The 53,135-nt window shown below is 62.8% G+C and carries 38 protein-coding genes; 11 read left to right on the forward strand and 27 right to left on the reverse strand.

Translation table 11 applies throughout. From position 1 onward, the window contains the following. The first annotated feature begins 131 nt into the window (after positions 1–131). From AC3A5O_RS02165 to AC3A5O_RS02175, 3 genes are all read left to right on the forward strand, one after another. Positions 132–914 carry a sulfite exporter TauE/SafE family protein gene (locus AC3A5O_RS02165; RefSeq protein ID WP_122565154.1) on the forward strand — a complete coding sequence of 261 codons (783 nt, stop codon included), beginning with the start codon at positions 132–134 and terminating at the stop codon, positions 912–914. Between the two features lie 68 nt (positions 915–982). Further along, the gene (lgt, locus tag AC3A5O_RS02170; protein WP_046065244.1) at positions 983–1,792 is read left to right on the forward strand and encodes a prolipoprotein diacylglyceryl transferase; all 810 of its coding nucleotides are present in this window, start codon (positions 983–985) and stop codon (positions 1,790–1,792) included. A 49-nt stretch (positions 1,793–1,841) separates the two neighbouring features. Then, entirely contained in the window at positions 1,842–2,813 is a 972-nt protein-coding gene (locus tag AC3A5O_RS02175; protein ID WP_122565153.1) for a thymidylate synthase, read from the forward strand. Positions 2,814–2,948: 135 nt separating this feature from the next. Here the strand turns inward: AC3A5O_RS02175 and cadR are convergent, their stop codons facing one another. Further along, positions 2,949–3,395, reverse strand: coding sequence for a Cd(II)/Pb(II)-responsive transcriptional regulator (gene cadR / locus AC3A5O_RS02180; protein WP_122565152.1), 447 nt, complete (start codon positions 3,393–3,395; stop codon positions 2,949–2,951). Between the two features lie 86 nt (positions 3,396–3,481). Here cadR and AC3A5O_RS02185 point away from each other — a divergent pair, with 86 nt between their 5' ends. Beyond that, positions 3,482–5,701, forward strand: coding sequence for a heavy metal translocating P-type ATPase (locus AC3A5O_RS02185; protein WP_487752808.1), 2,220 nt, complete (start codon positions 3,482–3,484; stop codon positions 5,699–5,701). A gap of 192 nt (positions 5,702–5,893) precedes the next feature. Here AC3A5O_RS02185 and AC3A5O_RS02190 read toward each other — a convergent pair whose 3' ends face one another. Genes AC3A5O_RS02190 through AC3A5O_RS02200 form a run of 3 tightly spaced genes read right to left on the reverse strand, consistent with a single transcriptional unit; the run spans position 5,894 to position 11,102 of the window. Further along, entirely contained in the window at positions 5,894–8,941 is a 3,048-nt protein-coding gene (locus AC3A5O_RS02190; RefSeq protein WP_305469177.1) for an efflux RND transporter permease subunit, read from the reverse strand. Next, entirely contained in the window at positions 8,938–10,002 is a 1,065-nt protein-coding gene (locus AC3A5O_RS02195) for an efflux RND transporter periplasmic adaptor subunit (RefSeq protein WP_487752809.1), read from the reverse strand. The genes AC3A5O_RS02190 and AC3A5O_RS02195 overlap by 4 nt, the downstream gene beginning before the upstream one ends. After that, positions 9,999–11,102, reverse strand: coding sequence for an efflux RND transporter periplasmic adaptor subunit (locus tag AC3A5O_RS02200; protein ID WP_305469175.1), 1,104 nt, complete (start codon positions 11,100–11,102; stop codon positions 9,999–10,001). The genes AC3A5O_RS02195 and AC3A5O_RS02200 overlap by 4 nt, the downstream gene beginning before the upstream one ends. Positions 11,103–11,225: 123 nt before the next feature. On the opposite strand from AC3A5O_RS02200, the gene AC3A5O_RS02205 reads away from it, so the two are divergent. Beyond that, complete coding sequence (locus AC3A5O_RS02205; protein WP_122565147.1) at positions 11,226–12,386, forward strand: AAA family ATPase; 1,161 nt, start codon at positions 11,226–11,228, stop codon at positions 12,384–12,386. A 419-nt stretch (positions 12,387–12,805) separates the two neighbouring features. On the opposite strand, the gene AC3A5O_RS02210 is transcribed toward AC3A5O_RS02205, so the two are convergent. The 4 genes from AC3A5O_RS02210 to AC3A5O_RS02225 form a co-directional block, all read right to left on the reverse strand. Then, positions 12,806–13,588, reverse strand: coding sequence for a MetQ/NlpA family ABC transporter substrate-binding protein (locus AC3A5O_RS02210; RefSeq protein ID WP_122565146.1), 783 nt, complete (start codon positions 13,586–13,588; stop codon positions 12,806–12,808). Positions 13,589–13,866: 278 nt separating this feature from the next. Further along, complete coding sequence (locus AC3A5O_RS02215; RefSeq protein ID WP_487752810.1) at positions 13,867–14,802, reverse strand: sigma 54-interacting transcriptional regulator; 936 nt, start codon at positions 14,800–14,802, stop codon at positions 13,867–13,869. 47 nt (positions 14,803–14,849) lie between these two features. Then, the gene (locus AC3A5O_RS02220) at positions 14,850–15,431 is read right to left on the reverse strand and encodes an alpha/beta hydrolase (protein ID WP_305491496.1); all 582 of its coding nucleotides are present in this window, start codon (positions 15,429–15,431) and stop codon (positions 14,850–14,852) included. A gap of 215 nt (positions 15,432–15,646) precedes the next feature. Beyond that, positions 15,647–15,892 carry a DUF2789 domain-containing protein gene (locus AC3A5O_RS02225; protein WP_305469170.1) on the reverse strand — a complete coding sequence of 82 codons (246 nt, stop codon included), beginning with the start codon at positions 15,890–15,892 and terminating at the stop codon, positions 15,647–15,649. 150 nt (positions 15,893–16,042) lie between these two features. On the opposite strand from AC3A5O_RS02225, the gene AC3A5O_RS02230 reads away from it, so the two are divergent. Both AC3A5O_RS02230 and AC3A5O_RS02235 read left to right on the forward strand, forming a co-directional pair. Then, the gene (locus AC3A5O_RS02230; protein WP_487752811.1) at positions 16,043–16,567 is read left to right on the forward strand and encodes an NfeD family protein; all 525 of its coding nucleotides are present in this window, start codon (positions 16,043–16,045) and stop codon (positions 16,565–16,567) included. Position 16,568: 1 nt separating this feature from the next. Continuing rightward, complete coding sequence (locus AC3A5O_RS02235; protein WP_354337955.1) at positions 16,569–17,330, forward strand: slipin family protein; 762 nt, start codon at positions 16,569–16,571, stop codon at positions 17,328–17,330. Positions 17,331–17,449: 119 nt separating this feature from the next. Here AC3A5O_RS02235 and AC3A5O_RS02240 read toward each other — a convergent pair whose 3' ends face one another. Genes AC3A5O_RS02240 through AC3A5O_RS02260 form a run of 5 tightly spaced genes read right to left on the reverse strand, consistent with a single transcriptional unit; the run spans position 17,450 to position 28,870 of the window. After that, positions 17,450–18,403, reverse strand: a complete 954-nt coding sequence (locus tag AC3A5O_RS02240; protein ID WP_487752812.1) for a sulfotransferase family protein — start codon at positions 18,401–18,403, stop codon at positions 17,450–17,452. Continuing rightward, positions 18,391–19,176: an aspartyl/asparaginyl beta-hydroxylase domain-containing protein gene (locus tag AC3A5O_RS02245; RefSeq protein ID WP_487752813.1), complete on the reverse strand. Its 786-nt coding sequence runs from the start codon at positions 19,174–19,176 to the stop codon at positions 18,391–18,393. The genes AC3A5O_RS02240 and AC3A5O_RS02245 overlap by 13 nt, the downstream gene beginning before the upstream one ends. A gap of 12 nt (positions 19,177–19,188) precedes the next feature. Continuing rightward, on the reverse strand, positions 19,189–20,703 hold the full coding sequence (locus tag AC3A5O_RS02250) for a TolC family protein (RefSeq protein ID WP_305491492.1): 1,515 nt from the start codon (positions 20,701–20,703) through the stop codon (positions 19,189–19,191). A gap of 40 nt (positions 20,704–20,743) precedes the next feature. Then, positions 20,744–27,973 carry an Ig-like domain-containing protein gene (locus tag AC3A5O_RS02255; protein WP_487752814.1) on the reverse strand — a complete coding sequence of 2,410 codons (7,230 nt, stop codon included), beginning with the start codon at positions 27,971–27,973 and terminating at the stop codon, positions 20,744–20,746. Positions 27,974–28,024: 51 nt separating this feature from the next. Further along, positions 28,025–28,870 carry a sulfotransferase family protein gene (locus AC3A5O_RS02260; protein ID WP_305482397.1) on the reverse strand — a complete coding sequence of 282 codons (846 nt, stop codon included), beginning with the start codon at positions 28,868–28,870 and terminating at the stop codon, positions 28,025–28,027. A 301-nt stretch (positions 28,871–29,171) separates the two neighbouring features. Here AC3A5O_RS02260 and AC3A5O_RS02265 point away from each other — a divergent pair, with 301 nt between their 5' ends. Beyond that, positions 29,172–29,759, forward strand: a complete 588-nt coding sequence (locus AC3A5O_RS02265) for a phage tail protein (RefSeq protein ID WP_305469156.1) — start codon at positions 29,172–29,174, stop codon at positions 29,757–29,759. 46 nt (positions 29,760–29,805) lie between these two features. Further along, on the forward strand, positions 29,806–30,117 hold the full coding sequence (locus AC3A5O_RS02270) for a DUF6916 family protein (RefSeq protein ID WP_122565136.1): 312 nt from the start codon (positions 29,806–29,808) through the stop codon (positions 30,115–30,117). Between the two features lie 119 nt (positions 30,118–30,236). Here the strand turns inward: AC3A5O_RS02270 and AC3A5O_RS02275 are convergent, their stop codons facing one another. The 7 genes from AC3A5O_RS02275 to AC3A5O_RS02305 form a co-directional block, all read right to left on the reverse strand. Beyond that, the gene (locus tag AC3A5O_RS02275; protein ID WP_122565135.1) at positions 30,237–30,728 is read right to left on the reverse strand and encodes a GNAT family N-acetyltransferase; all 492 of its coding nucleotides are present in this window, start codon (positions 30,726–30,728) and stop codon (positions 30,237–30,239) included. A 15-nt stretch (positions 30,729–30,743) separates the two neighbouring features. Continuing rightward, entirely contained in the window at positions 30,744–32,840 is a 2,097-nt protein-coding gene (locus AC3A5O_RS02280; protein ID WP_122565134.1) for a site-2 protease family protein, read from the reverse strand. A gap of 1 nt (position 32,841) precedes the next feature. Beyond that, positions 32,842–34,161, reverse strand: coding sequence for an efflux RND transporter periplasmic adaptor subunit (locus tag AC3A5O_RS02285; protein WP_122565133.1), 1,320 nt, complete (start codon positions 34,159–34,161; stop codon positions 32,842–32,844). Further along, positions 34,158–34,934: an efflux RND transporter periplasmic adaptor subunit gene (locus AC3A5O_RS02290; protein WP_122565132.1), complete on the reverse strand. Its 777-nt coding sequence runs from the start codon at positions 34,932–34,934 to the stop codon at positions 34,158–34,160. The genes AC3A5O_RS02285 and AC3A5O_RS02290 overlap by 4 nt, the downstream gene beginning before the upstream one ends. A 262-nt stretch (positions 34,935–35,196) precedes the next feature. After that, a complete protein-coding gene (locus AC3A5O_RS02295) occupies positions 35,197–37,632 on the reverse strand; it encodes an alpha/beta hydrolase (RefSeq protein ID WP_487752815.1) in 2,436 nt (811 codons plus the stop codon). 9 nt (positions 37,633–37,641) lie between these two features. Next, positions 37,642–39,084 (reverse strand): TIGR01777 family oxidoreductase, encoded by a 1,443-nt coding sequence (locus AC3A5O_RS02300; RefSeq protein ID WP_487752816.1) that lies wholly within the window; start codon positions 39,082–39,084, stop codon positions 37,642–37,644. Next, entirely contained in the window at positions 39,077–39,565 is a 489-nt protein-coding gene (locus AC3A5O_RS02305) for a cell division protein (RefSeq protein WP_487752817.1), read from the reverse strand. The genes AC3A5O_RS02300 and AC3A5O_RS02305 overlap by 8 nt, the downstream gene beginning before the upstream one ends. A gap of 604 nt (positions 39,566–40,169) precedes the next feature. On the opposite strand from AC3A5O_RS02305, the gene AC3A5O_RS02310 reads away from it, so the two are divergent. Then, positions 40,170–40,541, forward strand: coding sequence for a DUF6124 family protein (locus AC3A5O_RS02310; protein ID WP_305469147.1), 372 nt, complete (start codon positions 40,170–40,172; stop codon positions 40,539–40,541). 169 nt (positions 40,542–40,710) lie between these two features. Here the strand turns inward: AC3A5O_RS02310 and AC3A5O_RS02315 are convergent, their stop codons facing one another. The 7 genes from AC3A5O_RS02315 to AC3A5O_RS02345 form a co-directional block, all read right to left on the reverse strand. Continuing rightward, positions 40,711–41,577 carry an ABC transporter permease gene (locus AC3A5O_RS02315; RefSeq protein WP_305469145.1) on the reverse strand — a complete coding sequence of 289 codons (867 nt, stop codon included), beginning with the start codon at positions 41,575–41,577 and terminating at the stop codon, positions 40,711–40,713. 12 nt (positions 41,578–41,589) lie between these two features. After that, the gene (locus tag AC3A5O_RS02320; RefSeq protein ID WP_305469143.1) at positions 41,590–42,450 is read right to left on the reverse strand and encodes an ABC transporter ATP-binding protein; all 861 of its coding nucleotides are present in this window, start codon (positions 42,448–42,450) and stop codon (positions 41,590–41,592) included. Between the two features lie 5 nt (positions 42,451–42,455). Then, a complete protein-coding gene (locus AC3A5O_RS02325; RefSeq protein ID WP_122565125.1) occupies positions 42,456–43,481 on the reverse strand; it encodes an ABC transporter substrate-binding protein in 1,026 nt (341 codons plus the stop codon). A gap of 37 nt (positions 43,482–43,518) precedes the next feature. Next, positions 43,519–44,421, reverse strand: a complete 903-nt coding sequence (locus AC3A5O_RS02330; RefSeq protein ID WP_305469141.1) for a TauD/TfdA dioxygenase family protein — start codon at positions 44,419–44,421, stop codon at positions 43,519–43,521. Positions 44,422–44,824: 403 nt separating this feature from the next. Continuing rightward, positions 44,825–46,192 (reverse strand): HlyD family type I secretion periplasmic adaptor subunit, encoded by a 1,368-nt coding sequence (locus AC3A5O_RS02335; protein ID WP_109751853.1) that lies wholly within the window; start codon positions 46,190–46,192, stop codon positions 44,825–44,827. After that, positions 46,182–48,338, reverse strand: coding sequence for a type I secretion system permease/ATPase (locus AC3A5O_RS02340; RefSeq protein WP_122565366.1), 2,157 nt, complete (start codon positions 48,336–48,338; stop codon positions 46,182–46,184). Before AC3A5O_RS02340 ends, AC3A5O_RS02335 begins: the two co-directional genes overlap by 11 nt. Before the next feature lie 36 nt (positions 48,339–48,374). Further along, positions 48,375–49,724: a TolC family outer membrane protein gene (locus AC3A5O_RS02345; RefSeq protein ID WP_122565123.1), complete on the reverse strand. Its 1,350-nt coding sequence runs from the start codon at positions 49,722–49,724 to the stop codon at positions 48,375–48,377. Positions 49,725–50,082: 358 nt separating this feature from the next. Here AC3A5O_RS02345 and AC3A5O_RS02350 point away from each other — a divergent pair. Beyond that, positions 50,083–53,135, forward strand: a 3,053-nt coding sequence (locus AC3A5O_RS02350; protein WP_487752818.1) for a retention module-containing protein, incomplete at its 3' end; no start/stop codon positions are given.

Raw genomic sequence — 53,135 nt, forward strand, 5'->3', positions numbered from 1 at the left:
CAAGGTTTCGTGCCAAATGCTGTGATCACTCTACCCACACATCGCCCCCACATCCATCGCCTTCACTAGAGCCCAAGCCCCTCGATCCGTTACCATGCCGCTCTTATTTCGGGGATGGCGGGGAGAGGCTGGTGGAATTTGTGCTCTATCTGCTACTCGGCGCCTGCGCCGGCGTGCTGGCCGGGTTGTTCGGCGTGGGTGGCGGGATGATCATCGTCCCGGTGCTGGTGTTCAGTTTCACACTGCAGGGTTTCGATCCGCAGGTGTTGACGCACCTGGCCGTCGGCACGTCCCTGGCGTCGATCATCTTCACCTCGGTCAATGCCGTGCGCGAGCATCAGCGCAAAGGCGCGGTGCGCTGGCCGATATTCGCCTGGATGACCGTCGGCATCCTGATCGGTGCCGGTTTCGGCGCCGTCACCGCCGAAGCGATTTCCGGCCCGCACCTGCAAAAGATCATTGGTGTATTCGCCATGATCGTCTCCGTGCAACTGGCCCTGGACTTCAAGCCCAAGGCCAGCCGCACCGTACCGGGCAAGGCCGGGCTGACCGTGGCCGGCACGGTGATCGGCTGGGCCTCGGCGATTTTCGGCATTGGCGGCGGCTCGCTGACCGTGCCATTCCTGACCTGGCGCAGCGTGCCGATGCAGCAAGCGGTCGCGACCTCGTCGGCCTGCGGTTTGCCGATTGCCCTGGCCAGTGCACTCAGTTTCATGATTCTGGGCTGGCACGATCCGCTGCTGCCGGCCCATAGTCTCGGTTTTGTGTATTTGCCGGCGCTGCTGGGCATCGCCTTGACCAGCATGGTCTTCGCCCGTTTCGGCGCGCGGCTGGCCCATCGCCTGTCACCGCGCTTGCTCAAGCGGTTGTTTGCCGCCCTGCTATTCTGCGTGGGCTTGAGTTTTCTGTTCTGACGCAATCCTGGCTTAATCCTGAGGTGGCAGCGTCGCCCGGGTATTTTTGACGTTTACGAGGAATATCAATGCTGCCTTACCCGCAGATCGATCCGGTAGCCCTGGCCATCGGCCCGCTGAAAATCCACTGGTACGGCCTGATGTACCTGATCGGCATCGGCGGCGCCTGGTTGCTGGCGTCGCGCCGGCTCAACCGCTTCGACCCGACCTGGAACAAGGAAAAACTTTCCGACCTGGTGTTCTGGCTGTCCATGGGCGTGATCGTCGGCGGGCGCCTGGGCTATGTGCTGTTCTACGACCTGAGCGCCTATGTCGCCAACCCGACGCTGATCTTCGAAGTCTGGAAGGGCGGCATGTCGTTCCATGGTGGGTTCATCGGCGTGATGCTGGCGGCGTTGTGGTTCGGCAAGCGCAACAACAAGTCGTTTTTCGAGCTGATGGACTTCGTCGCGCCAATGGTGCCGATCGGCCTGGGCGCAGGTCGCATCGGCAATTTCATCAATGCCGAGTTGTGGGGCAAGCCGACCGACGTGCCGTGGGCGATGATTTTCCCGCCGTTCAGCGACCCCGCGCAGTTGCCGCGCCACCCGTCGCAGCTTTATCAGTTCGCCCTCGAAGGCGTGGCACTGTTCCTGATCCTCTGGCTGTTCTCGCGCAAGCCGCGGCCAACCATGGCGGTGTCGGGCATGTTCGCGCTGTTCTATGGCATCTTCCGTTTCATCGTTGAATTCGTCCGCGTCCCGGACGCCCAGCTCGGCTATCTGGCGTGGAACTGGCTGACCATGGGCCAGGTGCTGTGCCTGCCGATGATCATCGGTGGCCTGGCGCTGATCTGGCTGGCCTATCATCGCGCGCCGGCCGCGGCGGCCAAGGTTTAAAATTCGAACCCCGGGGCGCAGGCCCCGGATTCAAGGACACAGGTAACCCATGAAGCAATATCTCGATCTGGTGGCGCACGTCATCAAGAACGGCACCAAGCAAGCCAACCGCACCGGTGTGAACACCATCAGCTTCCCCGGCGCCATGCTGCGCTATGACTTGAAGGATGGTTTCCCGGCCATCACCACCCGCAAGATGGCCTTCAAATCGGCCATCGGCGAGATGTGCGGTTTCCTGCGTGGCGTGAACAACGCCGCCGAATTCCGTGCCCTGGGCTGCAAGGTCTGGGACCAGAACGCCAACGAAAACGCCCAGTGGCTGGCCAACCCGTTCCGCCAGGGCGAAGACGACCTGGGCGAGATCTACGGCGTGCAATGGCGCAAATGGCCGGCCTACAAACAGATCCCCCTGAGCAACCCGGCGGCCATCGAGCAGACGCTGGCCCAGGGTTACCGGCAGATCGCCGAAGGCGAAGAAAACGGCCAGGCCTACGTGGTGCTGTACAAGGCCATCGATCAGGTTCGCCAGTGCGTCGACACCATCATCAAGGACCCGGGCAGCCGGCGCATCCTGTTCCACGGCTGGAACTGCGCCCAGCTCGATGAGATGGCCCTGCCGCCGTGCCATCTGCTCTACCAGTTCCACCCGAATGTCGAGACCAAGGAAATTTCCCTGACCCTCTACATCCGCTCCAACGACCTGGGCCTGGGCACGCCGTTCAACCTCACCGAAGGCGCCGCGCTGCTGAGCCTGATCGGCCGCCTGACCGGCTACACGCCGCGCTGGTTCACCTATTTCATCGGTGATGCCCACGTCTACGAAAACCACTTGGACATGCTCAACGAACAGCTCACCCGCGAGCCGTTCCCGATGCCCAAGCTGGTGATTTCCGAACGTGTGCCGGAGTTCACCAAGACCGGTGTGTACCAGCCCGAGTGGCTGGAGTTGGTAGAGCCGAGCGACTTTTCCCTAGAAGGCTACCAGCACCATGCGCCGATGACCGCGCCGATGGCGGTCTGAGCCACACCACCTCTCCCCTGTGGGAGCGAGCTTGCTCGCGATAGCGTCCTCACATTCAATACTTATGTGACTGACCCACCGCTATCGCGAGCAAGCTCGCTCCCACATTGGATCTGCATGTGCTCCAAGATCGGCTCAATGCCCATGACTACGCCCCACATGCGAATGCTCCACCTCCGCCGCCACCGCCCCGCTCACCTCCAACCGCTGCAAGATCCCGCATTGATCCAAATCCGGCCCTTCGCCACAGCGATGGCGCAGGTCGATCAGTTGCGTCTGCAGGGCCAGCAGGCCATCGATGCGGGCCTTGACGTGCTGGATGTGTTCGTCGATCAGCGCATTGACGCTTTCGCACTGGTCCTGGGGGCTGTCGCGCAGGGCCAGGAGGCTGCGGATTTCTTCCAGGGTCATGTCCAGGGTGCGGCAGTTGCGGATGAACGTCAGCCGCTCGGCATGGGCCTGGGTGTAGACGCGGTAGTTGCCGTCGCTGCGGGCCGGCTCCGGCAGCAGGCCTTCGCGCTCGTAATAGCGGATGGTTTCGACCTGGCAGTCGGTGATTTTCGCCAGTTCTCCGATCTTCATGATGCGGCCTCCCAAATAGGTGCTTGACCCTATAGTGGCTACAGGGTCTTTACTGCGCAACAGGCACTTTTCACGGACGTCACCCGATGAGCGATTCCCTTCACATCCACAAACCCGACCACGGCCATGACCACGGGCATTCCTGCTGCGCCTCGAAAGCGGCGCCGGCGGTGGTCAACCTCGGCAAGACGCCGACGGACGGTACGCGGCTGAGCAGTTTCCGCATCGAAGCCATGGATTGCCCCACCGAACAGACGCTGATCCAGAACAAGCTCGGCAAGCTCGAAGGCGTGCAGCGACTGGAGTTCAACCTGATTAACCGCGTGCTGGGCGTGACCCACGATTTGCCCAGCGACGCGTCGATCATCCAGGCCATCGAGTCCTTAGGCATGCAAGCCGACCCGCTGACTCCGGGCCAGAAATCAGAAACCAACGACCTGCCCGCCCCGGTCAAGCCCTGGTGGCCGTTGGCGCTGTCCGGTGTGACGGCCCTGGGCGCCGAGGTGATCCATTTCACCAATGCCGCGCCAAACTGGGTGGTTGCGCTGGTGGCGTTGGTGTCGATCCTCAGCGGCGGCTTGGGCACGTACAAGAAGGGTTGGATCGCCCTGAAGAACCGCAACCTGAACATCAATGCGCTGATGAGCATCGCCGTGACCGGTGCCGTACTGATCGGCCAATGGCCCGAGGCGGCGATGGTGATGTTCCTGTTCACCGTGGCCGAGCTGATCGAAGCCAAATCCCTCGACCGCGCGCGCAACGCCATCAGCGGCCTGATGCAGATGGCCCCGGAACAGGCCACCGTGCAGCAGGCCGATGGCACCTGGCAGGTCCAAGAGGTCAAGGCCATTGCCCTCGGCGTGCGGGTGCGGCTGCGTCCGGGCGAGCGCGTCGGCCTGGACGGTGAGGTGGTCGCCGGCCGCTCGACCGTCGACCAGGCGCCAATTACCGGCGAAAGCCTGCCGGTGGAAAAAACCATCGGCGACAAGGTGTTCGCCGGCACCATCAACCAGGCCGGTGAACTGGAATATCGGGTGACGGCGGCGGCCGATCACTCGACCCTGGCGCGCATCATCCACGCCGTGGAACAGGCCCAGGGCGCCCGGGCGCCAACCCAGCGCTTCGTCGACCGCTTCTCGACGATCTATACCCCAGCGGTGTTTGCTCTGGCCCTGGCGGTAGCGGTCATTCCGCCGCTGTTCATGGGCGCGCTGTGGTTCGACTGGATCTACCGGGCGCTGGTGCTGCTGGTGGTCGCCTGCCCGTGCGCACTGGTGATTTCCACCCCCGTGACCATCGTCAGCGGCCTTGCCGCCGCAGCGCGCAAAGGTATCCTGGTCAAGGGTGGCGTGTACCTGGAGGGCGGCTACAAGCTCGACTACCTGGCCTTGGACAAGACCGGCACGATCACCCACGGCAAACCGGTGCAAACCGACTACGTGGCCCTGGACCCGACTGTGGAAAGCACCGCTCCGGCCCTGGCCGCCAGCCTCGCCGCCCGTTCCGACCATCCCGTGTCCCGGGCGATTGCCAACGCGGCTGTGGATAAGCAACTGGCCCCGCAGGTTGTGGATAACTTCGAGGCGCTTGCCGGGCGCGGCGTGCGCGGCGACATCGGCGGCCAGACCTATCACTTGGGCAACCACCGCCTGGTGGAAGACCTCGGCCTGTGCTCCCCCGAACTGGAAGAGAAACTCTTCGCCCTGGAAAAACAAGGCAAGTCGGTGGTGCTGCTGCTCGACGCTACAGGCCCCTTGGCGCTGTTTGCCGTGGCCGACACCGTGAAGGACTCCAGCCGCGAAGCCATCCGGCAACTGCATGACCTGGGCATCAAGACCCTGATGCTCACCGGCGACAACGCCCACACCGCCGACGCGATTGCCGCGCAGGTGGGCATGGATCAGGCGCGGGGCGACTTGTTGCCGGAAGACAAGCTGCAAGCCATCGAAGCCTTGTACGCCCAGGGTCACCGCGTCGGCATGGTCGGCGACGGCATCAACGACGCCCCGGCCCTGGCCCGTTCGCAAATCGGTTTCGCCATGGCGGCGGCCGGCACCGACACGGCCATCGAGACCGCCGACGTCGCGCTGATGGACGATGACCTGCGCAAGATCCCAGCGTTCATTCGCCTGTCTCGGCAGACATCCAGCATCCTCAAGCAGAATATTGCCCTGGCGTTGGTGATCAAGGCGATTTTCCTTGGGGTCACCTTCGCCGGGCTTGCCACCATGTGGATGGCGGTGTTTGCCGACATGGGGGTGAGCTTGCTGGTGGTGTTCAATGGGTTGCGGTTGTTGCGCAAGTAAAAGGCCAGGGTAAATTCACCGGCCTCATCGCGAGCAAGCTTTGCTCCCACAGTTGGAGCTTTGTGAATACAGCGTTTTGAACTCACAGCAGATCTGCTGTGGGAGCAAAGCTTGCTCGCGATGGGCTGCACAGCAGCCCCAAAAAACAGGGCGCTTCGCGCCCCTGCGGGGATAAATCCCCTCGCCACAAGGTCACTCGCGCTTGGGCTCGCGGATCTTGTACCAGGCCACATACAGCGCCGGCAGGAACAGCAGCGTCAGCAGGGTGGCGATGATGATCCCGCCGATCATCGCGTAGGCCATCGGCCCCCAGAACACTTCCCGAGCAATCGGAATCATCCCCAGGCTCGCCGCAGCCGCCGTGAGCAGGATCGGCCGGCGCCGGTGTTCGGTGGCCTCCACCACCGCATCCCAGGGCTCGTAGCCGTCACGTTCGTATTCATCGATCTGGGTCACCAGGATCACCGAGTTACGGATGATGATGCCGATCAAGGCGAGGATCCCGAGGATCGCCACAAAGCCCATGGGCGTGCCCGTCGGCACCAGCGCCAGCACCACGCCGATCAACCCAAGCGGCGCGACGCTCGCCACCAGGAACAGTTTCTGCACGCTGTGCAGTTGGATCATCAGGAAGGTCGCCATCAGAAACAGCATCAGCGGCACGACGCTGGCGATCGGCCCTTGGGCCTTGCTGCTCTCTTCCACCGTACCGCCCGTGGCGACCTTGTAGCCCACCGGCAGGCCGGCGGCGAACTTGTCGATGTCCGGTTGCAGTTGCTTGACCAGGTCGGTGGGCTGGATCTCGTCGCGCACCGCAGCCTTGATGGTGATGGTCGGCTTACGGTCACGACGCCATACCAGCGGCTGCTCCAGCTCATAACGCACCGTGGCAAACGCCAGCAGCGGAATCGAAGTGCCGCTCGGCGTGACAATCTGCAGGTTCTGCAGGGTTTCCGGCGACCCGCGCTCGGCATCTTCAGCGCGGCCGACCACGTTGATCAGGTAAATATCGTCGTTGACCTGGGTCACCGGCGAGCCACTGACGATGCTGTTCATCAGCCTGGCCACGTCATCGGAAGACAAGCCCAATTGCCGCGCCTTGTCCTGGGCGATATCGATGCGCAGGACCTTGCCCGGTTCGTTCCAGTCGTAAATGATTTCGCCGATGTGGGAGTTCTTGTCCAGCTCGGTGGCCAGCTCGATGGCGTGCTTGCGCACTTGGTCGACGTCCTTGCCGCTGACCCGGTATTGGATCGGCCGACCCACCGGCGGGCCCATTTCCAGAGCCTGCACGTAGCTGCCAATGCCGACGAAATCCTCGCGCAAACGCTTTTGCAGGCGCTCGGTCAGGGCCGTGCGCGACTCCAGACCCTTGCTGACGATCACCAGTTGCGCGTAGTACGGGTTCTGCAATTGCTGGTCCAGCGGCAGATAGAAGCGAATCGCGCCTTCACCGATGTAGGTGCTCCAGCGCGCGATGTCCGGATCGTCCTTGAGCGTCGCTTCCAGGCGATCGACGGCTTTACGGGTCTCGTCCATCGAGGCGTTTTGCGGCAGGTTTAGGTCCACCAGGATTTCCGGCCGGTCCGACGATGGAAAGAACTGGTTCTGCACGAAGCGCATGCAAAACACCGCCAGCACGAACAGCAACACGGTGATGCCGATGGCCCACCAGCGATTGCGCATCGCCCACAACAGGCCGCCGTTGAACGCCCGGCCGATCCGCCCCGGTTCGGCGCTGTGGGGTTTGATGTTGGTGCTGAGGATGTGCACGCCGATCACCGGGGCAAACAGCACGGCGACGATCCACGACACCAGCATCGCCACGGCGATGACCGCGAACAGGGTGAAGGTGTATTCGCCGGCGGAACTGGCGTTCAGGCCGATGGGCACGAAACCGGCCACGGTCACCAGGGTCCCGGTGAGCATCGGAAACGCCGTCGAGGTATAGGCGAACGTCGCGGCCTGTTCCTTGCTGTCGCCTTTTTCCAGGCGCGTGACCATCATCTCCACGGTGATCATCGCGTCGTCCACCAGCAGGCCGAGGGCGATGATCAACGCGCCGAGGGAAATCCGCTGCATGGTGATGCCGCTGTATTCCATGAACAGGAAGACCATCGCCAGCACCAGCGGAATCGAACAGGCCACCACCAGCCCGGCGCGCACGCCAAGGCTGATGAAGCTGACGACCAGTACAATGATCACCGCCTCGAACAAGGCGCTGGTAAAGCCGCCGACCGCCTCTTCCACCACCTCGGCCTGGTCCGACACCGTGTGCACGCCAACGCCCACCGGCAGGTCGGCGGTCAGTTCGGTCATGCGCGCATGCAGCGCCTTGCCGAAGTCCTGGATGTTGCCGCCCTTTTTCATCGCGATGGCGAGGCCGATGGCCGGCGTACCGTTGAAGCGGAACATCGGTGTGGCGGGGTCGACGTAGCCGCGACGGATGTCGGCGATGTCGGCCAGACGATAGAAGCGGTCATTGAGCCGCAGGTTGACGTTGGCCAGGTCTTTTTCCGACTGGAACTGCCCGGACGTGCGCACGGAAATCCGCTCCGGCCCCGCGTCGATCACCCCGGCCGGCGTCACGGCGTTCTGCGATTGCAGGCTCTGCACCACCTGGCGCTGGTCGATGCCCAGCGCGGCGAGTTTGCGCGTGGAGAAGTTCAGGTACAGCACTTCATCCTGCTCGCCGAGCATCTCCACCTTGCCCAGCCCGGGCACGTCGCGAATCTCGGCGCGCACCTGCTCCACGTAGTCGCGCAGCTGGCGCATCGACAGGCCGTCGCCGGTGAAGGCGTACACCGACCCGTACACGTCACCGAACTCGTCGTTGAAGCCCGGCCCTTGCAGCCCCTGGGGGAAGTCGCCACGGATGTCGTTGATCTTCTTGCGCACCTGGTACCAGATCTCGGGGATCTCTTTGGCCCCAGTGGTATCGAGCAAGTACACGAACACCGTCGACTCTCCCGGACGGGTGTAGCTTTTGACGTAGTCGAGTGAGTCGAGCTCTTCGAGTTTTTTCTCGATGCGGTCGGTGACCTGCCTTAGGGTTTCTTCCTGGGTCGCGCCCGGCCAGCGGGTCTGGATGATCATGGTCTTGATGGTGAACGACGGGTCTTCCTCCCGACCCAGGTTCATGTACGAAAACACGCCCATCAACAGCGCCACGAACATCAGGTACCAGACGAACGACTGATGCCGCAGGGCCCATTCGGATAAGTTGAAAGGCCCTTTCATCGTGCGTCCTCGTCGAGTTTCACTTTCTGCCCCGGCAGGAGACTGTTCACGCCGGCGCTGACCACACGGTCGCCGGCCTTGATGCCGTTGGCCACTAGCACCGAGTTGGCCGAACGTTCGAGAATCCGTACCTCACGGGGTGAGACCGTCTGGCTCTGCGGGTCGATGAGCCAGATGCGCGCCTTGCCGTCGATCTCTTGCAGGGCGCTGAGCGGCAGCTCGATGCGCGGTTCGATGGTCGAGCTCAGGGTCACGCTGATGGCCGTGCCCAGGCGAAAGCCTGGCGGTGTGTCGGTCAGCGTCAGGCGCGCGCGGCGAGTGCGGGTGGCGCTCTGGGCCTGGGGTTCGATCTCGCGCACGATGGCGCTGGTGTGGGTGCTCGGGTCCAATTGCGCGGCGACTTCGAATACCACGTCCGAGGGTAGGCGCTCAACCAGCCCGGCCGGCAGGTCGATCACCGCTTCCTTGATGTCCGGGCGGGCCAGGGTCACCACTTGCTGGCCGGCGGTGACCACCTGCCCGGCTTCGGCATTCCAGGCAGTGACGATTGCGTCGTGGTCGGTGCGCAACTCGCTGTAGTTGAGCTGATCGCGAGCCTGCTCCACCGAGGCCCGGGCCTGTTCGAGGGACGCGCCAGTGGTTTTCAAATCGGTCTGGGCGATGTCCAGTTGCGCCTGGGCCCCGACGCCACGGTCGAACAATTGCTGCTGGCGACGGGCATTGGCCTGGGCATTGATGTACTGCGCCTCGATCCGCGCCAGATCGCCCTGGGCGGCGCGCAACTGGTTCTGTTGATCGGTGGGGTCGAGCGTGGCGAGCAGGTCGCCCTTCTTCACCTCTGCGCCGACATCGACATTGCGACTGGCGATGCGTCCTGGCACGCGGAAACCCACGTTGCTTTCGTAGCGTGCCTGGATATTCCCGGCGAACCGCCCGAGTGCCTGCTGGTCGAGGGCCCGGACCTCAACGGACAACACCGGGCGCACCGGTTCGGGCGGCGCTTCCTCCTTGGAGCAGGCGGCCAGCAACAGACCGGCCGAGACCATCCACAAACGCTTCATGGCTGGGCTCCCGGCGCGGATTTTCCGTAGGTGTTTTCAGCGATCTCGACGCGTACGCCAGGGTGCAGCAACTGCCCGCCTGCGGTGACGATTTTCTCACCGCCCTTGAGGCCATCGCTGATGATGACCTTGCCGGTCAGGTAACGGCCGACCGTCACCGTTTGCAACCGGGCCTTGCCCTCGCCGTCCACCAGCCACACGGCCGGTTCACTGAGGTTTTTGGTCAGGGCCGACCAAGGCAGTTCGAAGGCGGTCTTGCCGGCGGACTTGGCGGTGGCGCTGACCACCGAGCCCAGGCGCATGCCTTCGGGCAAATCATTGAGGGTGACCTTGACCTGCACGGTGCCGGTTTGGGCAGACACCGCAGGGGTGATTTCGCGCACCGTGCCGGTGGTCTTGATGGCGGGGTTGTCCAGCAGACTGATGGTGATCGCCGGGTCCGACGGTGGTTCGCTCAACAGCGATTCGTAGATGTTGAACACCGCGTCGCGCTCGCCATCCCGGGCCAGGCTGAAGATCGGCTCCGTGGCCTGCACCACCTGGCCGACTTCAGCCTGGCGCGCGGTGATGATGCCCGGTGCCTCGGCGACCAGCGCGGTGTAGCTCAGTTGCTCACGGGCGTTGGCCAATTGGGCCTGGGCGGCGGTCAGCGCACTCTGGCTGCTGCGCAGTTGGGCCTGGGCTGCGTCGTATTCGCTCTGGCTGGTGTAGCCCTTGGGCAGGAGTTTCTGCTGGCGCACGAACGCCGCCGCGCTCTGCTTGACCCGCGCCTGCTCGGCGGCCACCTGGGCCTCGGCGGAGTCGACGTTGGTCTGCAGGTCCCGGGGATCGAGCCGGGCCAGCACTTGCCGGGCCGAGACCCGGTCACCGACATCGACCTTGCGCTCGATGATCTTGCCGCCCACACGAAACGACAGGTCAGCCTGCACCCGCGCCTGGACGTCGCCGGTCAGGGTCACCGAGGCCGCGTATTCACTGGGCACGGCTTGCTGCACGAAAACCCGTGGCAGGGCTTTTTCTTCGGGCTTCTTATCACCGCACCCCGTCAACAATGCACACACGCCCAAACCAATAACCCATTTGATTCCGGGACCAGCCATGCAGACTCCTTTGCGTTGTACGGACGTACCAGTGACGATACGACTGTGAGCTTAGAACAGGGTTCACTCAAAGCACAGCAATCAGGCAGACTTGCTCCCCACGCCCATGCAAAGGAAATCTGCATGCTCAAGACACTGGCGGTGGCCAACTACCGATCGATCAATAAATTGGTCATCCCCCTGGGCCGACTGAACCTGATCACCGGCCCCAACGGCAGCGGCAAATCCAATCTGTACCGTGCCCTGCGTCTGCTGGCCGAAACGGCCCAGGGTGGGGTGGTCAATGCCCTGGCCCGTGAAGGTGGGCTGGACTCGACCTTCTGGGCCGGCCCGGAGGAAATCAGCCGCCGCATGCGTAACGGCGAGGTACCGGTCCAGGCGGTTGTGCGCCAGGGCACCAAGCGCCTGCGCCTGGGTTTTGTCGGCGAAGACTTCAGCTATTCCATCGCCTTGGGCTTGCCGGAAACCAGTAGCTCAGCGTTTTCACTGGACCCTGAAATCAAGCGCGAATGCATCTGGGCCGGCCCGGTGTTTCGGCCGGCCAGCCTGCTGGTGGACCGCAAGGGGCCGATGATCCGGGCCCGCGAAGGCCGTTCCTGGGATGTGCTGGCCCAGCACACACCGACCTTCGACAGCCTGTTCGACCAGGTCGGCAGCCTGCGCACGTCGCCGGAGGTCCTGCAGATGCGCGAGTTCATTCGTCGCTGGCGCTTCTATGATCACTTTCGCAGCGACGCCGACGCCCCGGTGCGCCAACCGCAACTGGGCACCCGCACGCCGGTGCTGCACCACGACGGACGCGACCTGGCCGCCGCCCTGCAAACCATCCTTGAAATCGGCGACGACGAAGCCCTGCATGCCGCCATCGGCGACGCATTTCCCGGTGCCCACCTGCACATCGAGAAACTGCAAGGCGGACGTTTCGCCATCGCGTTCCAACAACATGGCCTGCTACGGCCGCTGTCCGCCGCCGAACTGTCGGACGGGACCCTGCGCTATCTGTTGCTGGTGGCCGCCCTGCTCACCCCACGCCCGCCCTCGCTGATGGTGCTCAACGAACCGGAAACCAGCCTGCACCCGGACCTGTTGCCGGCCCTGGCGCGGTTGATCATCCGCGCCTCGGCCAATTGCCAGGTCTGGGTCGTGTCCCATGCCACGCGCTTGATCGCCGCCCTGGAACAGGATGAGCAATGCAATTGCATCGTGCTGGAGAAAGACCTTGGACAGACCGGGATCGTCGGGCAGCGGGCGTTGGATGAACCGGCGTGGCATTGGCCGGATTAATCAGCGCCTGATAACGCGCTTTCGCGAGCAAGCTCGCTCCCACAGTGGCGCGGTGTTGAGTTCACGCTCTCTCACCACAGAATTTGCCGCGAAGGGTAAAGACGACTATTTTTCTTGCGCCGCAGGGAGAGTTTTTTCGCCATCTCCCTCACCATTACAAGGAAGAAAACATGGCTGACGTAAAAGTGCCGCAGCGACTGGAACCGCAGGACATAGTGAAATTGTTGGTGGCGTTGCGCAGGGCGTTGAAGAACGGGGAGGCCTGACAGTGCCTTGTAGCGAGGGGATTTGTCCCCTCGCCACAAGGACAGGTTCGACCAATCCGAAAGTAAACAACCTTACTACCCAAAGGCACAAAAAAACGCCGACGCTGTATCAGCCGTCGGCGTTTGAAACCGTGACAAGGTTTACCGCGCGAATCAGAACGCCGGCAGTACCGCGCCGCTGTATTTCTTCTCGATGAACGCCTTCACTTCAGGGCTGGTCAGGGCCTTGGCCAGTTTCTGGATGGCCGGGCTGTCCTTGTTGTCCGGACGGGCCACCAGGAAGTTGACGTAAGGCGAATCCGAACCTTCGATCACCAAGGCATCCTTGGCCGGGTTAAGACCCGCTTCCAGGGCATAGTTGGTGTTGATCAGGTCCAGGTCAACCTGGTCCAGCACCCGCGGCAGCATGGCCGATTCCAGTTCTTTGAACTTGAAGTTCTTCGGGTTCTTGGCGATGTCTTTCGGCGTTGCCAAAGCGTTTTTCGGGTCTTTCAACTCGATCAGGCCAGCCTTCTGCAACAGGATCAGCGCACGGCCGCTGTTACTGCCTTCATTGGGCAGCGCGATGGTCGCGCCGTCTGGCAGATCAGCCAGTTTTTTGTACTTCTTCGAGTAGCCACCGAACGGTTCGACGTGAACACCGATCACGGTCACCAGATGGGTGCCTTTGCCTTCGTTGAAGTTAGTCAGGTACGGCAGGGTCTGGAAATAGTTGGCGTCCAGACGCTTCTGGTCAACCTGTACGTTGGGTTGGACGTAGTCGGTGAAGACCTTGATTTCCAGGTCCACGCCTTCCTTGGCCAGGGCTGGCTTGATCAGCTCGAGGATTTCAGCGTGGGGCACCGGCGTGGCCGCCACGACCAATTTTTCCGCGGCCTGGGCCAGGCCCGAAGCCAGGGCTGCCGCCAATGCGGTAAACAACAGAACCTTTTTCATGCAGTGTCCTTATCGAGAATCACGGTCGTCATCGACGACGGCTAAATGTGGTGTGCCAGTGAAGTGCTATCGCTGGCGTGATGCGGACAATACCGATATTTTTTATTCCTTAACAATATCTTTTATTCAAGTTCATATTCATTTCACTCATATAGAAAAATCCGCTTTTTGTGGCGAGGGAGCTTGCTCCCGCTGGGCCGCGTAGCGGACCCAAGATTTTTGCGGTCGCTGCGCAACCGAGCGGGAGCAAGCTCCCTCGCCACGGGGGGATATCGGGTCTATAGGGCCTGGTTCAGTCGATTGAGCAGCGCCTTGAGCGCCGTGCGCTCGCCTTGCGTGCCCTGTGCAACGACCTGCGCCACCTGGCGGTCGATCAATTCCAGGGCCGAGGGCTGAGACGGCAAATTCAAATGCTCCGGCAAAATTTCATCCCCCGTGCTCACCAGCAACGCGAAATGAATGACGTTTTCCAACTCGCGGGTGTTGCCCGGCCAACTGTGCTGTTCGAGGGCATGCTGCGCCGCTTCACTGATCAGCGGCACGGCCAGGTTGAGTCGCTGGCTGTAGATGCCCAGAAAGTATTCGGCCAGGGACAGGATATCGCCCACCCGTTTGCGCAGGGCTGGCAGTTCCAGTTGGCCTTCACCCAGGTAGTGATAGAGCCGTTCGTGGAATTTCCCGGCGGCCACCGCTTGCGCCAGGTCGATGCTGGTGGCCGCGACCAGGCGGACATCCACCGGGCTGGGCTGATGGGCACCCACTCGGGTGACTTCGTGGTTTTCCAGCGCAGCCAGCAATTTGATCTGGATCGGCAGCGGCAAATCGCCGATTTCATCCAGGTAAAGGGTGCCGCCGTTGGCCGAACCGAACCAACCGGCCCGACTGCTGGCCGAACCGCTGTAGCTGCCAGCGGCATAACCGAACAGTTCGGCGTCGGCGTAGGTCGGGCTGATGGCGCCGCAGTTGACCGACACAAACAATCCGCCGCGATCGCTTTCGCGATGGATATGCCGGGCCAGCAATTCCTTGCCGCTACCGGTTTCGCCGCGTATCAGCACCGAAATCGCCCGGGGTGCCAGTTGTTCCAGTTCCTGGCGCAACTGCCGTGAACGGGGGTCGACGAACACCAGCGCCTTGGCGCGAATGCTCAGGGGGCTTTTTTCCGCATCGGGAAAGGTCAGCAAGGGCTGACCGAAGGTTTCATGCAAACTCATGGCAGGCTCCCGCCCCAGACCGCCGGGAGACGGGGGGCGCTAAACATTCAGGCGCGACGCAGGGCGTGATGCTCCATGCGGTTTTGCAGACGATAGAGATAAGCGAAACCCTGCTCCCAGCGCTGGTGGCCGGACTTCACGTTTATATGCCCCGCCCCCGCCAGGATGCCGGCCTCGGCCCCCCAGTTGCGCGCCAGTTCCAAGGCACGCGGGGCGCTCACGGCGGCGTCGTTGTCGGAGCTGACCACTTGGCTTGGGAACGGCAACAAATCAGTGGGAATCGGCGCGAAGTTGCGCAGCGCCGGGACGCAGGCGGGTCGCTCGACATCCGCCGGTGCCACCAGCAGCGCCCCACGCACCTGCCGCAGAAACTGCAGCGGCGCGGTGGAGGCCCAATGAGCTACCGTGATGCAACCCAGGCTATGGGCAATCAGGATCACCGGCGTACTGTCGGCGGCCACGGCCTCGGCCAGCGCCGCGACCCAGTCTTCACGTCGGGGCGTCACCCAGTCGGCCTGCTCGACCCGGGCGCTGTTGGGTAGGCTGTTCTGCCAGTGGGTTTGCCAATGATTTTCCGGCGATCCTTGCCAGCCCGGCACAATCAGGTAGCGAATCGATTCGTTGCGCATGGGTTGCTCTCCTGCGTGTCTGTTCCCGGACGAGTATAGGGAGGAGAGCTATATTCTTTAAGGAATAAGAAGCTATTTGTTAATGCTTAAAGCGAATAACAAGATAACCCTGTGGGAGCGAGCTTGCTCGCGATAGCGGACTTTCAGTCAACATTGATGTGACAGACATATCGCTATCGCGAGCAAGCTCGCTCCCACAGGTATTGCGTACGTTCTCACTCGCTACGTCCCTTGCGCAGCAACACATCCAGTTGATCTATCACTTCCGCCCAGTCCGCATCCTCAAGGATTTCCTCGCGCAGCATTTGCCGCTGGCCCTCATTCCAGAAAAACGCATCGGCCAAGTGCAACCTGGGCTTGAGGGGTGAATGCGTCGCAATGAACTGGTCAATGCCAATAGCATCATCGGGCAAGCCCAGTTGCTTGAACAATGCGCGAAGGGTGTGAATCGGCGGTTCCATAGGGGGCTCCTGGACATGAATGAATGGCGGGGTTGTTCCTAGGCAGTCTAGCCCCTCGCCGACCGCCAGACTGATCAAAATTCAATCAACCCCCGACTCGACTAGACTTTGAATAAGCATCCCGACGACTACACGTTGTGGGAGGATCCCGTGAACATTCACTGGTTGACGGTTGCGGTGCTGGCGATCAGCGGGCCTGCGTTCGGCGCCGAGGGCCTCGTGCCGCCGGGCACCGATCCCCTGGGTTTCTGGCTGATTGCCGTGGGCGTGGCCTTGCTGGTCTTCGAGGCGGCCTTGCCCAATTACGGCGTCGCGGGGTTGGGCGGCATTGTCTTGTGTGTGATTGGCGCGGTCATCCTGACCAACGCTGATATACCGGTTCCGCTGATGCTCGGCCTGGGCCTGGTCAGTGCCTTGCTGCTGATCGCCCTGCTGGTCCGTGCGTTGAAAACACGGCCGCGCCAGCCTGTCAGCGGCGATGCCGCGCTGCTGGGCAGAGTCACGGCGGTGACCGCATTGCAGGCCGGTAATAATCATCACGGCTGGGTCCAGTTGGAAGGCGAACGCTGGCAGGTGGCAAGCGCAACGCCGCTGCGGCCTGGGCAAGCGGTGCGGGTCATCGCCCGCAAGGGTTTACTGCTGGAAGTGGCCGCCGCTGACTCCGGAGGGGTATGAGATGGGCATGCAAATCGGTTTTGCGCTGCTGTTGTTGCTGGTGATCGCGCTGGCGGGGGCGACCTTCCGGATCCTGCGCGAGTACGAACGAGCGGTGGTGTTCCAGCTCGGACGGTTCTGGCAGGTCAAGGGGCCGGGGTTGATCCTGCTGATTCCGGTGGTGCAGCAGATGATTCGCGTCGACCTGCGCACCATTGTCCTCGACGTGCCGCCCCAGGACGTGATCACCCGGGACAACGTCTCGGTGAAGGTCAATGCGGTGCTGTATTTCCGCGTGCTCGACCCGCAGAAAGCCATTATCCAGGTGGAAAACTTCCTCATGGCCACCAGCCAACTGGCCCAGACCACGTTGCGCGCGGTCCTCGGCAAGCATGACCTGGACCAACTGCTGGCCGAACGCGAGCAGTTGAACGGCGACATCCAGCAAGTGCTCGACGCCCAGACCGACGCCTGGGGTATCAAGGTGGCAAACGTCGAGATCAAGCACGTAGACCTCAACGAATCCATGATCCGCGCCATCGCCCGCCAAGCCGAGGCCGAACGGGAACGGCGGGCCAAGGTGATCCACGCCGAAGGCGAGCTGCAAGCCTCGGAAAAACTCATGCAGGCCGCCGAAATGCTCGGCCGCCAGCCAGGCGCCATGCAACTGCGCTACATGCAGACGCTGGGGTCGATTGCCGGGGATAAAAGCTCCACCATCGTCTTCCCCCTGCCGATCGAATTGCTCAAGGGGATGGCGGAGTTGTCGCCCAACAAATCTTGATGCGTTGCCCACTGTGGGAGCAAGGCTTGCCCGCGATGGCGGCGATGCGGTCTTTCAGAAATCGAGGCGCCTGTTTCGCGAGCAAGCTTTGCTCCCACAAGGGGAAGTGCGACGCTTCGCTAAATCCCCTCGCCACAGCGCAATGTTTCGAGTGCTTCATAGGGCCCCTGCGCCCAGCGCAGAACCCGCTCACGCAACAACGCAGAAGCCTCCCGGCGCTTGTCCTCGCTGTCGCCAACAAACGCCTGCGCCGGCTGCTTGGCATGCTGCCCCACCGTCGCGAACACTTGCCCGCATTGCTCATCATCGAGCCCGAAAAACGCTGCCAACCTGCCTGTCATCGCCTCGGGCAGTTCGCTGTAGTTGACCGCCACGCCAGACAATGCCTGGCAGTGTTCCAAGCCCGTCGCCAACAACCGCCCCACCCGGCGCGGGATGAAATCTTCCTGGCTGCCAAATGGCAACCCATCGTCCAGGACAGTCGTCCCGATCATCCCCGGCACCATGTGCATGCCGGGACGACGCAGGTGAGAAACGGCGATTTCCAAGGGATCGCGATAGACGAACAACCAGGGCGTGTCGGGAAAACACTCACGCAACAGCGGCAGCTCACCGATGTTCCAGGCGTCGAGCTTGACCACCAGGCGTCGCTCCACGCCTCGGCGGCGCTGCCCATAGGCCGACATCAAGCCCTTGAGTGCCGCAGACCGCTCGGCCGGCGGCAGCTCACAGCGCAGCAGCGCATCCAGGGGCGGTGGTTCCGAGATGACGATATGGTCGTCCAACTGGGCGAGCATCTGGCTGATTAAGGTCGAACCGCAACGGGAGGCATGGAAGATGAATGCACTGGGCCCAAGGCCCGGGCTTTGCCGTTGCCACTGACCGAGTGCGTCCAAGGGCGTCTGGCGGCGGAATGCCTGGTTGAAGGGCCGGCGCAAGGCGTCTTCCACGGAGTCGCCAAAGAACGGCTGTGACAGTCGCGCGTCGCCGAACCAGCACCAGTCGACCCGCCACTGCCCGGCCTCTTGCCATAGGCGGATCGGCAGCCAACCGTGCAGGTTCAGGTCTTCCACTGGGCTCTCCACTGCTGGCGACCGTTGCGCATGGCGGCCCGCAATTCTTCCTGGGTGAAATGAAGCCCTCGTTCGGCCCCCAACGCCAGGGCGGACGCCATGAAAGCGTCGAGGTCGTGCAGGCTCTGCAAGGTGCGGGCGAGGTCAGGATCGCTTTCCACGCGCAGCTGAAAAAGAGCGAAGTCGCTTTGCCTGACGCCCGCGTCGGGTGTGGTGGGCAGCCCATCGGCAATCTGCCGGACCAGCCACGGCCCGGGGCGACAGTCGAGCACCAGGTGAACCCGCGAATGCGCACTTCGGTTAACCACTCGATGGGGCCGCGCCAGGTCGAGAAACCAGCACTCACCGGCCGTCATCGGAATGATTTGTCCATCCAGGAAGAAGTCCACGCCAGGTGGGCTGAGCAGCGGAACGTGCAGGCGCAGATCGGCGTCCGGCCCGCCCAGGTCATAGTCGCGATGCTCGTGGATGCACCCGCCGGGCCCCAGCCGCAGCAGCCGGGCCGAGACGATCTCCAGGGGCCAGTCGCGCAATGCCTCATGCCAACGGCCATCCGCTGACCAAGGTACACGCTGCCGTGGCTGACCGCGCCCGGGCGACAGCTCAGTGACGGCGTCGGTCGCCGAAATCAGCGCCACGCCGCTCCAGTCGCCGCTGTGATAGGCGCTGTTGAAATGCCCCTGCCAGCGCGCGTCTTCAATGGCCGCCAGTGCCTGCAACAGCAGCGGCAGGTTCACCGTCACCGGCAGCCGGGAGAACGCCGGGCGCATCATGGTTGCGCCCGGTTATTGCGTCACCGTGGCAGGCTTCGGCAACGCGATATCGCCCTGGGCCCAGGCCGCTTCGCGGTTGGCCAGCGCCGTGGCAATCGACTGGACTTCGGTCGATTGCACTTCGTTTGGCAGTGGGTCGAGGCCGGCGCTGGCAAAGATCTGCCCGTAGGCGTTGCGCAGGTCGGCGTAGGCCAGGTCCCGGCGCAGATCGGCCTGCAGGGTGTTCAGTTCACCTTGGATCAGGTCCAGCTCGCCGATACCGGCAGCCTGGTGACGGCTGCGCAGTTGACCGACAATCTGCCCGTCGATGTCCGACAGTTGCTGGCTGGTCTTGAACTGGCGCAGTGCTTCGCGGTAGTTCGCGTTGGCGACGTACAGCTGCGCCAGCACGGCAATCGACATCGCCTGGCGCCGCGCTGACGCCACTTCTTCCCCGGCCTTGGCCACGTCGATGGCCGCCGGGGCGGAGATCACGTTGAACAGGTTCCAGGTGACTTTCACGCCATAGTCGGCCCAGCCCTGTTCCACCAGGAACGAGTTGCTGTCGTAATGTCCACCGGCGGAAAACTCCAGCCCCGGCAGCAGGCGCAACATGGCCTTGCGGGTTTCGGCGGCGGTGATGCGGGTCTGGTAATCCTGCTCACGCAGTTCCGGACGGCTGGCCAAGGCTTCCTGTTCGAGACGGGCCAGGTCGACCTTGAGTTCCGGGATGGTGTATTCATCCTGGGTCGCCAGGGTCAGCTCGGTGCCCAAGGGCAAGTTGATCAGGGTCGCCAGTTCGGTCTTGGCCAGGGACAGCGCCCGGCGTTGCTCTTCCAGTTGGCGGGTGGCCTGGATCAGCGAACGCTGGTAACCCAAGGCCTGTACCGGGTCACCGATGCGTTGTTCGCTCATGCTCTGGCTGTTGTCACGCGCCGCCTCGACCCGGGCCATCAGGCTGTCGATCTGCTTGAGCAGGCGCTCGGCGGCCATGGCGCGCCAGTAGGCCGAACGCACGTCCTGGACGATGGTGTTGATCACCTTGCGCCGGCGTTCCTGCACGATCAGGCGCTGGTCCCCGGCCTGCTTGGCGCTAATGTAGCTCACGCCGAAATCGAGCACGTTCCAGACCATGGTCAGGTCCGCCACCTCACGGTCGCGGTCCTGGGAGGTCGACGGCTCCAGGGACTGGGTACCGGTTTCCACACTCTGGCTGCTGGAGGCACTGACGTTGTTGCGGCCCACATAACCGGCGTCCAGGGCCATGCGCGGCAGCATGTCGAAACTGGCCAGGTCCAGCTGACGCTTGGCCAGGGCTTCCTCCATGATCTTCAAGCGGCCTTCGAGGTTGTACTTCACCGCCCGGGCCATGGCCTGGTGCAGGGTCAGTGGGCCGCTCAAGGGCTCCTGATCCTTGTACATGTTCTGCAGATCCGTGCGAGCGCGCTGTTCGCTGACGCTACGCTCGATCGGATCGCTGGTGACCGCACATCCACTGACCACCAACGCCAGCACACTCATACCGAATAACTTCTGACTTCTATTCATTCCCTGGATTGCCCCTGGCTGCCCCAATATTTTTTAGAGTTCAGGCCTGCACTTGGCTGATGCCGACCTGTTGTAAAGCCATTGCCAGGCTATTGACCTGACGCTGCTCCGTGTCCTTGAGTTGTTGCAGTTGCTGGCCCAGAGTTGGTGCGCCGAACAACCCGCGGGCGCCATCGCCGCCCTGCATCGACTGACTGCCAAAAGCGTCCATCGATTCACTTTCGGAGCCGGTGTCGCGGTTGAACAGGCCCGAGACCGTGCTGCTGCCAAACACCCCGCCATCACCACCACCAAAGCCCAGGAAGCCCTGGCCGGAGCCATCGCCAGCAGCGTCGCTGCTGAATACTTGCGCGATATAGCTCGGCGCCAATTCGCCGCGGTTGATGAAAATGTCCCCTATCGGCCGAAGACCACCGCCCACATCTCGCTGTTCAAACAGTGGAGGGAAGCCCAGCGGCGAGCCAAGGTCGCCCGTTGGCGGTGTGAAAACGATCGGCTGCAACGGCACCTCGGACGGCGGGATAACCGTGACCGGGTCCGACGTCAGGAATTCCGGCGGCGGCTTCACATCGTTGGGCACCACGGTGTCGATCGCATAGTTGTTGGACACCGCCACGCTGGCCCCGGCGTTGCCTGTCAGGTCGCTGACGTTGCTGGTGTCCAGGGCGATGAAGTTGCTCGGGTCGGTGAGGTTTACCGTTGGTGTGAACGTGGCCGTCCAGGTCCTGCCGCCATCGCTGGTGGTCAGATTGGTCAGTTCGCCGTTGGTGACGCTGAGGTCCGACAGGTCAAAATCCGTCACCGCTTCGCTGAAGGTGAAGGTCACCTGGGTCGTCTCGCCCACCGTCAGGTTCGGATCGGCAACCACGATGGTTGCCGTCGGCCGGTTGGCGTCGAGTGCGTAGTTGGCGGAAATCGCGATGCCCACTCCAGCGTTGCCGGCCAGGTCCTGCACGGTGCTGGCGTCGAGCAGGATCAGGTTGGTGGCGTCGGTCACGCCCGCAGTTGGCGTCAGGGTCGCCGTCCAGGTCAGGCCGCCGTCACTGCTGGCGAGGTTGGACAACACGCCATTGGCGACACTGAGGTCCGACAAGTCGAAACCGGACACCGCCTCGGTGAAGCTGATGGTCACGGTGGTGCTCTGGCCGATGCCCAGGGAAGTGTCGCCCACGGTGATGGTGGCGCCCGGGCGAACCGTGTCGATCGCGTAGTTGTTGGAGTTCACCACGCCGACGCCACTGTTGCCCGAGGCGTTGACCACGCCACTGGTGTCCAGGCTGATCAGGTTGCTGGTGTCGGTGATGCTGGCCGTCGGGGTGAAGGTGGCCGTCCAGGTAACGCCGCCGTCGGAAGAAGAAACGTTGCTCAGCGTGCCGTTGCTGATGGTCAGATCGCTGTTGTCGAAACCGCTGACCGCTTCCGAGAAGGTAATGGTCACCAGCGAGGTTTCCCCCACCTTGAGTGCGTTATCGGCCACCACGATCGTGGCAGTCGGGACCTGCGTTTCGACCGCGTAATTGGCCGAATCGGTGGTGCCTGTCCCGGTATTGCCGGCCGCGTCGCTGACCCCGGTGTTGTCCAGGGTGATCAGGTTGGTGACATCGGTCACGCCCTGGGTCGGGGTGAAGGTCGCGGTCCAGGTCAGGCCGCCATCGCTGCTGCTGACGGCACTCAGGGTGCCGTTGGCCACGCTCAGGTCAGCGTTGCTGAAGCCGGTCACCGCTTCGCTGAAGGTGATGGTCACCTGGGCGGTTTCACCCGGTTTCAACACCGAATCGCTCAGCACGATGGTGGCGGTCGGACGCTGGCTGTCGACGCTGTAGTTGTTCGAATCGGTGCTGCCGCTACCGGCGTTACCCGCCAGGTCGGCGACGCCGCCGTTGGCGAGGGTGATGACATTGCTGGTGTCGGTGATGCCAGCGGCAGGCGTGAAGGTCGCGGTCCAGGTGATGCCGCCGTCACTGCTGCTCAAGCCGCTGAGGGTGCCGTTGGCGACGGTCAGGTCGGCGGCGGTGAAGCCGGTCACGGCCTCGTTGAAGGTGATGGTCACCAGCGACGTCTCGCCCGCGGCAATGGCCGTGTCGGCGACGACGATGGTTGCCGTTGGGCGCACGGTGTCGATGGCATAGTTGTTCGAATCGGTGCTGCCGACGCCGGCGTTGCCCGAGACGTTGACGACACCGGTATTGTCCAGGGTGATCAGGTTGCTGGTATCGGCAATGCTCGCGCTCGGGGTGAACGTGGCCGTCCAGGTAACGCCGCCGTCGGAGGACGACACGTTGCTCAGCGTGCCGTTGCTGATGGTCAGGTCGCTGTTGTCGAAACCGCTCACTGCTTCATTGAAGGTGATGGTCACCAGGCTGGTTTCACCGATGCTCAGGGCGGTATCGGCCACCACGATGGTCGCCGTTGGCACCTGGGTGTCGATGGCGTAGTTGGCCGAATTGGTCGTGCCGGTGCCGGTATTACCCGCCGCATCGCTGACGCCGGTGTTGTCCAGGACGATCAGGTTGGACGTATCCCGCACGCCGAGGGTCGGCGTGAAGGTCGCCGTCCAGGTCAGGCCGCCATCGCTGCTGCTGACAGCGCTCAGGGTGCCGTTGGCCACGCTCAGGTCAGCGTTGGTGAAACCGGTCACTGCCTCGCTGAAGGTGATGGTCACCAACGAGGTTTCGCCGACACTGAGGCTGGAGTCGGCCATGACGATGGTCGCCGTTGGGCGCACGGTGTCGATGGCATAGTTGTTCGAATCGGTGGCGCCAACGTTGACGTTGCCCGCCAAGTCAACGATGCCACCGCTGTTGAGCGAGATGACATTGCTGGTGTCGCTGATGCCAGCGGTCGGTGTGAAAGTCGCGGTCCAGGTGATGCCGCCGTCGCTGCTGCTCAGCCCCGAGATCACGCCGTTGGCGACCGTCAGGTCGGCACTGGTGAACGCGGTCACGGCCTCGCTGAAGGTGATGGTCACCACCGAAGTTTCGCCGGCGGCAATGGCGGTGTCGGCCACAACGATGGTCGCGGTTGGACGCACGGTGTCGACGACGTAGTTGTTCGAATCGGTGGTGCCGACGCCGGCGTTACCCGAAGCGTTGATCAAGCCGGTGTTGTCCAGGGTGATCACGTTGCTGGTATCGGAAATGCTCGCGCTCGGCGTGAAGGTGGCCGTCCAGGTGACCCCGCCGTCGGTGCTGCTCATGGTACTGAGCGTGCCGTTGCTGACGGTCAGGTCCGCATTGTCGAACCCGCTGACCGCCGAGTTGAAGGTCACGGTGACCAACGAGGTCTCACCGATGCTCAGCGTGGTATCGGCAATCACGATGGTCGCCGTCGGTACGTTGGTATCGACCTGATAGTTGTTGGAATTGGTGGTGCCGGTACCCGTGTTGCCCGCCGCATCGCTGACGCCGGTGTTGTTCAGGGTGATGACGTTGGACGTGTCGGTCACCCCGAGGGCCGGCGTGAACGTGGCCGTCCAGGTGAGGCCGCCATCACTGCTGCTGACCGCACTCAGCGTACCGTTGGCGACACTCAGGTCCGAATTGTCGAAACCTGTCACCGCTTCGGAGAAAGTGATGGTCACCAGCGACGTTTCGCCGACGCTCAGGGCCGTATCGGCGACCACGATGGTGGCGGTCGGGCGCAGGGTGTCGACGACGTAGTTGTTGGAATCGGTGGTACCGCTGCCGGTATTGCCCGCGCCATCCACCACGCCCGTGTTATTGAGCGTGATCAGGTTGGTGGCATCGGAGATACCGGCGCTCGGGGTGAAGGTCGCGGTGTAGGTGATGTTGTCGCTGGTGCTCAGGCCGCTCAGGCTGCCGTTGGCCACGGTCAGGTCGGCCAGGGTGAAGCCGGTCACGGCCTCGCTGAAGGTAATGGTCACCACGGAGGTTTCGCCCACGGCGATGGCCGTATCGGCGACCACGATGGTGGCGGTTGGGCGCGCGGTGTCGATGGCGTAGTTGTTGGAGTCGGTGGTGCCGCTGCCGGCGTTGCCCGCCGCGTCAGTCACGCCGGTGTTATCCAGGGTGATGAGGTTGCTGGTATCGCTGGTGCTGGCACTTGGCGTGAGCGTGCCGGTCCAGGTAATGCCGCCGTCGCTGCTGCTCAGGCCAGTGACCGTGCCGTTGGCGACCGTCAGGTCGGCGGTGGTAAAGCCCGTCACCGCTTCGTTGAAGGTGATGGTCACCAACGAAGTTTCGCCAACGCTCAACGCATTGTCGGCCACGACGATAGTCGCGGTCGGACGCTGGGTGTCGACCGCGTAGTTGTTGGAGCTGGTGGTGCCGCTGCCGGTGTTACCGGCCGCGTCCGTCACACCGGTATTGGCCAGGATGATCAGGTTGGTGGCATCGGTGATGCTGGCGCTCGGGGTGAGCGTCGCGGTCCAGGTGATGCCGCCGTCGCTGCTGCTCAACCCGCTCAAGGAGCCGTTGGCAACGGTCAGGTCCGCCAAGGTGAAGCCCGTGACGGCCTCGCTGAAGGTGATCGTGACCAGGGACGTTTCACCGATGTTCAGCGCGGTATCGGCCACCACGATGGTGGCGGTCGGGCGTAGCGTATCGATCGCGTAGTTGTTCGAGTCGGTGGTACCGGTGCCGGTGTTTCCGGACAAGTCAGCAATACCGGTATTAGCCAGTGTGATCAGGTTGCTGGTGTCGCTGACGCTGGCGCTCGGGGTCAGCGTTCCGGTCCAGGTGATACCGCCGTCGCTGCTGCTCAGCCCGGTGACCGTACCGTTGGCGACCGTCAGGTCGGCGGTGGTGAAACCGCTCACCGCTTCGTTGAAAGTGATGGTCACCAGCGACGTTTCGCCGACTCTCAACGCGGTATCAGCGACCATGATCGTGGCGGTCGGACGCAGGGTGTCGATAGCGTAGTTGTTGGAGTTGGTCGTCCCCACGCCGGCGTTGCCGTTGAGGTCCGCCACGCCGGTGTTATTCAGGACAATGAGATTGGAGGTATCGGTAATCGCCGCATCCGGCGTCAGGGTGGCCGTCCAGGTGATGCCGCCGTCGCTGGAACTCAGGCCGCTGATCGAGCCGTTGGCGACGGTCAGGTCGGCGGCAGTGAAACCGCTCACCGCTTCGCTGAAGGTGATGGTCACCACCGAGGTTTCACCGACCCTGAGGGCGGTGTCGCTGACCACGATGGACGCCGTGGGCGCCACGGTGTCGTTGACGATGTAATTGTTCGAGTCGGTGGTGCCCACGCCGGCATTGCCGGCCAGGTCGGCAACGCCGGTGTTGTTCAGGGTGATGATGTTGGTGGTGTCGGCGATGTTGCTGGCCGCGGTCAACGTACCGGTCCAGGTGATGCCGCCGTCGCCACTGGTCAAGACGCCGATGGTGCCGTTCTGCACCGTCAGGTCCGCCGCGGTGAGACCGGTCACGGCCTCGGAGAAGGTGATGGTCACCAGCGACGTGCCACCGGAGTTCAGGTTGGTGTTGGCCACCACGACAGTCGCGGTCGGCGGTGTCTCGTCCGGCACATAGTTGGTGTTGATGGTGCCGCCGTCACCGTAGACGTTGGCCACCGACGCCGGTGAAACGCCAGCAGTACCCGCACTGGTGCCACCCACGCCGCTGCCACCGACGTTGCCGGCCAGGGCGGCGAAGTTGGCGGCGGTGATCAGGATCGAGCCTTTGTTCCAGATGGCCCCGACACCGACGCCGCCGGCACCGCCCGTGTGGTTGTAGCCACCACCGGCACCACCGCCACCACCGCCGCCACCTGCACCGACGTTGTTGGAAATGACCGAGTTGCCGATGATTCGCAGGGTCGCGCCGGTATCGTTATAGATACCACCGACTGCTCCGCCACCGGCGCCGCCAATATCGTTATAGCCGTCACCACCGCCACCGCCACCGATGGATAGCCCACCGCTGGAGGCCGTGCCGCCCGCGGAGCCAGTGCTGTAGCCCGGATATGCGGAACCGCCAGCCCCGCCGGTGGAGGAACCGCCACGCCCGCCCATGTTGAAGAAGCCACCCCCGGCGCCGCCTTGGCCGGCCGAGCCGTTGGAGCCCGTGGCATTGAGGGTGTCGCCGCCCTTGCCGCCGGTACCGCCAGTGATCGCACCACCGCCGCCACCACCGCCACCGGCGTATTGCGGCGTGACACCACCACCGCCACCACCACCCGAAGCGGCGTTCGCGGTGACGGTGACGTTCCTCAGGGTCAAGGTGCCGGCGTTATAGATCCCGCCCCCCTTTGACACCAGCGCATCGTCGCCGCCATTACCGCCGTTACCCGCCACCATGCCGCGAGTAATCACCAGACCATCGAGGGTAGCGGTGGTGCCGGCCGTCACGTTGATGATCTGGGTGCGATATTGCCCGTCGAGGGTGACATCGGCGACGTTATCGTTGTTGAGATCACCATCGATGGTGACGTTTCTATTGACGTCCAACACCTGGGTCAGCGCGACGGTCATGCTGGTATTGAAGGTGACAATGTCGCCGTTCTGCGCCGAGTCCAGGGCGGCGCGCAAGGAACCGATACCCGAATTGAGGTTGTTGGTAGCGGTCCAGGTAGCCAGGCCCCATTGGTACTCGCTCATGGCAGTGGCCGAGAGCACGTTGGCACTTTCGATGTTGCCGGTGGCGATTTCCAGGTCCCAGTCGCCGCCCAGGCCGGTGCGGTCGGTGGACGCCGCCACGTCGCGGCCAGTCAACTGCGCCAATGAATCGACCAGGCTCAGGCCGCGCTCGCCTTCGGCGGTGTAGCAGCCATAGATCAGGATATCGCCGCCGGCGTTCATGTCCTGGCCGATCTGCGCCAGCACTTCACTGCGGGCCTGGACGTTGTCCGCCGACAGGTAGCTGTTGCCCAACCACAGATCGCCGGCGTTACCGTGGGCGATGATCTGCACCGAACTGATGCCCTGGTGGGTGTCCAGGTAATCGGCGATCTGCTGCAAGCCGTCCTTGTTCGCATCCAGTTGCACCACCTGGGTACCAGGCGCCACGCCTTCGAGCAGATTGGCGGAATCCTTGACCCGGGAATCGACAAACACCACGGCCTTGCCCGGCACGGCAGCCTGGGTGGCATCGACTTGGCCCTGGGGCGCATGCGTGTCGGTCGGCTGGTCCGCCGTGGGCGTCTTGGCCGCCTCGGCAGACGGCTGGGCATCCGGTTGCGCGGCATCGGCCACGGTTGCGGCCACCGCGCCGTCGAACAGCATTCGCGGCTCCAGGGACATGATCATTGGCGATGCCAGGGCCTGTGTGCCCTCGGTTACCCGCGATTTGCCTTTGCTCCACCACATGACGATCACCTGGACTCGAACTTTTAAACACGCAAATGAAAAAACCGCGAGTCAGCTGACCGCGGCGTCGGTTTTCATACGAATGACATTGGCGGCGCTTGCGGACCCATCGCGCCAGAACGACAACTCGGCATATTTTTCAAACAGATCCGGCGGCAGCAGGGTCCGCCGGGCTTGCGGCGCGACCTTGGGCTTGACCTTGTGCAAGCCGGCAACGCCCAGGGCCTGGTCGAAGGCCGGGGCGTCATAGGTCAAGTGATTGAAGTCATGTTCGAACCAGGGCTCGCCGATGAATTCGTACACCAGACGCATCACCCGCTCCGGGGCCTGGCTCAACAAATCGTAATCAACGATCAGCAGCGACTCGGCGTTCTCACCGTAATAGGCCTCTTTGAGCGCCGTCCAGGCGAACCCCACCAGGCGGTTGCGCTGGGCCAGGGTTTCACAGCGGCTGTAGACGGTATTGCGCTCATCATCGTCATTGAACAGCTTGGTGTTCTCGAACGGGTTGGCACGATAGAGCCGCTCCAGGCTGTCGAGCACCCAGGCCACGTTGCGCACGCAAGCGATGGTCTTGGCTTGGGGGAACAGGTCCTGCAGGGCAGGCAGGCGCGCGCACCATTGGCGGTTGGTGTCGAAGATGACCGGTTTATCGGCTTTGTCGGCGTAGTAGGAATCGAAGAGGCCGCGCAGCAGGCGGCGACGCAGGTCGGTGTCGATCACCGAGCCGAACTCACTGCCGGCACTGCACTGCTGCAGGACGCTGCTGAACAGCGAACCGACGGGGCTGGTCATGCCGGCATGGAAGCGCGGGTTCTGCAGCAAAATGGCAGAAAGCAGGGTCGAGCCCGAGCGCGGTAAACCGGAGATAAAGTGAAACTGCGGCAATCCATTCACCTTGTTTGTAGTCCTTTTGTACGCAAGCGTAGCCGAGGAAATAATCGGCGACTAGTAGTACTTTGATATCAAATCCATCCAAATCCGTAAAAAAGATGGACGGTATAGGTGCCATGCGAACCTGAATCGATTAAGCCGATTCGCGATATTTTTCCTCCCGTCTCGCTCGGCAAAATCAAAAATCCCGGTCTACGCTCAGCCGTGCGTGACCAGGCCAGGGAATAAAGGAGTCGGGCTGATCGCACTCTTGTCCTTCACGTCCGGGCACTGCAAGACCAATCACCTGAAGGATGAGGAATCTATGGAAGTATTCATCGGCACTATCCAGTCATTCGCCTTTAGCTTTGCACCCAGTAATTGGGCGTTGTGCAACGGGCAGACGCTTTCCCTTTCCCAATACCAGACCCTGTTCGCCCTGATCGGCATAACGTACGGAGGCAATGGCCAGACCACCTTCATGCTGCCCAACCTGCAAGGTCGCCTGCCCTTGGGCCAAGGCAATGGCCTGGGCCTGACCCAGCGTGTCATCGGAGAAATCTCCGGCACCGAAAACGTCACGGCAACGCTCAACAACCTGCCCAACCACACCCACGCCCTCACCGGCATCACCGCCTCGACCACCCTGCAGTTGGCCAACCCGGCCAGCAACCCGGTGAATACGCCGACCGCCACCAACTCGTTCATCGGCACCTCGGGCACCGGGCCGGGCGCGGCGAATATCTATTCCGACCAGATAGGCGCCTCGCCGGTGTCGTTGCAAGGCGTCACCACCACCGTCAACGGCACGGTCTCCCCCACGGGCGGCGGCATGCCGATGGCGATCATGAACCCGTTCCTGGCGATCAACTTCAGCATCGCCCTTCAAGGCTATTTCCCATCCCGCAACTGATGAACCGCCGGAGGGCTGCGGTCCTCCGGCCTTTTGGAGTGTCGACATGCTGCAACAGGTTCATAGCCGCCATTTCCAACCGCTGCTGGGCCAGACCGGCAGCCTGACCCTGCCCGACGGCAGCCGCCTGCCGGTGCGTTTCGAAACCCTTGAAGAAACACCTCGGTCAAAGCTGCCAAACACCGAACGCATGCCCTTCAGCGTGGAATTCAACAGCCTGGAAAGCACCGCGTTCGTGGATGGGCTCTGTGGGTTGGAAGTGCCGGAACTGGGCAAGCTCGAGGGGGTGTTCGTGTCGCGGATACCGCCCATGGGACGGGATCCGGCGCTGGGGTATTTCTACATCGCATTCAACTAAAGACTGATGAGGCCCTTGTGGGAGCGAGCTTGCTCGCGATGGCAATCCTCCATCCACCCGGGAACCTGTGGTCCGGGCTGACGCCATCGCGAGCAAGCTCGCTCCCACAGAGGGATCACTCAGTTGCCTTTCGGATACCAGACCAGCCGCTCCGCCGCCGGGTTGCTTTCCTGCACCTCGAAACCCAGCGCCAGGTAGTGCCGGCGTGCATGGGGGTTGCTGGCCCAGACCACGGTCGCCACCGGGCAACGGATCTGTTGCGCGGCTTTCTGTACCCCTTGCAACACCGCCCGGCCATAGCCCTGCCCTCGGGCCTGGGGGATGAAGGCCAGATACAGCACGCGGATTTCATTGGGCCCGAAATCCGTGCTCAACGCGCCGATCGCGGTGCCGAGTTTTTCCACGACGTAATGCATGGCGTTGGGAAAGTTCTCGCCCAGCCCTTGCTCCTGCACCTGGAACTGCTGGGCAATCACCTGCTGCACTTGCTCGTGCTCGCCGTCGATCCATTGCAGATCCGGCCGTGCCGCCTGGTAAAGGCCCTGCAAGAACGGCCCATCGCTGACCCGCGATGGACGCACCACCAATCCCTCTGCCGCCACTGAATCCATGCTCGCTCCCTAGAACTAGAACCCGCTTTCCCTGACACCCAGCGCCGCCAACCGCCGCCAGGCCGCTCCCAACACCGACTCGCCCTTGCCCTGCAACACCGCCACGCCACGCAGCGGCTGCACCGGGGCGGACATGTCGTCCACTGCACTCAGGCGCACGCCGTATTGGGCCTGCACCGGCTCGGCCCGCTGCTGCGAATCGCGGCGCACCGCAATCGGCCCGTGATGGTCGGACGTCAACGCTTGCTGTTCGACCCAGGCCACGCCGTTGGTGTCGATTTCATTCAACTGCACGGCAATCGACGTGTGCATCGGATCGTCAGCGATGAACCGCCCCGTGGCACCCGGCTCGACCCGCCAAAGCTCGGCTTCGGTGAGGTACCCGCGCAAGCGTGAATCGGTCTGCACCACCCGCGCCAACGCCTGGGTCGGTGACAGCCAGCGACCTACCGACAGTTGCGGCAACAAGTCGCGCACCTGGCCGGCATGGGGCGCACGCAACAACAGCCGTTCACGCTGGGCCATCAGGCCCCGGTACTCGGCCACCGCTTCGGCCAGTTGCTGTTCGATGATGCCGGCATCGGCGGCGGTTTCACTGCGCCCGGCCTGACGGCGCATCTGCAACTGTTGGATCTGGATTTCCCGGCGCACGATGGCCAGGCGCGAGGCCATGTCTGGAGACTCCAGCTCGATCAACACGTCGCCCTGGGCCACGGTCTGGCCGTCGCGCACATTCACCTGCTTGACCCGTGCCGCCACCGGCGCATGCAAGGCACTGGCCCGCCCGGCTTCGAGCATCGCCGGTACTTCCACCGCGCTGCGCCAGGGCAACAGCAACGCCAACAGCAACGCCATCAACACCAGGCCGCTCAGGAGCATCCGCCCACCGTGGGCTTGCTCACGGCGGCTCCACCATTGCCGCCACTCATTCACGATGGGCATAAAAATGAACCACACCAATTCCACCATCATCAGAAAAATGCCCAACACCTTGAAGAACAGGTGATAGACCGCCAGGGCAATCCCGAAAAACAACAGCGCCCGCCACAGCCAGGAGCCGTATCCCCACACCAGCAAACGGCGGCGCATCTTCGGCGACCAGGGTTCCGGTGCCGCCGCGCCATAACCGAACAAGGCTTCGCGCAGGCGCCAGCGGCACAGGGCGAACGCACGCCCCTGAAGGTTATCCACCGCCCAGAAATCGCTGAGCAGGAAATACCCGTCAAAACGCATGAAGGGGTTCAGGTTGATGATCAACGTGGTGATCCAGGTGGCGCTGGCCAGCATGAACGCCGCGGTGCGTGCCGGCCCGTCGGGCAGCAGCGACCAGGCCAGCAGCGCGATGCACGCCAGCAGCAATTCGGCCAGGACTCCACCGGCACCAATCAACAACCGTGCGCGGCGATCGTTGATCCGCCAGGCGTCGCTGACGTCGGTGTAGAACATCGGCAACAGCACCATGAACGCCACGCCCATGCTTTGCACACGACAACCGGCGCGCTTGGCCATGAAGGCATGGCCGAATTCGTGGCACAACTTGGCGAAGAGCAACGCCGCCCCGAACGCCAGCGCACCGCCCAGGCTGAACAGGTGCGGAAACGTCGCGATGAAGCGCTGCCAGTCCCGCGACACCAGGAAGATGCCGAGGCCCAGGGTCAGCGGCAGGCCATAGCGCAGAATCCTGGGGCCGAACCGCGCCAACCAGGGCCAGGCCCGGTTGAGAAAGGCGTCCGGGCGCCACAGCGGAATGCGAAAAAACAGGTATTGATGCAGCAGGATCTGCCACAGGCTCTGGCGCTGTGCGGCGGTCTTGAAGAGGTAACTGTCGCGCTGTTGCGGGTCCATCGCGCTGATCAGATCATGGCCGCGCAAGAAGCCCAGCAGTTGCTCCAGCGATTCACCGTTGAGTGGCAGGCCCGGCTCACGGTTCGCGGCCTGCAGCACCTGTTCCGGATCGCCCAGGGACCAATGCCGCAACATGCGCATCGCCGCCGCGCCAAGCTTGAAATAGCGCCCGCGCACCGGATCGGCCAAGGTCCACTGCGGTGAACCGTCCGGGTCCGGTGCCGCTGGGGACAATTGCAGGTCCGGCCGCAGGCTCGGCAGGTCCATGCTACAGGCCGACGCTCTGGCGCAGCCCGGCCAGGGGCCGACGCAACAAGTACAACGCCAGCGGCGCGCGGTCGCCGAAGACCTTCGCCGTGCCCCGCAGGCCAATGCGCGGCGCCGTGGCATCGAAACGCGCATCCAACCGATACGCCAGTTGCCCGGCGGCGGTAGGCTGCGCTTCATAGGCCGAGCGCTCGAGCCAGGCCAGGTGGCGCTGCAACGGGTCGCTGTCTAGAAACAACGCCACCTGCGCGCCAGGCTCCAAGGCAATCGCGTCGCCCACCGCCAATTCAATGCGCAACTCGGCCTGGTTCGGATCGGCGATTTCCATCAATCGTTCGCCGGTCTGTACCGGCTTGCCGAGCCAGCGCTCGGCGTCGGCGAACACTGCGATGCCGTCCCGCTCGGCGCGTACTTCGCTGCGCTTGAGCAGTTCAAGCGCGTAGTTGCGCTCGGCGCGTTTCTGTTCGACGCGGGCGGCCAGCAAATCGATCTTCGAACTGGATTCAGCGTCGGCAAACGAGCGCTGGGAATTCGCCTTGAGTTCGGCCTCGGCCACGCCCAACGCCCGCTCGGCCACATCGGCCTGGGCCTTGAGGCTGGTGCTTTCGAAACGCAGCAGCAGGTCGCCGTTCTTGACGGCCTGGTTGGGCTTGACCAGGAACTCGGCGATCACCCCATCCAACGGTGCCGCCACCACCTGCCCGCCCAACGGCACCACTTCGGCCGGGGCCAATACGGACTGGCGCACAGGGATCAGCAAGCCCAGCAGCAACACCGCCACCAGGGCGACCTGGCGCTTGCGCGTCCAGCGCAGGCGCCACGGCTTGCGCGGTTGCAGCGCCAGCCAGGCGTGGCTGTAGGTGTCGCCCAATTGCGACAGCAGCACTTGTTCGGGCGGGGTCCATGGCAGGTCGCGGGCCAACCACAACCCGCCGAACACCTGGCTCTGATGATCGATCAGCGGCAGCCAGAACACCTGCCCGGCCGACAGGCTGCGCCAGTCTGCCCGGATGGATTCGCTCACAAGATCGGCGGCAATCACCCGAGCTTGATTCAACAGGCCCTGCTTGAACAGTTGCGCCACCGCCTGCTCGACAAACGCCACGAACGGCGCATTCGGCTCCACGGTACTGACGCCGGTCACGGCCTGGACCTTGCCAGCAATCAACAACGCAGCGTGGCGAAACCCGAACAAGGCCTGGCCGTCGTTGACCAGGCTATAGCTCAATTGCGCCGGCGTACGCGCGGCCCGCGTCTGGCGTTCAAGGTCGAGGAAGCGGGCAAACACCTGCTCGGCGTTACCCGTTATCGGCGCGTTCACTTCGACTCCGAAAAACGCGCCGTGCCGCTCATGCCGGACAACAAGCCAGAGGCATCCGGCACGCTCGCCACCAGCAGCAGGGTCTGGCTACCCTCGTCGATGCGCGCCCCCAGGCGCTTGACCGTCGCTTGCAACGGCTTGCCGGTTTCATCGGGGACGAAGGTAAAGGGCTGGCCGGGCTTGAGCCTGTCCATCCAGCGTGAGGGCACCAGCAGGTGAATCTCCAGGGTGCGGTTGTCGACCACGTCCAGCAACGGCGCGCCGGCCGCCACGCTTTCATAACGCTGGACCTTGCGCGCCACCACCTGCCCGTCGAACGGGGCGATCACGCTGCAGCGCTTGACCTGAACCTGATACACCTGGGACTGCGCCTGGGCTTCGCTGAGCCGCGCCTCGGCCCGCGACACCTCGAAACGCCCAACGGATTTCAACGCCGCCAACTGCCGGTTATGGGCCAGCTCTTCACTGGCACCACGGCTGGCCGCCTGGGCCGCATTGAGCTGGGCCTGATAGGCCGAACAATCGAAACGCGCCAGGGTGTCGCCCTTCTTGAACGACTCGCCCTCACTGAACGGCAACTCGACAATCCGCCCTGCCAACTCACTGGCCAGCACGGCCTGATCCCGCGCCCGAAGCACCCCACGCGCCTCGCTGCCCGAGGCATTGGCCGAGATGTTGCTCTCCAGCAACGGATCGTCGGAAGCCGGCGTTTGCGCCTGAACTCCGCACGTGATGAAGGCCAATCCCACAACCCAACTACTCAAACGCCGCATGACCGTTACTCCCTGACGGATGGGCGGAGTCTACGACAGCGGTGGGGGGCGTCAAGGGAGTAGCGGTGAGAGGTATGAAATCTGCTGGTCATACACGCTCTGTGGCGAGGGGATTTATCCCCGCTGGGCTGCGCAACAGACCCAAATGGCTGAAGACCCGAAGCCCGACACACCGAGTGACTGCTTTCAGGGCTGCTTCGCAACCCAGCGGGGATAAATCCCCTCGCCACAGGTTCTGTGATCGACGGATCATCGCGCAGGCCTACTCCACCAACGTCAACTCACCATCGCAATACACCACCTCACGCCCCAACCAAGCCACATCGACCTGAGGCAATACCGCCGAGGGTTTGCGCAGTTCACGCAATAGCGTCGAGCCGTGGGACAAACGCCCACCCATGCGTGCAATCACCGCCCGGGCGCTTTGATAGTGGGCGTGGCGGCCAGGGTCCAAGGTGTCTTCCAGCAGGATGTCCTCGCCCAAAATGCCTTGGGCCTGACCCGGATAGATCAGGAACCCGCTCGCCTGCTCGGTGCCTTCACGACCGTCCTGCCAGAAACTGCCGTCACGGCTGCGAATGTCCGGGTGCGGCGCGAACCACTGTGCCCGGTCCCCCGTCGGCATGGCGTGGTGCAGGCGAAAGAAAATCCGCATCAGGTTGTCGCGATACCATTCGCGCACTTGCAGGTAGTAACCGCGCAACCCCGGCAGACCGGCGCCATGGGCCAGGCGAATCGCCAACGGCCATTGAGGGAATGCCTGCAACGGCAACTCGGTCGGCGCCGGGCGTGGCGTCGCCGGGTCGGTTTCCCACGGCAGGCGATGAGGGCTGTGTTCAAGGTCGTCATAGGCGGTTGGAGGCCGCCCCAGCAGATCGCCGCCGCTGCTGGCCAACGCGGTCGCGATGCACAGGTTGCCCTGCACCACGAACACATAGAACCGGGTGAACCAGTCAGCCAATTGCTGGCCGCCAGCGCCTTGTGCGGTCAGTTCATGCAGCTCCCTATCGAAGCGTCGCAAACCGTTTTCCAGTGTTAGCAAATGACCCCGCGCAATGCGCTGCATGCGCAGGAACAACGGCAGCGAACGCACCAGGCGCAGGGGCCGCCAAGGTAGATGCGGGGTGGCGCCACCGACCTCACCGGCGTAGCTGCTGGCGCTGATGCCCCAGTCGGCCAATCGCGCGAGAAACAGATCGTTGTTGATGTACGAAGCGCCGCCAAACACCGCCGTGAAAGGCTCGTTATCCTGCAGCACCCGTGAATCCCAACGGGCCATGATCGCCGGAATGCTTGCCGCCGCACGGCGCTGGGCGTACTCCACCAGAACACTGGGTTGCGGCGGCAGGATCTCGGCGATGTTGGCGGCGGTCAGGTGCCGGCGCCAGCCGTAGTCGCTGATCGGCCGGTATTGCAGCAGCCAGAGTTGCGTGCCGTCCCAGGCCCATTCGACGTCGCCGGGCACATAGTGAAAGACCCGCAGTACGCCTTGGAGAAACCGCCACAGCGCCTCGGCGGTCAAGCCATGGGCTGGCTTGAATGCACCGCTGTTCCATGACGCGCCGAGACGGGAAATGATCGCCCGCTCGGGGCTCACCTTGCCATCGGCCAACGACTCCAGATGCCCTTCGACCCACTCCAGTTCGACTGACAGGTGACGCACAAAGGCGATCCCGGACAGCCGTGGCGTGACGAAACGCTGCACCACCACTTCCTCAACACCCGTCGCGCTCAACTCGGCAATGCGCGCCGGTACGTTGCCGGTCGGCTCACGCAGGAACGTGGTACTCAAGCCCGCATTGGCCGCATCGGCCTGATCCTCGCCATAACTGGAGGAACGCACGGCCCAGAGAGCGTCCGGCTGGCTCTTCAGAAAGCTCGGCAAGCGCGGATCATCGCAATCGTTGAGCGACAACGCCGCAGGCACCGGCTGCCCGGCCAGTGCCGCCAGGCGCAAGCGCCCGCCCTTGGTATGCGCAACGAAGCCACGCTCGCCGGACTCCAGCCACGCCGCGAACTCGGCCGGTGCGTCAATCCATGGATAGTGTCCCCAGCCGGGTTTCAGGCTGATGGTCAAATCGGCGCGGGCGAGAATGGCCGACCAGGCCGCCGCCTGCGCGACACCCAACACCTTGTCCTGATCGCCCCACACCAGTTCGACCGGGTCGCTGATCCACTCCAGCAACGGCAACGCGGTGTCGGCACGCACCAGGTCCCAGTGCGGCACAAAGGCGCGGCAGCGGGCATAGCCGGCGCCCATGCGCTGGTACTGCGCGGGCGTCCAGGCCTGGCTGGAAAACTTGTGGGCAAACAACGTTGGTTTGTTCGCCAGCAGCCAATGAATGGTCTTGCGAATCGGCAGCGGCGACATCAATGCCGGCAGTCGCCGCTGCCACAAAAATGCGCCCACCGGCGCCAGCAACACACTGCGGCAAAAGTGCCCCGGCTGACGTTGCAAGGCGTGCAGCACCAGCAAGGCGTTGACCCCGACCGCCATGATCGCGCTGCCCTTGTCCGTGACCGCCAACAACGCCTGGGCATAGGCCGCCAGGTCCTCGCAAGGAGCTTGGGGGTTGTTGCCGAAGCCGGGCAGCTCCAGCGGCACCACGTCATAGTGTTGAAAGTGCGGCAAGGCGTCGTCCCACCAATCGGCGGCGCTGCCGTTGCCAGCCAGCAGGTACATCCGGGGCTTACTCATGGGCGGTCCTCAGGCCAGGTCGCGCAGGGCAGCGTCGAGCGTCGGATAACGGAACGTATAGCCGGCCTCGACCAGACGATTGGGCACCACGCGTTGGCCGTCGAAAAACAGCTGGGCCATCTCACCTGCCAAGGCACGCACCGGCGCGGCAGGAATGTGGAACCACACCGAACGCTTGAGCACCTTGCCGACGCTTTCGGCGAACAGCGCCTGACTGACGGTTTCTGGCGCCACCAGGTTATAGGTGCCGCTCAAGCGTTCGTCATCGAAAGCGCGGGCGACGACGGCAATCACGTCGTCGCGGTGCACCCAACTCATGATTTGCCGACCATCGCCCATCCGCCCGCCGAACCCCAGGCGAAACGGAATCAGCAGCGGCAACAATGCGCCGCCCGGCCCGAACACCACGCCCAGGCGCATCACCAGCTGGCGCACGCCCAGCTCGGTGGCGGGCAACGCCGAGGCTTCCCAGCGCGCGCAGAGTTCGGCCATGAAGCCATCGCCTCGGGTGGCGCTTTCATCGAGGCTTTCGCTGGCATCGCGCACGCCGTAAAAACCGACAGCCGAGGCCTGTATCCACAACGCCGGTTTGTGCCGGGCGTTTTTCAACCAGGCCATCAAGGCCTCGGTGGTGTTGACCCGGCTGGCAATGAGCTGCGCCTGGCGCTTGGGGCTCCAGCGCGGCCCGGCCACTGGCGCGCCCGCCAGGTTGATCAGCACATCGAAGGTTTCCTCATGCCCCAGCTTGCCTAGCGAACGCAGGCAGCGCGCGCGGCCGTCAAACAGATACGCCGCTTTCAACGGGTCACGGGCCAGCACGCTGACCGTGTGCCCGGCGTCGAGCAGTTGATTGACCAGCGTCTCGCCGATAAACCCGGTGCCCCCCGTGACCAGCACACGTTTGTAGGCGCCACCGGCAAACGGGTTGGCGGGCTTGCCCGCGCGCTGCATGCGCAAGGCTGCCAAGCCGTCGCGGATCCCCGAGGCCGTGACGCCGATGGCGAACAAGGTCAGCAGCCAGCCGCGCCAACCCAGGTCGATCCCGCTCAGGCCAGTGGGCAGACTCGCCCACTGCGCCAGTTGCACGCCGTACAGCGCGAAGAAGGCCCCGCCGTTGACCGCCAGCACCGTGTGCATGATGCGTTCGATGGCCGGCAGTTTGCGGCTGCGGTCCTCGACCACAAAGTCCCACAGCGTCAGGCCGATCTCCAAGGCGAACAGCAGCGCGATGACAATCGCCCACGTCCCCTCAAAGGCCAAATGCGCCATGCCGAGGAACAGAATCCCGTAGAAGCACGAGCGCAAGGCATGGATCGACAACTCCAGCCGCGCACTGTGGCGGTAGGGCAAGGCGACGGTGAGTTCGTGGTGATAGAGGGTATCCAGCGCACCAAGGATTGCCTGGGCAATCAACAACGTGATGGCCCAGTCCAGCAGTGAAAAATCAGCCATGGTTTGAATCACTCGACGCGTTGTCAGTCAGGGAGGTATGGCGGTCATGGCGATAGAGCCAGAACAGCGGCGGTAATAAAACGAGCAGGGCGATGCTGTCGAACCACAGGTGTGACCAGACCTGGGCCTGGGCGGAAATCAGCATGTCCTGGGGCGCCCACAGCAGGATGCCGGCGATTATCCAGCCCCAAGGCATGGCGCTTTTCAATCGATTGCCGATATGGACGAGGGCGAGCATGTACAACGCATAGCTCTGCAACGTGGCGCCGAACAAGGCCAGCCACCAGACTTGTTGCGTGCGGGCCGTAGCGGGCACGACATTGGCGCCCCAGAACGCCTGCTCGATGGTGTTCAGATAAGCGTCGAGCAAGCCGGAGTGACCGGCCCAGGTCAGCGTGAGGCCGGCGAGCAGGTGCATCAGGGCCGCCGCGTACAACCAAATGACCAGGGCGTTGCGAAGGGTGCGGTTAGGGGTTGGCATTCCATGTCCTGAAGGCTTGCTTGAGGGCGGCCAGTCTAAAGGAAATGGGAGGGGCTTTACTTGGCTAATGGGCGGGACGGAGATAAATAAAATCCGCCGCCTGGAGCGCATGAAACCGGCACCGAATACCGTTGTGGCGAGGGGATTTATCCCCGCTGGGCTGCGCAGCAGCCCTAAAACCAGCCGCCTCGGTGTGTCAGGTTGTTGGTCTTCAGCCATTTGGGGGCTGCTGCGCAGCCCAGCGGGGATAAATCCCCTCGCCACAGGTTCTGTGTACCGCTTACCTACAGCAGAGTCCTAGGAGATTTCCTTCAAGTTGCGGCGATGTTGGTGAACTTGTCCGCCTTCGGGCCCACCGCTAGTCTGGGTTTGTCACTGAAAAAACGGTGACACGGACGTGCAAGTCCGGGTAAAAATCCAACCTATAATGCCTCCGGCCATTTATGGTGCATTCGTGCCCGTGTTTTATGGCGGCTGTGTTCGGGAGACTCTCGAGGTCTGCCGGGGTTTTGGTGTGGTTACCCGGTCTTGCACACTCGCTCACAGCTGCCACCTTCCATCGCGTGCAAGCGATTCAAAGTGGTTCTCCAATGGAAAACCTACCATGTTCAAACCTACACCTAACCCTCCAGCCTCCTCACCTGACACCAGCGCTGAAACCCCGAACTCCAAAAAACTCGACGAAACCGCCGAGCGCGTTCTCGACTACTACCTCAATCCCAAACCGGCTGATGAAGCCTCGGGCAAAACCCAAACCGCCCAACTCTTCATGGTCGCCCCGGACATCGACACCGAAACCCTGCTGGCCAATGCCTCCGAAGACTTGCTGTCCATCAGCGCCATCGCCGCTGACCTGGCGGATGATGTGGACGGCTCGCGCCGCAGCGTCATCCTGGCGATCAGCCGGATGGCCGACGGGGTGCATTTGTTGGTGGAGCGGGCGATGGATCGGCTGGAGGTTCAAGCGGCGGGCTGACAGGCCTGCGGTGAATTGAAGATTGCCATCGCGAGCAAGCTCGCTCCCACAGGGGGAGGTTGTGTCGAACCCAATATCGAGACACAACACCGCCCCAGTGTGGGAGCGAGCTTGCTCGCGATGACGTCAGCCCAGACAACCCAAAGCCCTGGCAAGGAGTATTACCTAGTCAACGCTGCATCCCCCAACGCTTCACCGTCACCCGCTCCAGGGAATCAAACACCAAATTCTCCACCAACAACCCAATCAAAATCACCACCGCCAACCCGGCAAAGACCTTGTCGGTGTACAGCTCATTACGATTCTGGAAGATGTACCAACCCAAACCGCCCTTGCCGCTGGTGGCGCCGAACACCAGTTCGGCGGCGATCAGAGTGCGCCAGGCGAAGGCCCAGCCGATCTTCAACCCGGCGAGGATCGACGGCAGCGCCGCCGGGATCAGGATGAACAGCACAAAGCGCAGGCCCTTGAGCCCGTAGTTGCGCCCGGCCATGCGCAGCGTTTCCGATACACCGAGAAACCCCGCATACATGTTCAACGCCAGCGCCCACAGCACCGAATGCACCAGCACGAAAATCAGGCTGTTCTGGCCCAGGCCAAACCACAGCAGCGCCAACGGCAACAGGGCGATGGCCGGCAACGGGTTGAACATCGAGGTCAGGGTGCTGAGCAAGTCGCGACCGAATTGCGTCGACACGGCCAGCGTGGTCAGGCCGAACGCCAAAACGATGCCCAGCAGATAGCCCTTGAGCAGCACCACCAAAGAAATCCACACCTTGCCCAGCAGCTCGCCGCTGAGCAAACCGTCATACAACGCGCTGGCGGTCTGCAAGAAGCTCGGCAGCAGCAGGTCGTTGCTCTGGTAACGCGCCACGCCCTCCCACACCAGCGCCAGCAACAACAGGATCAAACTTTTGCGCAGCCAACCCTGTTGCCAGAGGCGCTGGCCCAGGGGCAACTCGCGTTCCAGCGGCACTTGGGTCAGGGGTTGCAGGTCGACTTCGTATTCTTCGCGCGCAGGCGATAACTGGCTCATGGAACGCTCCCCTTAATACGCAATACGGATGTCAGCGAAATCCAGCTCACGCTCGGTCCCCGGCGACGGGCCCTCATCGAACAGCAACCGATGAATCCGCCGCGCCGTGTGCTGGAACCCCACGCCACCGAGGCTTTGCAAATCGTATTGATGGCTGTGGATTTCCGCCCGGACTCGCCCTGGATGCGGCGACAGCAACAGGATGCGATTGCCCACCACCAAGGCTTCTTCGATGGAGTGGGTGACGAACAGCAAGGTGAAACGCACCTCCTCCCAGAGCAGCAGCAATTCTTCCTGCATCTTGCGTCGGGTCAGGGCATCGAGGGCGGCGAAGGGTTCGTCCATCAAGAGGATTTTCGGCTGCATCGCCAACGCCCGGGCAATCGCGACCCGGGCTTTCATGCCACCGGACAACGTGTGGGGGTAGGCATCGGCAAACGCCGCCAGGCCAACTTTGTCGAGATAGTGCAGCGCCCGCTCCTCGGCCTCGCGACGCTTGAGCGTGCCGGACGCCAGCAGCGCGAACATCACGTTCTGCTTCACGGTCTTCCAGGGCGGCAGCTGGTCGAACTCCTGAAACACCACGATCCGATCCGGGCCCGGCGCGTTGACGGTTTGGCCTTGCAAGCGAATCTCGCCTTCGCACGGCGTGATGAAGCCGCCAATCGCCTTGAGCAAGGTGGACTTTCCGCAACCGGACGGGCCGAGCAGCACAAAACGATCCGCCGGGTCGACTTCAAAACTCACTTGGTGGGTGGCCCGTACCACCCGCTGCGGGGTGCGGTATTCCAGGCTGACGTTATCCACCGACAACAATGCCGTGTCGGTGCGGGTAGCGTTGCTGGCCACGTGGCCTTGCAAAAGCGCGTTCATGGCAATCAGCTCCCCTGCAACGGTTTGGCGTCCTGGAAGAAATAATCTTCCCACGACGCCGGCTTGTTCTTGATGGCGCCGACGCGGTAGAGGAATTCGGCCAGCGGGTAGGTGTTTTTCGGGGTGACGGTGAATTCGATCTGCGGGTTGTCGATGATCTTCAGCAAGGTCGCCCGGTCGATCTTGGCCTTGGTCACCCGCAGGTAGGTGTCCGCCGCCGCGCCTTTATCCTTCTGGGCGAACTCGGCCGCTTCGGTCAGCGCCTCGACGAAGGCCTTGTAGGTCTTGGGGTTTTCATCGCGGAATTTCTCGGTGGCGAACAGCACCGTGGGTGAGTTCGGCCCGAGCACGTCATAGGAGTTGAGCACCACATGGACGTTGGGGTTTTGCAGCGCCTGGTCCTGGAACGGCGGGTTGGAAAAGTGCCCGGTCAACTCGGTGCCGCCGGCAATCAACGCCGCCGTGGCGTCCGGGTGCGGAACCGCCAGGGTGTACTTGTCGAGGCGATTGAAATCCTTGTCGCCCCACTGCTTGGCGGCGGCGTATTGCAAGATGCGCGACTGCACCGAAACACCCACCGCCGGCACCGCGATGCGGTCCTGCTCGGTGAAGTCAGCGATGGTCTTGACCTTCGGGTTGTTGCTCAGCAGGTAGTAGGGAAAGTTGCCCAGGGACGCCACGGCCTTGACGTTCTGCTTGCCACGGGTGCGGTCCCAGACCGTCAGCAACGGCCCGACACCGGCCCCGGCAATGTCGATGGAGCCCGACAGCAACGCATCGTTGACCGCCGCGCCGCCGGACAGTTGAGTCCAGTCGACCTTGATGTCGATGCCCTCCTCCTTGCCGTGCTTCTCGATCAATTGCTGGTCGCGGACCACGTTCAGCAACAGGTAAACGATGCCGAACTGCTCGGCGATCCGAATCTCGCCCTCGGCGTGGGCGCTGGCCGGCGCGACCAGACTGCCGGCCAGCAAACTGAAGCCCAGGCCGATGGCGGCGGCCAGCGGTGCAAAAGCAATGCGTGTGGACATGGTGATTCTCCGGGCTCTTTGCGCGCTGCGCAGCCGATCAGAAAGGGGCGTCGCCCTGGATGGTGGTGCGATACAGTTTGCGGCGCAGATGGCTCGGGCAACCGGCGGCCAGGTGGATCAGCGAGCGGTTGTCCCAGAACACCAAATCATGGGGCTGCCATTGATGGCGATAGATGTTCTGGGGCAACACGCTGTGGGCATACAGCTCGGCCAGGATGGCTTTGCTTTCATCCTCCGGCAGGCCAACGATGCGGGTGGTGAACCCTTCGCTGACGAACAACGCCTTGCGCCCGGTTTCCGGGTGGGTGCGCACGATCGGGTGCACCACTTCAGCCACCTGGGCCAGTTGCTCAGGCGTCAACGTCGGGCGCCAGTTGCCTTCGAATTTGGTTTCGCTGTAGCGCGCGGTGTAGGAATGCGCCGCCGAACGGCCTTCCACCGCTTTACGCAGCGTTTCAGGCAGACCGTCCCAGGCCTTGTGCATGTCGGCGAACAGCGTGTCACCGCCTTCGCTCGGCAGCTCTTGGGCGTGAAGCATCGAGCCGAGGCTGGGCAGTTCTTTATAGGACAGGTCGGAATGCCAGAACTTGCCTGCATCACCGAGGCCGATGGATTGGCCGTTTTCGATGATGTTGGAGACGATGAGAATTTCCGGGTGCCCGCTCAGCAGGAATTGCTTGAGCACATGGATCTGCAGCACGCCAAAGCGGCGACTGAAGGCGATCTGTTGTTCAGGGGTGATGCGTTGGTCGCGGAACACCACGACGTGATAGTCCAGGTGTGCGCGATGGATGCGAGCGAAATCCTGGTCGTTGATGGGCCGGGACAGGTCCAGCCCGACGATCTCGGCGCCGACGGCATCGGGGAACGGGCGGATTTCGAACGACTGCGGCGCACTGCTTGCGACGGTTGAATCTGGAGAATAAGAGACGGCTGGCATACATCACTCCCACGCACGCTTCAGGCGCGCATCGATCAAAAACTCACGGCGGTACCGTGTTGGTTTGTGTCGTGCGGCGCGCCGATTGGTCGGCAGGTACGCAGGGGGATGACTTTAAAGGTATAAGAAAATTAATTTAAATATTAAAAATGCATAACTATATGGCAGAACCTGTGGGAGCGAGCTTGCTCGCGATGACGGTGTGTCAGTGATAGATAAAAATCTGACCTGCCGCTATCGCGAGCAAGCTCGCTCCCACAAGGGCTTCGAGAATGGCACGATTGTGGCGAGGGAGCTTGCTCCCGCTTGAGTGCGAAGCGCTCACTGTTTTTTGGGGCCGCTGCGCGCCCCAGCGGGAGCAAGCTCCCTCGCCACAAAAGCGGCAAGCCACGGTCCTGTGTGCCTAGCGCTCGTGCAACGCCTCGGACCGGGCCTTGATGATGGGCTTGAGCAGGTAGCTGAGCACGGTTTTCTTGCCGGTGATGATGTCCACCGACGCCACCATCCCCGGGATGATCAGCAAGGGCTTTTCAGGCGTGCCCAGGTGGCTGCGTTCGGTGCGCAGCTTGATGATGTAGTAGGTGGTTTTCTTGTCTTCATCGGTGATGGTGTCGGCACCGATTTGTTCCAGCTTGGCTTTCATCCCGCCGTAGATGGTGTAGTCGTAGGCGGTGAATTTCACCGTGGCGTCCTGGCCGGGGTGCAGGAAGGCGATGTCCTGGGGCCGGATTTTCGCTTCCACCAGGATGGTGTCGTCCAGCGGCACGATTTCCACCAGGTCGCTGCCGGGCTGAATCACCCCGCCGATGGTGTTCACCAGCAATTTGTTGACGATGCCACGCACCGGCGACGTCACCAGGGTCCGGCTCACCCTATCTTCCAGGGCTTTGCCGGTGGCCTGGGCCTTGTTCAGGTCGGTGCGTGCTTCGTTGAGTTGGGTCAGGGCTTCGCTGCGGAACTTGCCGCGGGTCTCGTCGATCTTGCGCTGCACTTCCTTGATCGCCGATTCGGCGCGAGGGATCGCCAGCGTCGTGGCGTCCAGTTGCCCACGGGTCTCGACCTCGGCGCGCTTGAGCCGCAGCACTTCCACGGGCGATACCGCGCCCTGAGCCACCAACGGCTCGGACATATTGATTTCCTGGCGTTGCAGCGCCAGGCCGGAGCGATACTGCGCCTGCTTGGAGACGAACTCGCGCAGTTCCTGCTGACGCTGGATCAACTGCTCCTGCAAGCCACCGATTTCATCGTGCAACTGCTGGCGGCGGCTGATGTACAGCGACTCTTCGCTGGCGGCCTGGCCCGGCACAGCCTTGAGTACATCGGCCGGGAAGTTCAGCGGGCGGTCATCGACCTCGGCACTCAGGCGCTCGACCCGTAACAACATGGACAGCCGATCAGCCTCGGTCTCGCCGACGTTGGAGACAAACCGCGTGTCATCCAGGCGAATCAGCGACGCGCCGGCGTCGACAATCTGCCCTTCCTTGACGAACAGCTCAGCGACGATGCCGCCTTCCAGGTTCTGGATCTTCTGGATCTTGGACGATGGGATCGCCTTGCCGTCGCCCTTGGTCACTTCGTCGATCTCGGCGAAGTTGGCCCACAGCACCAGAAACACAAAGAAGCCGATGATGCCCCAGATCGTCAACCGCACCACCCGCGGAGCGTCCTCGATCAGGGCTTTGTTGACCTCGGGCAGCGGTTGGCCGTGCAGCGAGTCGGAACCTTTGAAATAGCGGCCCACCGCGCCCTTTAAACCTGACTTAAGCAACACTGATCTGCCCCTTCTTCAACGCTTCCATGACAGCGGCTTTCGGGCCATCGGCGAGGATCTGTCCACGGTCGATCACCAGCAGGCGGTCCACCAGCGACAGCAAGGAGGCCCGGTGCGTCACCAACAGCACGGTCTTGTTTTCCACCACGGCGGCCAGGCGCTGTTTCAGGCGTTCTTCACCGGTGTTGTCCATGGCGCTGGTGGGTTCGTCCAGCAGCAGGATGGGCGGGTTGAGCAACAGCGCGCGGGCCAGGGCGACGTTCTGGCGCTGGCCACCGGACAGGTTCTGCCCGCGCTCGCCGACTTGCAGTTCATAGCCTTGCGGATGCAGGCGGGCGAATTCATGCACACCCGCCAGTTCCGCGGCCTGGAGCACCAGTTCGTCTTCGACGTAACGGGCGCCGGAGGTCAGGTTGTCCCGCAGGGTGCCGGCCAGCAACTGGATGTCCTGGGGCACGTAGCCAATGTTGTAGCGCAGCTCGCTGACGTCGATCTGGCGGATGTCCACGCCGTCCACCAGCAAGGCGCCGTCATCCGGCTGATACAGGCCCACCAGCAATTTGGCCAACGAGCTCTTGCCCGAGCCGCTGCGGCCGATGATGCCGATTTTCTCGCCCGGCTTGATCACCAGGTTGATGTTCTTCAGGGCAGCGTTCTGCTGGTTCGGGTAGGTGAAGTTCAACTGACGGCATTCAACGGCGCCCTGCAATACCTTGCGGCTCAGCGGACGCTCGTCGAAATTGCGCTCCTGGGGCAGTTCCATCATCTGGTCGACCGAGGTCATCGTCACCCGCGCCTGCTGATAGCGGGTCAGCAGGCCCGACAGCGACGCCAACGGGCTGAGGGCGCGGCCGCTGAGCATGTAGCAGGCCACCAGCCCACCCATGCTCAGGTTGCCGGCGATGATCAGGTAAACGCCGAAGACGATCATGATCACCCCGGCCAATTGCTGGATCAACAAGGTGATGTTCATCGCCAGCCCGGACAGCATCTTCACCCGCAGTTCGAGACGGCTGAGGGTGCCGATGGTCTGTTCCCACTGGTATTGACGCTCGCTCTCGGCATTGTTGACCTTCACTGCATCCAGGCCGGCCAGGGTCTCGATCAGGCTGGACTGCCGCTCGGCGCCCAGGGCCATGGTGCGCTCCATTGTCGCTACCAACGGCTTCTGCAAGGCATAGCCGATCAGCAGGGCAATCGGGAACGCCAGCACCGGAATCCACACCAGGTGCCCGCCGATAATCGCGATGACCATGAAGATCAGCAGGGTGAACGGCAAGTCGATCAGGCTGGTGAGGGTCAGCGAGGCGAGGAAGTCCCGCAGGCTCTGGAACTCATGGATGTTCTGGGCAAAGCTGCCGACCCGCGCCGGGCGATACTTCATGGACATGCCGACGATGCGCTCGAACAGCGTCGCCGAAATGATCAGGTCGGTTTTCTTGCCCGCCAGGTCCAGACACAGGCTGCGCAGCATCTTGAGGATCAGGTCGAACACATAGGCGCCAGTGATACCGACAGCCAGCACCCACAGGGTCGATTCGGCCTGGTTCGGCACCACGCGGTCGTAGACGTTCATCACGAACAGGGGCGCGGCCATGGCGATGATGTTGATCAGCAGGCTAGCGGCGATGGCATCGGCGTACAGCCAGCGGGACCGTTTGAGGGTGTCGCGAAACCACGAACGCGCCCGGGGAATGAGCGTGCCGTGGTTAACGTCAAATTTATGCTGCGGTTGGGCGAAGAACACCTTGCCGCTGTAATCATCGGCCAGCAGTTCGCGGCTGATGGTCACCTCACCGCCGTCGCTTTCGCTGAGCAGCAGTCGCGCCTGGTCGTCACCGACCCAGCCCAGCAGCACGGCGCTGCGGCCGTCCTTGAGCAACAACAGCGCCGGCATGGCGATGGTCGGAATCTGCTCGAGCTTGCGTTGCAGCACCCGGCCTTGCAGACCGGCACGGGCCGCCGCGCGCGACAATAATTCGACGCTCAGCCGTTGCTTGGGCAGCGGCAGGCCGGTGGTGAGCATCGCCGCGCTGGCCGGCTTCTGATGCAGCATGCAAAGCGCCAGCAAACCGTCCAGCAACGGGTCGTCGTGCAGCGTGCGCGGGTCATGAACTAGTTCGACTGGACTGACTTCTGATTCCACGCTCGGCACTCTGACTGATTAAAACAGGTTGAAGACTCAATTCATCCCAGGCAACTGGACCTTGGGTTTCACGTCGTTCTGCACAACCGATGCCAACGGCGCGACCACACCCTGGCTTTTCAACAGCTGGCCCATGGTTGCCTTGATCCGGTACTGGGTGAACAGCTGCACATTCTTGATTTCCGCCAGGCGACGGGAGGCGCTGAACAGCTCGTTTTCGCTGTCGAGCAAGTCGAGCAGGGTTCGCTCGCCGAGGCTGAACTGCTTCTGGTAGGCGGTGCGCACGTTGGCGCTGCGATCCACGTATTGCTGGGCTACCGGCACCTGGGCGTTGGCGTTGTTCAAGGCGTTCCAGGCCAGGCCCAGTTCTTCGTTCAACTGGCGCAGCGCGTTGTTACGGATGTCCAGGGCCTGGTTGGACAGGTACGACTTGGATTCCAGGTCGGCCTTGTTGCTGCCACCGGCATACAGGTTGAAACGCATGCGCAGCATGGCCTGCCATTCATTGTTGTGGCCGTTCTGGCCGTCCAGGTCGTTGTCGGCGGTGCGACCCAACTCGGCGTCGAAGCGTGGGTAGAAGCTCGACTTGGCGGCTTCGTACTGTTGCTCGGCGGCGGCGATGTCGGCTTCGGCCGAACGCAGCACCGGGCTGTTTTCCAGCATCTGGGCGCGGGCTTCGGTCAGGTTGGCTGGCAGCAGTGCCAGAAAATCGGCTGGACGCTCCAGTTGATCAGGCAGTTGGCCGACGGCACTGAGGTAGTTGGTCTCGGCATCGGCCAGGTTGGTTTGCTCGGTGATCAGGTTGTTGCGGGCCTGGGCCATGCGCGCTTCGGCCTGGTCCAGGTCGGCGCCGCTGCCCACGCCACGGGAGGTGCGCAGCTTGATCTGGTCGAAGATGCGCTCGTGGCTCTTGAGGTTTTCCTCGGCCAGGCGCACGAACTCGCGACGGGTCAACACGTCCAGATAGACCTGGGCCACCGTCAACCCGGTGCGCTCGGAAGCGTCCAGCAACGAGTAGGCACGGGCATTGACGGTGGCTTGTTGACGCCCGACTTCGCTGGACGTCGCAAAACCGTCAAACACCATTTGCGACAGGCGCAGGCTCGACTCGCTGCGGTTCAGGGTTTCCCAATGGTTATTGCCGCCCGACCGGGTGGTGACGCTGTCGGTGCCTTCACGACCATACCCGGCTGCAAGGTCCACTCTAGGCAGGTAGCCGCCCTTGGCCGCCTTGAGTTGGTAATCCGCCGCGAGACGGCTGTTCACACCGGCCTGGATTTCAGGGTGGACATCCAAAGCCTGCTGCATGGCCTGCGGCAAGGTTTGTGCTTGTACGAAGCTAGCGGCGAGGGCGAAGGGTAAAGCCTTGAGCAGGTGCGAACGCATGGTTGGATTATTCCCAGAACTCTTGTCTTGAATCACAGCGAAACGTGGCGCTGCATCGGATGATGGCAACCGGAATGACCGTATGTCGGAAAGTTCAAAACAGGAGCTGGAACACGCACTGAAAGAACAGGTCGCCGCTTAAATATCAATGTGACATTACGGCGGCGATTGTTTAGGATGGCCGGCAGAAGGTCAATAGTTTGGCACAAACAAAATATTCGGAAAAACGCAGCCAAAATATTGACATCAAAAAGCGTCAAATAACCTTACTTTGTGAACATAAACGTCCAGACCGCTGCTGCCTACAAGCCGCCGGGTCCATGGAAGTCTACTGAGCGTGGCACCCGGAGAGTCTTCAATGAGCAGTGTTATTGCCGTTGTCAAAAGCATTGTTGGTCAGGTTTTCGTCGTATCCCCAGAGGGCATCCGGCGCGTACTCATTGAAGGTGATCGCCTGAACGTAGGCGACCAGTTGGACACCGGCCCTGCCGGCGCCGTCACATTGGAACTGGCCGATGGCCGCACCCTGGACCTGGGGCGCGACACCCAGTGGAGCGCCAATGCCCCGGACTCGTCCACCGACCTGGCCCAAGCCACTGCCCAGGCCGCGCCGTCGGTAGAAGAGCTGCAACAAGCCATCGCCGCTGGCGTCGACCCGACGACCGCCCTGGAAGCCACCGCCGCCGGCGCCACTGCCGCGGGTACGGGTGGTGCCGCCGGTGGCGGTCACAGCTTTGTGGTGCTGGATGCCACCGCCGGCAGCGTCGACCCTACCGTCGGTTTCCCAACCGAAGGCCTCGCGGCGGCGGCCGCCACTGATGACAACATCCTGGGTGGCGATACCACGGATACGACCGCCAACGCCGTGCTCAATGCGACGATGACCCTGAGCGCCACGCCGACCCTGACCGAGGCCGGTGGCGTGCTGGTGTACACCGCGACGGTCACCCAGGCTCCGCAGACCAACCTGACCGTAACCTTGTCCAACGGCGCGGTCATCGTGATCCCGGCGGGTCAGCTGACCGGCAGCGTCAACGTTCCACTCGCACCGAATGACACGGTCTACAACGACCCAAGCCAGATCAGTGTGACCGTCACTGGCACCACCGGCGGTACCGGCATCGCCGTGACCGTACCCACCACGCCGGCCGTGACCCAGATCACCGACACCGTCGACACCACCACCGTCACCCTGAGCGCGGGCAATACCGTCACCGAAGGCGGCCAGATTACCTACACCGCGACACTGACCAACCCGGCTCAGACTCCGGTGACCGTGACCTTGAGCAATGGCTCGGTCATTACCATTGCTGCTGGCCAGACCACGGGCACCGTCAACGTCGATACTCCGGCCAATGACGTCTACAACAATGGCAGCACTGTCAGCACCACCATTACCGGTGCGACGGGTGGCAACTTTGAAAACCTGGTGCCGAGCACTGCGCCTGCGGTCACCACGATTACTGATTCGGCGGATACCACTGGCCTGACTTTGACTGCCAGCAACACCATCACCGAAGGCGGCCAGATTACCTACACCGCCACTCTGACCAACCCGGCCCAGACTCCGGTGACGGTGACCTTGAGCAACGGCTCGGTCATTACCATCGCTGCTGGCCAGACCACTGGCATCGTCAACGTCGATACTCCGGCCAATGACGTCTACAACAATGGCAGCACTGTCAGCACCACCATTACCGGTGCGACGGGTGGCAACTTTGAAAACCTGGTGCCGAGCACTACGCCTGCGGTCACCACGATTACTGATTCGGCGGATACCACTGGCCTGACTTTGACTGCCAGCAACACCATCACCGAAGGCGGCCAGATTACCTACACCGCCACTCTGACCAACCCGGCTCAGACTCCGGTGACCGTGACCTTGAGCAACGGCTCGGTCATCACCATTGCTGCTGGCCAGACGACCGGCACTGTTAACGTCGAGACGCCGGCGAATGACGTCTACAACAACGGCAGTACGGTCAGCACCACCATTACCGGTGCAACAGGTGGCAACTTTGAGAACCTGGTGCCGAGCACTGCACCTGCCGTTACTACGATTACCGATTCGGCCGACACCACCGGCCTGACACTGAGCGCCAGCGAAACCATCACCGAAGGCGGCCAGATCACCTACACCGCGACACTGACCAACCCGGCTCAGACTCCGGTGACCGTGACCTTGAGCAACGGCTCGGTCATCACCATTGCTGCTGGCCAGACGACCGGCACCGTTAACGTCGATACCCCGGCTAATGACGTCTACAACAACGGCAGCACGGTCAGCACCACGATTACCGGTGCAACCGGCGGCAACTTCGAGAACCTGGTGCCGAGCACTGCGCCTGCGGTCACTACGATTACTGATTCGGTAGACACTACCACCGTGACGTTGACCGCCACGCCGACCGTGAATGAAAACGGCACGATCACTTACACTGCCACGCTGACCGATGCCGACGGCAAGCCTGTCACCGCGCAGAATGGTCCTGTAACGGTCACGCTCGATAGCGGCAAAACCATCACCATCGCTGCCGGCGCAAGCTCGGGTGTGCTCGATGTCGCTGTGGGTAACGACGTGTACCAAGGCCCAACCACCGTTACCGAGTCGATTGCCTCGGCATCGGGCGGTAACCTGGAAGCTATCGCCCCAAATACCGCTCCAGTCAGCACCGTGGTCAGCGACGTCAACGACACCACCACCGTGACGTTGACCGCTACGCCGACCGTGAATGAAAACGGCACCATCACTTACACCGCCACCCTGACCGGTGCCGACGGCAAGCCTGTCACTGCGCAGAACGGTCCGGTGACCGTCACGTTGGACAGCGGCAAAACCATCACTATCGCAGCGGGCGCAAGTTCGGGCGTACTGGATGTGGCTGTCGGCAACGACGTGTATCAAGGTCCGACCACCGTCACCGAGTCGATCAAAGATGCATCCGGCGGCAACTTGGAAGCCATTGCTCCAAATACTGCCCCAGTCAGCACCGTGGTTAGCGACGTCAACGACACCACCACGGTGACATTGACCGCCAATCCGACCGTGAATGAAAACGGCACCATCACCTACACCGCGACCTTGACCGGTGCCGATGGCAAACCCGTCACCGCGCAAAACGGCCCGGTGACCGTGACGTTGGAAAGCGGCAAGACCATCACCATCGCCGCGGGTGCAAGCTCGGGCGTGCTCGACGTAGCCGTCGGCAACGACGTGTATCAAGGTCCGACCACCGTCACCGAGTCGATCAAAGATGCATCCGGTGGCAACCTCGAAGCCATCGCGCCGAACACCGCTCCGGTCAGCACAATCGTCAGTGATGTCAACGACACAACCACCGTGACGTTGACCGCTACGCCGACCGTGAATGAAAACGGCACCATCACTTACACCGCCACCCTGACCGGTGC

The sequence above is a fragment of the Pseudomonas sp. Soil_N_39 genome, from assembly GCF_057655955.1.

Coding starts and splice junctions, on each gene's coding strand:
- lgt (WP_046065244.1), top strand. CDS start 983: ATGCTGCCTTACCCGCAGATCGATCCGGTAGCCCTGGCCATCGGCCCG.
- AC3A5O_RS02175 (WP_122565153.1), top strand. CDS start 1,842: ATGAAGCAATATCTCGATCTGGTGGCGCACGTCATCAAGAACGGCACC.
- cadR (WP_122565152.1), bottom strand. CDS start 3,395: ATGAAGATCGGAGAACTGGCGAAAATCACCGACTGCCAGGTCGAAACC.
- AC3A5O_RS02185 (WP_487752808.1), top strand. CDS start 3,482: ATGAGCGATTCCCTTCACATCCACAAACCCGACCACGGCCATGACCAC.
- AC3A5O_RS02190 (WP_305469177.1), bottom strand. CDS start 8,941: ATGAAAGGGCCTTTCAACTTATCCGAATGGGCCCTGCGGCATCAGTCG.
- AC3A5O_RS02195 (WP_487752809.1), bottom strand. CDS start 10,002: ATGAAGCGTTTGTGGATGGTCTCGGCCGGTCTGTTGCTGGCCGCCTGC.
- AC3A5O_RS02200 (WP_305469175.1), bottom strand. CDS start 11,102: ATGGCTGGTCCCGGAATCAAATGGGTTATTGGTTTGGGCGTGTGTGCA.
- AC3A5O_RS02205 (WP_122565147.1), top strand. CDS start 11,226: ATGCTCAAGACACTGGCGGTGGCCAACTACCGATCGATCAATAAATTG.
- AC3A5O_RS02210 (WP_122565146.1), bottom strand. CDS start 13,588: ATGAAAAAGGTTCTGTTGTTTACCGCATTGGCGGCAGCCCTGGCTTCG.
- AC3A5O_RS02215 (WP_487752810.1), bottom strand. CDS start 14,802: ATGAGTTTGCATGAAACCTTCGGTCAGCCCTTGCTGACCTTTCCCGAT.
- AC3A5O_RS02220 (WP_305491496.1), bottom strand. CDS start 15,431: ATGCGCAACGAATCGATTCGCTACCTGATTGTGCCGGGCTGGCAAGGA.
- AC3A5O_RS02225 (WP_305469170.1), bottom strand. CDS start 15,892: ATGGAACCGCCGATTCACACCCTTCGCGCATTGTTCAAGCAACTGGGC.
- AC3A5O_RS02235 (WP_354337955.1), top strand. CDS start 16,569: ATGGGCATGCAAATCGGTTTTGCGCTGCTGTTGTTGCTGGTGATCGCG.
- AC3A5O_RS02245 (WP_487752813.1), bottom strand. CDS start 19,176: ATGATGCGCCCGGCGTTCTCCCGGCTGCCGGTGACGGTGAACCTGCCG.
- AC3A5O_RS02250 (WP_305491492.1), bottom strand. CDS start 20,703: ATGAATAGAAGTCAGAAGTTATTCGGTATGAGTGTGCTGGCGTTGGTG.
- AC3A5O_RS02255 (WP_487752814.1), bottom strand. CDS start 27,973: ATGTGGTGGAGCAAAGGCAAATCGCGGGTAACCGAGGGCACACAGGCC.
- AC3A5O_RS02265 (WP_305469156.1), top strand. CDS start 29,172: ATGGAAGTATTCATCGGCACTATCCAGTCATTCGCCTTTAGCTTTGCA.
- AC3A5O_RS02270 (WP_122565136.1), top strand. CDS start 29,806: ATGCTGCAACAGGTTCATAGCCGCCATTTCCAACCGCTGCTGGGCCAG.
- AC3A5O_RS02275 (WP_122565135.1), bottom strand. CDS start 30,728: ATGGATTCAGTGGCGGCAGAGGGATTGGTGGTGCGTCCATCGCGGGTC.
- AC3A5O_RS02280 (WP_122565134.1), bottom strand. CDS start 32,840: ATGGACCTGCCGAGCCTGCGGCCGGACCTGCAATTGTCCCCAGCGGCA.
- AC3A5O_RS02290 (WP_122565132.1), bottom strand. CDS start 34,934: ATGCGGCGTTTGAGTAGTTGGGTTGTGGGATTGGCCTTCATCACGTGC.
- AC3A5O_RS02295 (WP_487752815.1), bottom strand. CDS start 37,632: ATGAGTAAGCCCCGGATGTACCTGCTGGCTGGCAACGGCAGCGCCGCC.
- AC3A5O_RS02300 (WP_487752816.1), bottom strand. CDS start 39,084: ATGGCTGATTTTTCACTGCTGGACTGGGCCATCACGTTGTTGATTGCC.
- AC3A5O_RS02305 (WP_487752817.1), bottom strand. CDS start 39,565: ATGCCAACCCCTAACCGCACCCTTCGCAACGCCCTGGTCATTTGGTTG.
- AC3A5O_RS02310 (WP_305469147.1), top strand. CDS start 40,170: ATGTTCAAACCTACACCTAACCCTCCAGCCTCCTCACCTGACACCAGC.
- AC3A5O_RS02315 (WP_305469145.1), bottom strand. CDS start 41,577: ATGAGCCAGTTATCGCCTGCGCGCGAAGAATACGAAGTCGACCTGCAA.
- AC3A5O_RS02320 (WP_305469143.1), bottom strand. CDS start 42,450: ATGAACGCGCTTTTGCAAGGCCACGTGGCCAGCAACGCTACCCGCACC.
- AC3A5O_RS02325 (WP_122565125.1), bottom strand. CDS start 43,481: ATGTCCACACGCATTGCTTTTGCACCGCTGGCCGCCGCCATCGGCCTG.
- AC3A5O_RS02330 (WP_305469141.1), bottom strand. CDS start 44,421: ATGCCAGCCGTCTCTTATTCTCCAGATTCAACCGTCGCAAGCAGTGCG.
- AC3A5O_RS02345 (WP_122565123.1), bottom strand. CDS start 49,724: ATGCGTTCGCACCTGCTCAAGGCTTTACCCTTCGCCCTCGCCGCTAGC.